This window comes from Deinococcus koreensis (assembly GCF_002901445.1).
In the GTDB taxonomy this organism is placed as follows: domain Bacteria; phylum Deinococcota; class Deinococci; order Deinococcales; family Deinococcaceae; genus Deinococcus; species Deinococcus koreensis.
Window position 1 is genome coordinate 2,974,834 of the sequence record NZ_PPPD01000001.1, and the last position, 57,671, is coordinate 3,032,504.

At 71.0% G+C, this 57,671-nt stretch carries 47 protein-coding genes and 1 other RNA gene (2 of these 48 only partly in view); 21 read left to right on the top strand and 27 right to left on the bottom strand.

Going from position 1 to position 57,671, the window contains the following annotated elements:
- Positions 1 to 140 carry the final stretch of an HD-GYP domain-containing protein gene (locus tag CVO96_RS14130; protein WP_243398370.1) on the top strand. The gene continues 1,216 nt to the left of window position 1, outside the view, so the window shows 140 of its 1,356 coding nt (coding positions 1,217–1,356); the start codon falls outside the window, past its left edge; its stop codon occupies positions 138 to 140.
- Positions 141 to 180: 40 nt separating this feature from the next.
- On the opposite strand, the gene CVO96_RS14135 is transcribed toward CVO96_RS14130, so the two are convergent.
- From CVO96_RS14135 to CVO96_RS14155, 5 genes are all read right to left on the bottom strand, one after another.
- On the bottom strand, positions 181 to 1,134 hold the full coding sequence (locus CVO96_RS14135; RefSeq protein WP_103312782.1) for a carbohydrate kinase family protein: 954 nt from the start codon (positions 1,132 to 1,134) through the stop codon (positions 181 to 183).
- Positions 1,135 to 1,804: 670 nt separating this feature from the next.
- Positions 1,805 to 2,707: a DNA polymerase III subunit delta gene (gene holA, locus CVO96_RS14140; RefSeq protein ID WP_103312783.1), complete on the bottom strand. Its 903-nt coding sequence runs from the start codon at positions 2,705 to 2,707 to the stop codon at positions 1,805 to 1,807.
- Complete coding sequence (locus CVO96_RS14145; RefSeq protein WP_243398371.1) at positions 2,698 to 3,525, bottom strand: serine/threonine-protein kinase; 828 nt, start codon at positions 3,523 to 3,525, stop codon at positions 2,698 to 2,700. The genes holA and CVO96_RS14145 overlap by 10 nt, the downstream gene beginning before the upstream one ends.
- Before the next feature lie 188 nt (positions 3,526 to 3,713).
- Complete coding sequence (locus CVO96_RS14150; RefSeq protein ID WP_165795306.1) at positions 3,714 to 4,247, bottom strand: hypothetical protein; 534 nt, start codon at positions 4,245 to 4,247, stop codon at positions 3,714 to 3,716.
- 218 nt (positions 4,248 to 4,465) lie between these two features.
- Complete coding sequence (locus tag CVO96_RS14155) at positions 4,466 to 6,325, bottom strand: hypothetical protein (RefSeq protein ID WP_207795317.1); 1,860 nt, start codon at positions 6,323 to 6,325, stop codon at positions 4,466 to 4,468.
- Positions 6,326 to 6,796: 471 nt separating this feature from the next.
- On the opposite strand from CVO96_RS14155, the gene CVO96_RS14160 reads away from it, so the two are divergent.
- The 3 genes from CVO96_RS14160 to ftsY all read left to right on the top strand — a co-directional run bounded on the left by CVO96_RS14160 (position 6,797) and on the right by ftsY (position 10,238).
- Positions 6,797 to 8,896, top strand: a complete 2,100-nt coding sequence (locus CVO96_RS14160; protein ID WP_103312784.1) for a protein kinase domain-containing protein — start codon at positions 6,797 to 6,799, stop codon at positions 8,894 to 8,896.
- 6 nt (positions 8,897 to 8,902) lie between these two features.
- On the top strand, positions 8,903 to 9,157 hold the full coding sequence (locus CVO96_RS14165) for a glutaredoxin family protein (protein WP_103312785.1): 255 nt from the start codon (positions 8,903 to 8,905) through the stop codon (positions 9,155 to 9,157).
- A 124-nt stretch (positions 9,158 to 9,281) separates the two neighbouring features.
- The gene (gene ftsY / locus CVO96_RS14170; protein WP_103312786.1) at positions 9,282 to 10,238 is read left to right on the top strand and encodes a signal recognition particle-docking protein FtsY; all 957 of its coding nucleotides are present in this window, start codon (positions 9,282 to 9,284) and stop codon (positions 10,236 to 10,238) included.
- 62 nt (positions 10,239 to 10,300) lie between these two features.
- On the opposite strand, the gene bshC is transcribed toward ftsY, so the two are convergent.
- Together bshC and CVO96_RS14180 are read right to left on the bottom strand one after the other, a co-directional pair.
- Positions 10,301 to 11,860, bottom strand: coding sequence for a bacillithiol biosynthesis cysteine-adding enzyme BshC (gene bshC / locus CVO96_RS14175; protein WP_103312787.1), 1,560 nt, complete (start codon positions 11,858 to 11,860; stop codon positions 10,301 to 10,303).
- A 111-nt stretch (positions 11,861 to 11,971) separates the two neighbouring features.
- Entirely contained in the window at positions 11,972 to 12,646 is a 675-nt protein-coding gene (locus CVO96_RS14180; protein ID WP_103312788.1) for a Crp/Fnr family transcriptional regulator, read from the bottom strand.
- Positions 12,647 to 12,773: 127 nt separating this feature from the next.
- On the opposite strand from CVO96_RS14180, the gene CVO96_RS14185 reads away from it, so the two are divergent.
- Positions 12,774 to 13,547, top strand: coding sequence for a WecB/TagA/CpsF family glycosyltransferase (locus tag CVO96_RS14185; RefSeq protein WP_103312789.1), 774 nt, complete (start codon positions 12,774 to 12,776; stop codon positions 13,545 to 13,547).
- On the opposite strand, the gene CVO96_RS14190 is transcribed toward CVO96_RS14185, so the two are convergent.
- The 3 genes from CVO96_RS14190 to CVO96_RS14200 are packed head-to-tail and all read right to left on the bottom strand — an operon-like array spanning position 13,539 to position 15,866.
- Entirely contained in the window at positions 13,539 to 14,843 is a 1,305-nt protein-coding gene (locus tag CVO96_RS14190) for an aminotransferase family protein (protein ID WP_103312790.1), read from the bottom strand. The two genes, CVO96_RS14185 and CVO96_RS14190, sit on opposite strands and share 9 nt — an antisense overlap.
- A gap of 43 nt (positions 14,844 to 14,886) precedes the next feature.
- Entirely contained in the window at positions 14,887 to 15,357 is a 471-nt protein-coding gene (locus CVO96_RS14195) for a DinB family protein (protein WP_103312791.1), read from the bottom strand.
- On the bottom strand, positions 15,351 to 15,866 hold the full coding sequence (locus CVO96_RS14200; RefSeq protein ID WP_103312792.1) for a DinB family protein: 516 nt from the start codon (positions 15,864 to 15,866) through the stop codon (positions 15,351 to 15,353). Before CVO96_RS14200 ends, CVO96_RS14195 begins: the two co-directional genes overlap by 7 nt.
- Positions 15,867 to 15,908: 42 nt before the next feature.
- On the opposite strand from CVO96_RS14200, the gene CVO96_RS14205 reads away from it, so the two are divergent.
- A complete protein-coding gene (locus CVO96_RS14205; protein WP_103312793.1) occupies positions 15,909 to 16,259 on the top strand; it encodes a DUF4180 domain-containing protein in 351 nt (116 codons plus the stop codon).
- Between the two features lie 13 nt (positions 16,260 to 16,272).
- On the opposite strand, the gene CVO96_RS14210 is transcribed toward CVO96_RS14205, so the two are convergent.
- The 9 genes from CVO96_RS14210 to truB form a co-directional block, all read right to left on the bottom strand.
- Positions 16,273 to 17,850, bottom strand: a complete 1,578-nt coding sequence (locus CVO96_RS14210; protein WP_103312794.1) for an L-glutamate gamma-semialdehyde dehydrogenase — start codon at positions 17,848 to 17,850, stop codon at positions 16,273 to 16,275.
- A gap of 262 nt (positions 17,851 to 18,112) precedes the next feature.
- Positions 18,113 to 18,835 carry an alpha/beta fold hydrolase gene (locus tag CVO96_RS14215; protein ID WP_103312795.1) on the bottom strand — a complete coding sequence of 241 codons (723 nt, stop codon included), beginning with the start codon at positions 18,833 to 18,835 and terminating at the stop codon, positions 18,113 to 18,115.
- A gap of 75 nt (positions 18,836 to 18,910) precedes the next feature.
- Complete coding sequence (locus tag CVO96_RS14220) at positions 18,911 to 19,813, bottom strand: ROK family protein (RefSeq protein WP_279327011.1); 903 nt, start codon at positions 19,811 to 19,813, stop codon at positions 18,911 to 18,913.
- 31 nt (positions 19,814 to 19,844) lie between these two features.
- Complete coding sequence (locus CVO96_RS14225; RefSeq protein WP_243398372.1) at positions 19,845 to 21,356, bottom strand: DUF4127 family protein; 1,512 nt, start codon at positions 21,354 to 21,356, stop codon at positions 19,845 to 19,847.
- Positions 21,357 to 21,606: 250 nt separating this feature from the next.
- The gene (locus CVO96_RS14230) at positions 21,607 to 22,953 is read right to left on the bottom strand and encodes a S8 family serine peptidase (protein ID WP_103312796.1); all 1,347 of its coding nucleotides are present in this window, start codon (positions 22,951 to 22,953) and stop codon (positions 21,607 to 21,609) included.
- 478 nt (positions 22,954 to 23,431) lie between these two features.
- Positions 23,432 to 24,796, bottom strand: coding sequence for an NAD(P)(+) transhydrogenase (Re/Si-specific) subunit beta (locus CVO96_RS14235; RefSeq protein ID WP_103312797.1), 1,365 nt, complete (start codon positions 24,794 to 24,796; stop codon positions 23,432 to 23,434).
- Between the two features lie 2 nt (positions 24,797 to 24,798).
- Positions 24,799 to 25,122: an NAD(P) transhydrogenase subunit alpha part 2 gene (locus CVO96_RS14240; RefSeq protein ID WP_103312798.1), complete on the bottom strand. Its 324-nt coding sequence runs from the start codon at positions 25,120 to 25,122 to the stop codon at positions 24,799 to 24,801.
- A gap of 1 nt (position 25,123) precedes the next feature.
- Entirely contained in the window at positions 25,124 to 26,272 is a 1,149-nt protein-coding gene (locus tag CVO96_RS14245; RefSeq protein WP_103312799.1) for an NAD(P) transhydrogenase subunit alpha, read from the bottom strand.
- A 125-nt stretch (positions 26,273 to 26,397) separates the two neighbouring features.
- A complete protein-coding gene (truB, locus tag CVO96_RS14250) occupies positions 26,398 to 27,333 on the bottom strand; it encodes a tRNA pseudouridine(55) synthase TruB (protein WP_103312800.1) in 936 nt (311 codons plus the stop codon).
- 100 nt (positions 27,334 to 27,433) lie between these two features.
- On the opposite strand from truB, the gene CVO96_RS14255 reads away from it, so the two are divergent.
- From CVO96_RS14255 to rnpB, 3 genes are all read left to right on the top strand, one after another.
- Complete coding sequence (locus CVO96_RS14255; protein ID WP_103312801.1) at positions 27,434 to 27,805, top strand: hypothetical protein; 372 nt, start codon at positions 27,434 to 27,436, stop codon at positions 27,803 to 27,805.
- Positions 27,802 to 28,575: a pseudouridine synthase gene (locus CVO96_RS14260; protein WP_243398373.1), complete on the top strand. Its 774-nt coding sequence runs from the start codon at positions 27,802 to 27,804 to the stop codon at positions 28,573 to 28,575. The genes CVO96_RS14255 and CVO96_RS14260 overlap by 4 nt, the downstream gene beginning before the upstream one ends.
- Positions 28,576 to 28,618: 43 nt before the next feature.
- Positions 28,619 to 29,041: RNase P RNA component class A (gene rnpB, locus CVO96_RS14265), an RNA gene on the top strand.
- 45 nt (positions 29,042 to 29,086) lie between these two features.
- Here rnpB and CVO96_RS14270 read toward each other — a convergent pair.
- On the bottom strand, positions 29,087 to 29,455 hold the full coding sequence (locus CVO96_RS14270; RefSeq protein ID WP_103312802.1) for a DUF423 domain-containing protein: 369 nt from the start codon (positions 29,453 to 29,455) through the stop codon (positions 29,087 to 29,089).
- Positions 29,456 to 29,834: 379 nt separating this feature from the next.
- On the opposite strand from CVO96_RS14270, the gene mraZ reads away from it, so the two are divergent.
- From mraZ to CVO96_RS14305, 7 genes are all read left to right on the top strand, one after another.
- Positions 29,835 to 30,263, top strand: coding sequence for a division/cell wall cluster transcriptional repressor MraZ (gene mraZ, locus CVO96_RS14275; protein ID WP_103312803.1), 429 nt, complete (start codon positions 29,835 to 29,837; stop codon positions 30,261 to 30,263).
- Positions 30,264 to 30,265: 2 nt separating this feature from the next.
- Positions 30,266 to 31,240 carry a 16S rRNA (cytosine(1402)-N(4))-methyltransferase RsmH gene (gene rsmH, locus CVO96_RS14280; RefSeq protein ID WP_423739364.1) on the top strand — a complete coding sequence of 325 codons (975 nt, stop codon included), beginning with the start codon at positions 30,266 to 30,268 and terminating at the stop codon, positions 31,238 to 31,240.
- Positions 31,237 to 31,638 (top strand): hypothetical protein, encoded by a 402-nt coding sequence (locus CVO96_RS14285; protein ID WP_243398375.1) that lies wholly within the window; start codon positions 31,237 to 31,239, stop codon positions 31,636 to 31,638. The genes rsmH and CVO96_RS14285 overlap by 4 nt, the downstream gene beginning before the upstream one ends.
- Positions 31,629 to 32,987: a peptidoglycan D,D-transpeptidase FtsI family protein gene (locus tag CVO96_RS14290; protein WP_103312805.1), complete on the top strand. Its 1,359-nt coding sequence runs from the start codon at positions 31,629 to 31,631 to the stop codon at positions 32,985 to 32,987. The genes CVO96_RS14285 and CVO96_RS14290 overlap by 10 nt, the downstream gene beginning before the upstream one ends.
- Before the next feature lie 436 nt (positions 32,988 to 33,423).
- A complete protein-coding gene (locus CVO96_RS21140; RefSeq protein WP_165795307.1) occupies positions 33,424 to 34,056 on the top strand; it encodes a 3D domain-containing protein in 633 nt (210 codons plus the stop codon).
- Between the two features lie 182 nt (positions 34,057 to 34,238).
- On the top strand, positions 34,239 to 35,426 hold the full coding sequence (locus tag CVO96_RS14300) for an ABC transporter permease (RefSeq protein WP_103312806.1): 1,188 nt from the start codon (positions 34,239 to 34,241) through the stop codon (positions 35,424 to 35,426).
- A 147-nt stretch (positions 35,427 to 35,573) separates the two neighbouring features.
- Complete coding sequence (locus CVO96_RS14305) at positions 35,574 to 36,599, top strand: DUF4384 domain-containing protein (RefSeq protein WP_103312807.1); 1,026 nt, start codon at positions 35,574 to 35,576, stop codon at positions 36,597 to 36,599.
- Positions 36,600 to 36,755: 156 nt separating this feature from the next.
- On the opposite strand, the gene CVO96_RS14310 is transcribed toward CVO96_RS14305, so the two are convergent.
- Together CVO96_RS14310 and CVO96_RS14315 are read right to left on the bottom strand one after the other, a co-directional pair.
- Positions 36,756 to 37,364, bottom strand: coding sequence for an NUDIX hydrolase (locus tag CVO96_RS14310; protein WP_423739365.1), 609 nt, complete (start codon positions 37,362 to 37,364; stop codon positions 36,756 to 36,758).
- Positions 37,365 to 37,383: 19 nt separating this feature from the next.
- The gene (locus tag CVO96_RS14315; protein WP_103312808.1) at positions 37,384 to 38,013 is read right to left on the bottom strand and encodes a MazG family protein; all 630 of its coding nucleotides are present in this window, start codon (positions 38,011 to 38,013) and stop codon (positions 37,384 to 37,386) included.
- A gap of 194 nt (positions 38,014 to 38,207) precedes the next feature.
- On the opposite strand from CVO96_RS14315, the gene CVO96_RS14320 reads away from it, so the two are divergent.
- The 3 genes from CVO96_RS14320 to CVO96_RS14330 all read left to right on the top strand — a co-directional run bounded on the left by CVO96_RS14320 (position 38,208) and on the right by CVO96_RS14330 (position 40,762).
- A complete protein-coding gene (locus tag CVO96_RS14320) occupies positions 38,208 to 38,678 on the top strand; it encodes a hypothetical protein (RefSeq protein WP_243398376.1) in 471 nt (156 codons plus the stop codon).
- 156 nt (positions 38,679 to 38,834) lie between these two features.
- Positions 38,835 to 39,233 (top strand): S1 RNA-binding domain-containing protein, encoded by a 399-nt coding sequence (locus CVO96_RS14325; RefSeq protein ID WP_103312809.1) that lies wholly within the window; start codon positions 38,835 to 38,837, stop codon positions 39,231 to 39,233.
- 191 nt (positions 39,234 to 39,424) lie between these two features.
- Positions 39,425 to 40,762 (top strand): S1C family serine protease, encoded by a 1,338-nt coding sequence (locus CVO96_RS14330; RefSeq protein ID WP_103312810.1) that lies wholly within the window; start codon positions 39,425 to 39,427, stop codon positions 40,760 to 40,762.
- A gap of 23 nt (positions 40,763 to 40,785) precedes the next feature.
- On the opposite strand, the gene CVO96_RS14335 is transcribed toward CVO96_RS14330, so the two are convergent.
- The 5 genes from CVO96_RS14335 to CVO96_RS14355 form a co-directional block, all read right to left on the bottom strand.
- On the bottom strand, positions 40,786 to 41,121 hold the full coding sequence (locus CVO96_RS14335) for a hypothetical protein (protein WP_103312811.1): 336 nt from the start codon (positions 41,119 to 41,121) through the stop codon (positions 40,786 to 40,788).
- Positions 41,122 to 41,131: 10 nt separating this feature from the next.
- The gene (locus tag CVO96_RS14340; RefSeq protein ID WP_103313516.1) at positions 41,132 to 41,935 is read right to left on the bottom strand and encodes a [LysW]-aminoadipate kinase; all 804 of its coding nucleotides are present in this window, start codon (positions 41,933 to 41,935) and stop codon (positions 41,132 to 41,134) included.
- Positions 41,936 to 42,473: 538 nt separating this feature from the next.
- On the bottom strand, positions 42,474 to 43,484 hold the full coding sequence (gene ispH, locus CVO96_RS14345; RefSeq protein WP_103312812.1) for a 4-hydroxy-3-methylbut-2-enyl diphosphate reductase: 1,011 nt from the start codon (positions 43,482 to 43,484) through the stop codon (positions 42,474 to 42,476).
- 111 nt (positions 43,485 to 43,595) lie between these two features.
- The gene (locus CVO96_RS14350) at positions 43,596 to 45,074 is read right to left on the bottom strand and encodes a phospholipase D-like domain-containing protein (RefSeq protein WP_243398377.1); all 1,479 of its coding nucleotides are present in this window, start codon (positions 45,072 to 45,074) and stop codon (positions 43,596 to 43,598) included.
- Between the two features lie 255 nt (positions 45,075 to 45,329).
- On the bottom strand, positions 45,330 to 47,003 hold the full coding sequence (locus CVO96_RS14355) for a glycerol-3-phosphate acyltransferase (RefSeq protein ID WP_103313518.1): 1,674 nt from the start codon (positions 47,001 to 47,003) through the stop codon (positions 45,330 to 45,332).
- Between the two features lie 430 nt (positions 47,004 to 47,433).
- Between CVO96_RS14355 and CVO96_RS14360 the strand changes: the two genes are divergently transcribed.
- Together CVO96_RS14360 and CVO96_RS14365 are read left to right on the top strand one after the other, a co-directional pair.
- Positions 47,434 to 54,222 carry an Ig-like domain-containing protein gene (locus tag CVO96_RS14360; protein WP_103312813.1) on the top strand — a complete coding sequence of 2,263 codons (6,789 nt, stop codon included), beginning with the start codon at positions 47,434 to 47,436 and terminating at the stop codon, positions 54,220 to 54,222.
- On the top strand, positions 54,219 to 57,671 hold the 5' portion of the coding sequence (locus CVO96_RS14365) for a hypothetical protein (RefSeq protein ID WP_103312814.1). 852 nt of this gene lie beyond the right edge of the window; only the first 3,453 of its 4,305 coding nucleotides appear in the window; it begins with the start codon at positions 54,219 to 54,221; its stop codon lies off the right edge, out of view. Before CVO96_RS14360 ends, CVO96_RS14365 begins: the two co-directional genes overlap by 4 nt.

The following is a 57,671-nucleotide window of genomic DNA, read 5'->3' on the forward strand; positions in this document are numbered from 1 at the left end:
GACCCTACAAGCCGGCCTGGACGCGTGAACGCGCCCTCAACGAGATCCGGATGCAGGCCGGTCGGCAGTTCGATCCCCAGTATGTCGAGGCCTTTCTCCGCATGATGGCCGAGCAGGACGACGCCCACCTGGTGCTCTGATGGAGCGCTCGTCCCGGCGTTCATGGCGGAGCAGCCGGCCTTAAAGCAGGCTGGACGCTCCCAGGTCGCTGCGGGTCGGCGCGTAGGCGCCCGCGTGCGCGCAGGCCGCCGCCGCCGCCTGGAGGCCCACCTGCAGGTGTTCCTTCCAGAGGGCGCCGGGCCGCTCGGTGGCGCTGACCAGCAGGCCCGCACACAGGGCGTCGCCGGCCCCCACGGTGTCCACGACCTGGACGGGCGCCGCGGGCAGGGTGACCTGACCGGCCGCGTGGTACAGGGTCGCGCCCTGGGCACCCCGGGTCAGCACGATGGGCACCTGGGAATTCATGCCGCGCAGCCGGCGCAGCACGTCGTCCTCGGACACGCCGGGGAAAAAGAACTCCAGATCCTCGTCGCTGAATTTCAGCAGGTCGGCCTGCCGCACGACCCGCTCGAACACCGCCGGGTAGTCCGGATGCCGGTGCGTGATGCGGGCGTTGGGATCGAAGCTGATCTTCACGCCCGCCGTACGCGCCGCCGCGATCACCCCCAGCAGCGTGTCGGCCAGCGGCCAGCGGCTCAGGCTGATGCCGCCCACGTGCAGCCAGCGCGCGGCGCCGAGCCAGCCCGCAGGCAGCCGGGAAGGGTCGAACTGCAGGTCCGCGCTGTTCTCGCCCAGGAAGCGGTAGGCCGGGGGCTGGGCCGAGTACACCACCGCCACCAGGGTGGGCTGGGGAACGCGCTGGAGGAAGCGGCTGTCCAGTCCGGCGCGCGCACTCTCCCGGGCCAGGTCGTCACCGAAATTGTCCTCACCGATGGCCCCGGCGAAGGCGCTGGGCACCCCCAGGCTGGCGCAGGCCCGCGCGACGTTCCAGGCCGCGCCGCCCGGATGCGCGTGCCAGGTGTTTCCCCCGGCGGTCACGAGGTCCGTCAGGGCCTCACCGGCACTCACGATCAGGGGCAGGTCGACCGGTGAAGGGGGCGGGGACGATGATCCGGGCTGGGACGGCAGTGACATAACTGGCCTGATCCTACTCTGCGCCTGCCGGAGAACCGATCATGGCCTGATCATGGCTGCTGCCCCAGGATGTGCACAGGCGTGCATCCGGCCACACTTCCGGGGGGGAGAAACCGGCCGGGTCACGCCCACCAGGCCAGAGTGGCGGCTCAGGGGAAGATCCCGAACCTGGGCCGCCTCATCGCACCGGGGTGCGGTGTCGAGGAGGCGGGATGCAGGCTGTTGCGCTGCCGCCGCTGCCGGCTCCGCATCTGGCGCGCTGATTCCAGGGCGCCCAGAAATCAGACCTGCAACTGGTACAGGGTCACGGCGAAGTCCAGCATCTCGCGCGATCCCACCGCCTCAAACCCCAGGCGTTCGTACAGGGCGCGCAGTTTGGGGCGATCCGTCGCAGTGTCCAGCCCCAGCGTGGGCCGGCCACGCCGCGCCGCTTCTCCGGCGGCCCAGTCCAGCGGCGCCGCGGCCAGCCCACGTCATCGTCGGGCCAGATGCGAGGATCACGGTCGAGCAGGCAGCAGCAGGCCGCGGCCCGGTCGACCTGTCAGGCCACCACCCAGCTGTGGGATGGCCCCCCTGCAGGCGGCGGCCTCCGGATCGTCGACCGTCACGCGGAGATCAATCGTCATCTCGGCGCGCTCGCCCCGGCGCAAGAGACTCCATCCCCGTGGCGTTACAGGCTGAGCTGCACGATCAGCCGTTCCAGGGTCACGGAGGGGTCGAGGCCGCGCTTCATGGCCAGATCGGCGTCCAGAATGCGCCCCAGGTGAGCGCGGATCTTGCCCTCGTTCAGGCGGCGGGCCACCTCCAGCGCCTTCTTGGCCGGGAACGGTTTGACGCCCAGCCGCTGCGCCGCCGCCGTCTCGGTCACGCGGCCCTCCTCCTGCAGCAGGGCCACGCACCGCGCCACCAGGCTGTACTGCCAGACCACCGCGCCCAGGAGCCGGAAGGGGTCTTCGCCCGAGAGCATCAGCCGGCGCAGCTGCGTCACGGCCTCGCCCGGCCGCCCGGCGGTGGCGGCGCCCAGCATGGCGAAGCTGTCGCCCGGCGGCTCGCGGCCCACCACCCGGCTCACCTGCTCGCGGGTGTGCGGGCCGTACAGCAGTTCCAGCTTGGTCAGCTCACTGGCGATGCCCGCGAGATCCAGGCCGAACACCTCGGCCAGGTAGCCCGCCGCGTCCTTGTCGAGCGGCAGGCGCATGGCCCTGGCCCGCGCGATCACCCAGCCGATCACGTCGCCGGGCCGCGCGGGGCTGGCCGTGGGAATCACCTCGCCCCGCGCCTCGTAGAGCTTCAGGCGGGTCGCGTTCGGGGCCTCGTCCAGTACGGCCACGGTCACCGGCGCGCCGGCCAGCAGATCGAGCAGCGCCTTGTCGGCCTTGGCGCCGGCCAGATCCACGATCACCCCGCCGTCGCCGAAGAGGCCCGGCGAGAGGTGGGGCCGCAGCCCCTCCGCGCTCACCTCCTCGGCGGCCAGCCGGGGCAGCTCGGGGGCCGACAGCCCGCGCTGGCTCAGGGTGCGCCGCAGAGTCTCCTCGGCCAGGAAGGGATGGCCCGTGAAGGCGATCAGGGGCATGGGGAGACGTCTGGAAAGCGGTCGGCCACCCGCCCCAGGCCCAGCTGCTGGCGGGCCTGACAGAGCTGGAAGCGCAGCTCGTTGGCGCTCGCCGGGCGCAGCGCCGGATCTCGGGCCAGGGTGCTGGTCAGGATCGCGTGGAGGGCGACGGGGCCGGGCAGGGGGGCCAGGGTCTGGTTCAGCCCGGCCAGCCAGCCCAGGGCGTCTTCAAAGGGGGGATGGCCGGCCAGACAGTCGAACAGCAGCACCCCCACCGAATACAGGTCGCTGCGGGCGTCGCCGCGCACGCCCCGGAACTGCTCGGGGGCCATGAAATGCGGGGTGCCCATGCGGGTGCCGCTGTGGATGTCGAGCGGCAGCTGGCGCGAATGGCTCATGCCGAAGTCCACCACCCGCACGTTCCAGAAACCCGGCTCTCCATCGGCCAGCAGCACGTTCTCGGGCTTCAGGTCGTGGTGGGTGACTCCCTGGGCGTGCAGGTAGCTCACGGCGTTCAGCACCCCCAGCGCGACCTCGGTGGCCTGAGCGGGGCTCAGGGCGCCCGTCATCAGGCACTCGCGCAGGGTGCCGCCCTCGACGAAGGGAAAGATCAGCTGGGTCTCCGACGCAGCGATGGGGGAGACGATCTGCGGATGGGACAGCGAGGCGGCGACCCGGCCCTCGTGCTGAAAGCGTGCCAGGGCGTCCGGGTCGTCGATGCCCAGCGTTTTGACGAAGACCGGGCGCCCCTGCCAGAGCGCGGCCTCGCAGCGCACCCCGGACTGCTCGCTGATGGCCTGCCGGGCTGCCAGAGTCGGGTTGTCTTTTAATTCCTGCACGGTTTCACTGCGGCGATTCTTTCATGAATATTCACGCCCGTTCGTGAGCGGAGGGCGACCATTCGTTGTGATGGCAGGGGGATCCAGCTCGAAGCGGTCAGCCGGGGCGCGGGTCTGCTGGACACCATGACAGGGCAGTGGGCCGGGCGAGCGAAGCAGCTCAGCCAGCCCCACGATCCCTCCCCGTCTCAGTTCAGGCGGACACTGTTCGTCAGGGTACGCACCACGGCCTCGTTGCGCGAATAGTCCTTCATGTTGCCGGCGATGGTGAGCACCAGCATCCGGCCCCCCAGGCTGGTCACGAGCAGTTCGCGGCGCAGGTCGTCGCCCTGGCTCTGGCTGGGGGGAGTGGTGAACACGAACTGGGCCCAGGGGGCGCCGCCCAGCTGCAGCAGGCTGGCCTTCAACGTCTTGACGTTGGGCACCTGGGAGCGGATCACCGCCGGGAACTGCGCCACCAGCTTCTCGATCTCGTTCACGGCCAGTTTGCTGCCGCGCCACTCGAAGGCCACGCTGACCTTGCGGTCTTCGGTCATGAACACCGCGTCGGGCCGGCCTGCCGCAGAGGGGAAGGCGGTACGGATACCGGCCGAGCTGAGCGTCAGCAATTTAGCGTTGGGCTCCACAGAAAGGGGAAGAGCCCCCAGCTTCACGGGCGCACCGAGGGCCGTGCCCAGGAGGGCAGTGGCCAGCAGCGTCGGGATCAGGGGGGTACGGATCATGTCGCTGTCAACCCTAACGGCCTATTCCTACCTGCTCATGAGTCAGGCATGAGGATCGTGCGCCCGGCGTCACCTGGGGGTCAGTCGGCGGGAAGATGGGGCGGAGGTGAACACACGTCTGGCGGAATGCTGGACGAGGGTTCCGGTCGCCCCTGCCTGTGCACCGCGCCACGTGGTGTCCCGTGCCTCGTGCCCTGTGCCCGTCTGTCCCGGTCTGTTCAGGGGCCGTCCAGGTCGCTGCGGCTCAGGTCGTGGCCGCCGGGCGCGGAGTCGGTCAGGGGGCCGACGAAGAGGGTGGGATGTCTGGAGCTGGCGTCGGGTTCGGGATCGTCGAAACTGGCGGCCGCCGCCAGCCAGCGGCCGTGGCGGGCCAGCACGATGCACAGGTCGGGCAGACGCAGCACCAGCAGATCCTGGAGGTACTGCGCGGCGTGACCGGGAATGACGGCCGCCAGCCGGCCCTGGAAGTCGTGGCGCAGGGTCACCGCGCGGGCCCCCACCAGCAGCGTCAGGGGTTCGTCCGGCACGAGCAGGCTCACGAACACGCCGTTCATGGGCAGCTCGACGTGGGTGGCCGAGACCGGGCTGGGCAGGGTCTCCGGCTGGAACTGCGCGCGGTGCAGCGCCCCGCTCAGGCGCGTGGCCCGCTCGTCGTCGACCGCGATGGCCCGGCCCGCCTCCAGCACCTTCAGGGCCGTGGCGTCGGGGGAAAGCGCCGCCAGACGCGAGAGCAGCGCGCCCACCCCCTTGCGCGCGAAATTCAGCAGGGCGTCTTGCGAGGCCACCTTGTAGCGGTCGGCGCTGCGGGCGCCGAGGGTGCGGGCCTCGACCCGGCCGTCTCGCAGGAGCTGGGCGGTCGCACGGGCCAGCCGCAGGTAGGCGTAGTCCCCGGAGGGATCGAGCAGCACCGAGACGGCCCGGCCCAGGGCGGCGCGGCGGCCCAGCTCCTCCTGCGGGGAAATCTCCGCGCGCAGCAGCAGGTACGCGCCGCTGAGGAAGGCCTTGAACTTGCCGTGCGGGCCGTCGATCAGCACGTGGCGGGCCGCCGCGGCGTCTTTCGGGCGCAGCAGAAGCACCTGTGAGCCCGCCTGCAGCTGCCAGTTGGGCGAGATGTACTGCCAGCGCCAGTCCAGCCCCCGCCACTGCACGGCCTGTCCGCCTTGCAGGAACAGCATCAGCTCATCGGCCGAGTCGTCCGGGGCGGCCTGGGCCAGGTCGGGCTGCGCGGCGTACAGGATGCTGTGGGCCGGCACGGTGCCCTGGCTGGGGCGCGGGGCGCTGCTCAGCAGGGGCTCCAGCTTCTGTGCCAGGGCCTTCACCGCTTCGCGGATGGCGGGCCGGTCGCGCGGGTCACGGGGCAGCGGGTACTGCTCCTGCAGGGCGCGGATCAGCGACTCCCGCTCCTCGGCCGTGCGGCGTTCGCGCTCCACGGCGGCGATGCGGGAGGCCAGCACGTCCTCGTCGGCGTGGCGGGGAAAGGGCGTCTCGTGCAGTTCCGAGAGGGCTGCCCGCAGGCGCCCCTCGCCGCCCTGGGCCAGCAGCAGGTTGGCCAGGGTCTGGGTCAGCTCCTGCACCACCGAGCGGTCGAGCAGGTTGACCAGCGGGTCGCTGGCGGCCGGCACGGTCAGCCGCTCCTGGCTGGGGTGCAGCAGGCGTTCGGCGTTCTCGACGGCGGTGTACAGCACCCGCATGGTCAGCAGGTTCAGTTCCTGCGTCCACTGCGAGGTCAGCGCCTGCACGCCCTCGAGCACCCGGTCGTGCCACGACAGCCGCTGGAGTTCGTCCCAGGCCAGCGCCTCCTCGGGATTGACCGTGATGGGCGCCTGCCAGCTCGCGGGCGCCGGAAAGCTGGGGGCCGGCGGCCGGGCCGGGTGGGGCGCCTGACCGGTCTTCGTGAAGGCCCGGAACAGCCGGTCGGCCACCGCCAGGCGGCGTTGCAGCGGCGGCTCCAGCGGCGCGGCCAGCAGCTCGCTGCGGAGGTCGGCGAGCGACCGCTTGCCCCCACGGGGCTGGCGGCCCTCCAGCACGTCGGCGACCTTGTATTCGAACAGTTCCACCAGTTCCGTCCAGGGCATCATGGTCTGAGTCCGCCGGTAGACGGGCACAGCCTGGGCAGCTGTGCCGGGGCGGAGAGGGCAACGCGGCGCATTGCCGCCCAGTATGCGCCAGGGTCTCGCACAGAATCCTCTCTGAAGGTGGGGGGCCAGATCGGAACAGCGCCGGCTCGGGCGCAGGGGCCACGAACCTACCGGGGCGCCGTTCGCATCGCATCTGGCACGTCGTCCCGGCCCTCGCCCGGCCCTCTTGCGAGTGGTTCCTGGCTGGCCCGGGGCGCGGAGACTGCCCTGCCGGACGACTGGAGGGCGCCTCGCAGGCCGGGTCGGGAGGAGCAGCGGCAGGGGGCGGCGGCGCGGAACCAGGGGCCCGCTGCCCCGCCGGATCGCCCGCGGCGCGCCCCCACTGTAAGTTTGCCGCAAGGGCACTCAGGTATAACTGGGGACAATGAGTTCGCCTCCCCGCACCCCTCACCGCCCGGCGGGAGGTCGAGAATGACCCCGCTCCTGCTGACGGCCCTGTTCGTGGTGGGCCTGCTGATCTCGGTGCGGGCGCCGGAGCGGGTGCTGAGCATCGTCGCGGCGGTGGCCACGCTGATCCTGGTGCTGACGCTGTGCGCGCTGGCGCTGGGGGTGCCCCACCAGGGAGGCCCGGATCACGTCACGCTGGCCGGGCTGACCCGGGTGCAGGGCCTGCTGGCGGTCGGGGCGGTGATCCTGGCTACGGCGCCCTTCGCGCTGGGCCGCGCCACGCAGGGCGCCGTGAAGCGCCGGGGCCGCGCGCGGCCCGCACCCAGGCCCGTGCGGATGCAGCGCACGGCCACCCCGGTGCCGCCGACCCGCCGTTCCACGATTTCTCAGACGGCGACCGAACTGCGCTTTCAGGATTACGAGGTGCTCGACCGGATCGGGGTCGGCGGCATGGGCTCGGTGTTCCGCGCCCGCCGGCGCCAGGACGGCCGGATCGTGGCCCTCAAGGTGCCGCAGGAGAAGTACCTGGCCGACGCCAAGTTCGTCAAGCGCTTCTACCGCGAGGCCGAGGTGCTCAAGCGCTTCAACCACGCCAACATCGTGCGGGTCTACGACTACCGGATGCAGACCCCCGAGCACTACATCGCCATGGAATTCCTCGACGGCGACTCGCTGGAGGGCCTGCTGGAGAGCCGTGCCATGACCTTCAGCGAGAGCGTGCAGGTGATCCGCGCGCTGGCCGACGCCCTGCGGCACATCCACATGCAGAACGTGGTTCACCGCGACATCAAGCCCGCCAACGTGATGGTGCTGAAAAACGCCTTCGTGGACGGGCAGCTGCGCGAGGGCGGCGTGAAGCTGATGGACTTCGGCATCGCCGTGGGCAAAGTGCTGACCCGCCTGACCATGACCGGCGCGCGGGTCGGCACGCCCATCTACATGGCCCCCGAGCAGGCCAAGGGCAACCGCGTGGACGCCCGCAGCGACATGTACTCGCTGGGATTGCTGGCCTACGAGATGGTCACCGGCCAGACCGCCTTCCGCGGCTCCTACGAGGCCGTGGTACACCAGCAGGTCTTCGAATCGCCCAAGCCCCCCAAGCAGGTCAAGCTGGAGGTGCCGGGCAAGCTCAACGACCTGATCCTGCACATGATCGAGAAAGACCCCGCCCAGCGCCCCACCCTGGACGACGTGATCGCCCGCATCGACGCCGGCGTGATGAGCGACGAGGTGTTCAACGATCCGGTCGCCCTGGCCCTGAGCGTGGGCGAGAAGCGCGGCACCCTGCGCCTGCTCGACCTGCGCGGCAAGCTGCGGATCAGCCTGCGCGACCAGGGCGGCGCGACCTCGGGACTGCCCAGCGCCCCCAACGCCGTGGCCGGCGACCAGGACGGAAACCTGTACATCACCATGCAGGAGTACCGCCAGGGCAAGGCCGGTGCGCTGGTGCGCAAGCTCAATCCGGACGGCCGTGAGCTGCTCAGCTTCGGGGCCTACGGACTCTCGGAAGGCGAGCTGCTGCAGCCGGTCGATATCGCGGTCGCGCAGGGCCACGTCTACGTGCTGGACGCCGAGGCCCACCACGTCGTGGTGTACGACATGCAGGGCCGCTTCGTGCGGAAGTTCGGCGGGCAGGGACAGGGCCTGGGCCGCTTCGAGAAACCGCGCTCCATCGTGGCCTCGCCCGACGGGCATATCTATGTGCTCGACACCGGCAACAACGAGGTGCAGCGCTTTACCACGCAGGGCGAGTATGTCAGCCGCTACGCCTTCCGGCTCGACCGCACCTCCGAGAACCTGCGCCAGCTCGACGGCCTGGGCGTGGACAGCTTCGGCGCGGTGTACATCGTGGACGGCGTGGCCCGCAAGCTCCGCAAGATCGAGGCCGACGGCACCCCCGGCGTGACCTTCGCGCTGGAGACCCTGGTGGGCGAACCCACCGACGCGCCCTGGCTGATCGAGGTCGGCCCCGAGGGCCAGATCTTCGCCGTGCGCCAGGGCGGCCAGGTGCTGCGAACCTTCAGCAACGTGGGCGACCTGATCACCCAGACCGACATGTACGCCCCGGTGCTGGCCATGTCGATCCTGCAGCGCTCGCAGATCGCCCACAGCGCCCTCGCCTGAGCCGCCATGCCGCTGCCCGAGCTGACCCTCTACACCCGCCCCGGCTGCCACCTGTGCGTTCAGGCCGAGGAGCACCTGCGGGGACTGGAGTTCCGCTACCGGGCGGTGAACGTGGACGGCGACCCGGCGCTGCGCGAGCGCTTCGGGGACGACGTGCCGGTACTGGCCCACGGCGAGCGGGTGCTGGCCAAAGGCGTGCTGGGCCGGGGGCGCCTGAGCGGGCTGAAGCTGCTGCTGCTGCGCGAGCAGCCGGCGTCCTGACGACCTGCGCCCAGCCGCCCATCAGATACGTCCTGGCCGGGATTCGGGCTGGGCGCTATGGTGAGGCCATGACGATCCACCCCAGCCCCCACTTCCGGCAGGCCCAGTTCTGGCAGGCCCAGCCGTGAGCTGGCTCGAACGCCTGCGCGACGGCCTGAGCAAGACCCGCAAGCAGATCAACGACACCGCCGGCTTCCTCGGCAGCGACGTGCGCGATGTCCTGACCAACCGCCTGGACACCATCGAGGATCTGGAATACGCCCTGATCGCCGCCGACGTGGGCAGGGCCGCCACCGAGGAGATCCTGGCCGACGTGCGCCGCGCCGAGGGTAAGAACCTTCAGGACGCGCTGATGGACGCCCTGACCCTGCAGCTGGAGCCCGACGCGAGGCGCGCCGAATTCCGCAAGCTGGGCTTCGCCCCGGACGCCCGCCGCAAGACGGTCGATCCGCAGGGCCACGTCGTCATGGTGATCGGCGTGAACGGGGTGGGGAAGACCACGACCATCGCCAAGCTGGGCCAGTACTACATGACGCGCGGCAAGAGCGTGATGTTCGCGGCCGGCGACACCTTCCGTGCGGCGGCCGGGGCGCAGCTGGGCGAGTGGGGCGAGCGACTGGGCGTGCCGGTGATCCAGGGCCTGGAGGGAGGCGACCCCGCCGCCGTGGCCTTCGACGCCGCCAGCGCCCGCACCTCGCGCGGGACGGATCTGCTGTTCGTGGACACCGCCGGGAGGCTGCACACCAAGCACAACCTGATGGAAGAGCTGAAAAAGGTGCGCCGCGTGATCGAGAAGGCCGATCCGGGCGAGCCCGCCGAGGTCTGGCTGGTGCTGGACGCCGTGACCGGCCAGAACGGACTTCAGCAGGCCAAGAAGTTCCACGAGTCCACCCCGCTGACCGGCGTGGTCGTCACCAAGCTGGACGGCACCTCCAAGGGCGGCATCCTGGTGCCGATCGTGCGCGAGCTGGGAGTGCCCATCAAGTTCATCGGTGTGGGCGAGCAGCCCGGCGACCTGCAGCCCTTCGACAGTCAGGAGTTCGTGCGGGCGCTGTTCGATGTGAATATTCCGAAGAGCTGAAGGGGAGGGGCTATGAGCTCTGAGCTATGGGCTTTGAACCTTCAGAGCTCATAGCTCACAGCCTACGGAATCACCAGCTCGCCGCGCCAGCCGGGCTCCAGCCCCAGCAGCAGCTCCAGCGGCGTGTCGCCGTGCTTGAGCAGGAAGGTCAGGAAGTTCATCTCGCGCTCCTGGGGCACGCCGCCCGGGAGCAGGTGGGCCCTGAGGCGGCCCAGCTGTCCGCTGCGGTCGTCCTCCTGGCGGGCCAGGGCGCGGGTCGCCAGGGTCTGCAGGTGGCTCAGGCGGGCGAGGCTGCGCGTGCGGGTGCGCTCGGCCGCGCCGACCAGCGTGGGATCGAGGGCCGCCAGCTCGCTGCTCAGGGTCTCGAACTGTCTGCTCAGGCTGTCCAGCACGCCGTCGGCCAGCGCTCCGGCCTGCCGCTCGCGGGCCAGGGCGCGGCCCAGCACGCCCTCCGGGTCGGCCTGCAGCTGCGCCGCGCTGGCGCCCAGGCGGCGAAGGAGCCGCGCCACGTTGGGCTCCAGCCAGGTCACGCTTAGGCGGGGCCACAGCAGCGGCTGTTCCAGGCCATGCAGCGGATAGACCTCGCGCAGCTGCGCGCCGTAGGCGATCTCGCCGGGCCCCACCACGAAGGCCAGCGTGGGCAGCAGCGTGTCCTGGATGATCGGCCTCAGTCCGGCCGCCGGCGTGATCCGGCTGGGGTCGCCCTCCAGCACGCTCCGGAGGTCGGCCGCGCTGTAGATCCTTGTCTCGGTCTGGAAGCGGCCCCCCTCCACCCTGAGCAGGCGCCGTCCCCCATCGTCTTCCTCGAGAAAGAGGTTGGTCGCGCCGGCCGGGCGGCGCAGCTGGGGCGTGAAGCCGGCCCCCTCCAGCCGCCGCGCCGCGTCCTCGATGCGTGCCGAGGAGGCCAGCGGGTCATCCAGTTCCCGCGCCAGGGCGGGCGCCATCAGGCGCGCCAGGGCGGGGTGCAGGGGGTCGAGCACGAGCAGCCCGGCGGGCGAGAGCAGGCTGTGGATCAGGCGGGCGAACACGTCGGCGTAGCTGCCGCCGGCCCGCACCGCCTGCTCGATCCGGGCCCGGACTCTCTGGACGTGCTCTGGGGGGGCCTCGAACCTGTCGAGCAGCGCCATCGCCTGCGCCGTCCACTCGCCCTGCCACGAGACGCGCCCGATGGGCCGGCCCTGGGGCAGGTCGAAGCTCAGGTGGTGCAGGGTCTCGGCATGGTCGAGCAGGGTGGTCGAGGCGACCTCGGCGGCGTCGTGATCCTGGCTGGCGACCCAGTAGACCGCCACCACCGGGGCGTCTTCCGTGTCCAGCCGGCGGGCCAGCAGGGCGGCGTCGGCACCCTTGTGGACGGAATAGGCCGGGCCACTCAGGGCGCCCGCCTGTTGCCCGGTCACAACCACGCGCGAGGCGGGATGCGCCAGACGGGTCAGGAGGAACTCCACGGAGGCGTCCAGCGTGCCCAGATCCGCGTGGTAGGCCCGCAGGGCCTCGGCCAGCGCTGTGTGGTCCAGCTCCGGTCGGGGAGAGCGCGTCCGGGCCCCGTCCAGTTCCCCATGCGGCAGGCGGAAGAATTCGCCGAGCCCCCCTGCCTGAAATTCCGCTGCCACACTCCGCGCCATGTCGTTCCCTTCCCTTCCCGCTTCCGGGCAGAGCGCCCGGACGATCGTCCCAAACTATTCAAACCGGCCGGTCAAGACTGCATTCCCGGCGCTGTTTCAGGCCGCCCCTCTCTACCTCAGCGGCTCCTGGGTGGCGCGCAGCAGGCCGTCGCGGTCCGTGAGCACGATGCGGCGGTAGCCGATGTCCAGCAGGCCGCGCGTGCGGAAGTCGCCCAGCAGCTTGGTGATGGTCTCGCGGGTGCTGCCGACCACGTGGGCGAGGTCCTGGTGCGACACCCGGTCCTTGAGCGCCAGCGCGCCGCCCGGCGGCCACTCGCCCTCGCGCTCGGCGAGGCTGAGCAGGGCCAGGGCCAGGCGCTGCGAGACCTCCAGGAAGACCAGCCCCGAGAGCCGTTCCTGCACGCCGCGCGTCTGCCGCGTCAGCTGCTCGCCGAGCGCGACCGCGACGGGGGGTTGCGAGCGCCGCAGCCGCCCCAGCACGTCCTGACCGAGCTGCAGGGCCTCGGCGTCGTCCATGGCCTCGGCGTACATGCCGTAGGTCTCGCCGGGCGTGAGGCTGGACACGCCCAGCAGCGCCCCCGGCCCATGCACGTCCAGCGTGACCTCGCGGGCGCCGCTGCCGAGCCGGTAGAGGCGAACCGACCCGCGCATCAGCACGAACAGCGTCTCGGCCGCGTCCGCCGGATGGAACAGCAGCCCCCCCCGACTCCAGCGGCCTACCCTGCCAGCGGCGAGAAGTTGCGCCTGCGCGTCTGCAGGCAATGCACCAAACGCTCCGGGCAACATGCGTAGCAGTATGCCGCACCTGTGGCCTGCGGGCGGTGGCTCTGTCCGTCCACCCCGCTGCCCGCCGGACATCAGGACTGCCGACCCCGGGCACGCCCCCTGCGCCGCGCATTACAATCCGTGCAGCATGAGCGCCCCGCCTGACTCCCCGCGCCTGTCGCTCTTCGACCTGCCGCTCGACGTGATTTCCCTGCCCCAGACCCTCGACCGACTGAGTGGCTGGATGTTCGGCGGCCCGCGCGCCGCCCACACCGTGGTCACGCTGAACCCGGAATTCATCGTGCAGTGCCAGACCCAGCCCGATTTCGTGCGGGCCATCCAGTCCGCCGATCTGGTCACCGCCGATGGCGTGGGTATCGTCTGGGCGGCCCGGCAGCTCCATCAGACCGAGGTGCCCCGTGCGCCCGGCTTCGACATCGTGAAGGGACTCATGGAGCGGCACGGGGCCGAGCTGCGGGTGTTCTTCCTGGGCTCCAAACCCGGCGTGGCCGAACTCGCCGCGCAGAACGCGGCGCGCGACCACGGCATCCAGGTGGCGGGCACCCACCACGGCTATTTCGATCTGGACGAAGATCAGCGCGTGGCCGAACTCGTCGCCGCCAGCGGGGCCCACCTGCTGCTCACTGCCATGGGCGCGCGGCGCCAGGAGACCTTCAACCAGTACTGGCGGCAGGTCATCGGCGTGCCCGTGATGATCGGCTGCGGCGGCGTGCTGGACGTACTGGCCGGCTCGGCGCAGCTGGCCCCCGACTGGACACGCCGGGCCGGGGTCGAGTGGATCTGGCGCGTAGTGGGCGACCGCAAGCGCTGGGGCCGCGCCCCCCGGCTGCTGCAGTTCGTCCAGATGGTGCAGGCCGAGAAGCGCCGCCCCAGAGCGAGGGACGGGTCAGGCTCAGCCTGAGGCGGTCAGCGCGGCGTCCAGCATGTCCAGCATCTCGGCCACCTCGGCCTCGCTGATGCTCAGCGGCGGCCCCAGCAGCAGGTGATCGCCGCGCCGCCCGTCGTGCGCGCCGGAGCCGGGGTAGGTGATCAGGCCGCATTCACGCGCCGCCGCCGCCACCCGCTCGGCCACCCCGGGGGTGGGGTCGGCCTCCCCGGTGGCCGGGTCGCCCAGCACCACGCCCAGCAGGAGCCCGTGCCCGCGCACCTCCAGCACCCTGGGATGACGGGCTTTCAGCGCCTGGAGCCCGGTCAGCAGCTGAGCCCCCCGCGTCCGGGCGGCCTCGCCCAGCCCCTCGCCCTCCACGATGTCCAGCACGCTCAGGCCCGCCGCCACGCTGACCGGATGCCCGGCGTAGGTGAAGCCGTGCTTGAAGGCGCCGCTGCCCTGCATGACCGTGTCGTAGACCTCTCCACCCGCCATCAGGCCCGCCAGGGGCGCGTAGCCGGCCGCAAGCCCCTTGCCCAGCACCACGATGTCCGGAGTCACGTCTCCCTGCGGATGAGGGCCGCCCAGCCGCACGGCCAGCGGCGCGCCGCAGCGGCCCATGCCGCTCATGACCTCGTCGGCGATGAACAGCACGCCGTACTCCCGGCAGATGGCGGCGACCCTAGCGTGATACCCGTCGGCCGGCGCCAGCCCGGCGTCCGAGGCCCCGACCACCGGCTCGCACATGAAGGCGGCGACCGTCTCCGGCCCGGCAGCCTCGATCACCGCCCGCAGCCGCTCGGCGTCCTCTGCTCCCGCAAGAGCGGGGTCAGGCCGGGGCATCTTAGGCCAGGCGTCCGGATTCATCAGCGGCGTGTACAGCTCGCGCCGCGCGCCCATGCCCGACGCCGCCAGCGCCCCCAGCGAGGCCCCGTGGTAGCTGGGCAGGCGCGTGATCACCTTGAAGCGGCCCGTCTCGCCCCGCTCGACGTGGTACTGCCGCGCCAGCTTGATCGCGCTCTCGTTCGCCTCCGAGCCGCCGGAGACCGCCCAGAAGCGGAAGTCCGGCAGGCCCAGGAAGTGGGCGAGGCGCGTGGCATACGTCTCCAGCACCTCGCTGGTGAACTGCGAGCCGTGCACGAAGGCCAGCCCCCGGGCCTGCGCCGCCATCGCCTCGGCCACCGCTGCCCGGCCGTGCCCGACATTGGCGACCAGCGCGCCGGAGGAGCCGTCCAGCAGCCGGTGGCCCTGGTCGTCGTAGAGGTACACGCCCTCGCCACGCACGGCGGTGGGGTAGGGCTTGCTGGAGCGGTAGAACACGTTCGACATGGGAGTCCTTGAAGTGGGTGGGAGTGGAGTCAGTGGGAGAGGGCTACCACGTGTCGCCGCCGCCCGGCGGGGGCCAGAGCCCCAGCGCCCGGCGCACCGACACGACCTGCCCCAGGTGATAGATGCTGTGGCCGGCGAAGTTGCTGAGCGTCACGCCATGGGGGCGGCCCTGGCGGTCGAGCGTCTGGACGAAGCCTTCATCCCTGGCGCGCTCCCGCAGTGCGGCCGAGTCCCGCAGGAAGGTGGCCCTGAGTGCCTCCCACTCCCCTGGTTCCGGCCAGCCGCCACTGGCGTGCTCGGGGGGGGCCGGATCGTTCCCGGCGATCACGCCCAGCAGCCAGGCCTGCCAGAACTGCACGTGCGCCACGATCTGCGCCGCCGAGTGGGGAAGGGCGGCAGGCACCCGCATGGCGTCCTCGGCGCCCAGGCCCTCCAGCGCCCGCTCCCAGGAGACATTGGCCGGCCCCCCCAGAAACAGGTTGCCCACGGCCCTGCCGATGACCTCGCCTACCACGTGTCGCCGCCCCCCGGAGGCGGCCAGGCCCCCAGCGCCTGCCTGACCGTCACGATCTGCCCAAAGTGGTGGGCGGTGTGCAGCGCGAAGTCGGCCAGCAGCTCGCCGATCGTCTCCTCGTGGTTGACCGGGTTGGCCAGATCCGGCCGGGCGGCGTGCGTGTCCACGCGCGAGAGCAGCTCGTAGAACTCGTTGCGGACGCGCCCCCAGTCGCCGGCCTGCACGGGCGGCCAGGTGTCGGCGGCGCGTTTCGGGTAGGGCTGGGCCTCGCCCATCTCGATGATGTCCAGCATCCAGCGGTTCCACCAGTTCACGTGGGCGGTGAGTTCCGCCACCGAGTGCGGCAGCCCCGCCGGGCGGGTCACGGCCTGCTCGCCGTCCAGGCCGCTCAGGCTGGCCTCCACCCCTACGAAGGCCTGCCCGCCCCGGAACAGCTTGGGCAGCAGGCGGGCCAGGGCCAGCTGGGCACGCTGGGCGCGGTCTGGATCGTTCATGGCGGCGTCAGTCATGGGAGGTAGTGTTACAGAAGTCGGAACCAGGGGGTGGGTGCGTTGACGGATCATCAACCTGACATCTACAGCGCGGCCCACCATGGGCTTCGCGTCGACAGCGTCACGGACGTTCCGGAGCTGCTGGGCGCCGCGTACGGCTCGGACGGGCTGCTGCTGCTGGAGACCGACCTCGGCCCGGCGTTCTTCCGGCTGGGCAGCGGCGTGGCGGGCGAACTGTTCCAGAAGCTGGTGAACCACCGCGTTCCGACGGCGCTGGTGGTCGAGGACTTCTCGGCTTACGGCGAGCGCTTCTCCGAACTGGCCTCCGAACACACCCGGCATGGGCAGGTGCGCTTCGTTCACACTGAGGCGGAGGCCCGCGCCTGGCTGGAGACCGTGGCGGGCCGCTGATCCCTAGTACTCCCTAATACTTCTGCGCCACCGTCTTCGTCTGCAGGAACCAGAACAGGTAGTCCGGGCCGCCCACCTTGGCGTTGGTGCCGCTCATGCCGTAGCCGCCGAAGGCGTGCGTGCCGCTCAGGGCGCCCGTGCACTTGCGGTTCAGGTACAGGTTGCCCACGTGGATGCGCTTCCTGGCCTCGGCCAGCTTGTGCGGGTCGCGGCTGTAGAAGGCGGCGGTCAGGCCATACTGGGAGTCGTTGGCGAGGTCGATGGCGTGCTCCCAGCTCTGCGCCCGGCTGAACGCCAGCACCGGCCCGAAGATCTCCTCCTGAAACAGCGGGTCGCCCGGCTCGACATCGGCGAAGATGGTGGGGTTGAGGAAGCCGCCGGTGCGCCCCCCGGTGTCCGGGCGGTCGCCGCCCAGCACCAGCCGCGCCGTGCCCCGGCCCCGCTCCACGTACTCCATGATCCGCTCGGCGCTGCGCTCGTGGATGACCGGCCCCAGCGCGGCGTTCTCCTCGGGCAATCCCCCTTTCAGCTCGCGGGTCAGGGCCACGACCTTGTTCAGCACCGCGTCGTACACGGCGTCCTCGACGATCACGCGGGAGCAGGCCGAGCACTTCTGGCCGCTGTACCCGAAGGCCGACTGCACGATGCCGTGCGCGGCGGCGTCCAGATCGGCGTCGGCACACACCACCGTGGGATCCTTGCCGCCCATCTCGGCCACGACGCGCTTGAGCCAGCGCTGGCCCGGCTGCACCCTCGCCGCGCGCTCGTAGATGCGGCAGCCGACCGCGCGGCTGCCCGTGAAGGCGACCATCCGCACGTCCCTGTGGTCGACCAGCGGATCGCCCAGCACGTCGTTCGTGCCGGTGATGAACTGGATCACGTTTCTGGGCAGCCCGGCCTCGAACAGCAGCTCGACCAGCAGGAAGCTCGACAGCGGCGTCTCGGGAGCGGGCTTCCAGACCACGGTGTTGCCGGCCGCGATGGCCCCCAGCGCCATGCCCAGCGGGATCGCGCTGGGAAAATTCCAGGGGCTGATGCAGACCACCACGCCCAGCGGCTCGTACACGGTCGTGACGTGCTCGTCCGGCATGGGATACACGGCCTTGCCCTGAGACCAGCGCAGCGTCTCGCGGGCGAAAACCTCGAAGTGATCGACGCTCTCGGCCACCTCGCCGTCGGCCTCGGCCCAGTTCTTGCCGTTCTCCAGGGTCATCACGGCGTTGAATTCCAGGCGGCGCGCCCGCAGCAGCTCGGCCGCCCGCTTGAAGATGCTCACCCGCTGCAGGGGATCGCTGTCCTTCCAGTCCTCGAACGCCGCCTTCGCCCCCTGGATGGCGGTCTCCAGATGCTCGGGCGTGGCCTTCGGGAAGCGCCACACGACCTCGCGGGTATCGGCGGGGTTGCGGACGTCGGTGGTCTCGGCCGTCTCGACCCGCTCGCCGTTCAGGATCATCGGGAAGGTGCGGCCCAGGTACTGTTCGCGCACCATCCGGAACGCGGCGCGCTGCCGCCCCTCCACCGCGGGGTCGGAAAAGGCGTGGTACGGCTCGTGTTCAAAGGGCAACAGCCCCGCCATCAGGGTGTCCGTCATGGGTCTCTCCTTGTCTCTCGCGCGAGCCTAACATGCCCGGCGGGACGCAGAAAGAGGCGCTGTCAGACGGCAAATCCCCGATCCCCTCTGCGGTGTTTGGATCGTCCGGCGAAGCCCGTGACCTTACAAATGCCAGGCGAACCCGGGACGACCACGGTGGCTCGCGCCTCACCCCCTCTGAAGGACGCTGGCCCCCACACCCGGCAGCCATGTCCCCACCACCCGGCACTCACCCCCCGTCAGGCAGGGGCGCGTGCAGGTTTCAGGACTGTGCTCCGGCTGCCAGCGCTTGGAAGAGCTGGCTCAGGTGCTGAGGCGCCGTCCACATGGGCACATGGCCTGAAGGGAACTCCAGTACATTCCAGCCGTCCGCCCTGGCCCGCTGCGCCGACGCCAGGATCGCGGTGTCTACCGGCGAGTCTTCCCGATCCGTGCATAGTATGTAGGTTCGGGCGACTGTGGGCGAGGAGAGGCCCCCCAGTTTCACCGGCTCCAGATAGGGCCGCCAGGGAAAGGCGGTATGACGGCCCCGCGCCTCCCGCGCATCGACGCTGTCCTCTGCGGGCTCCAGGCGCGGGACGAACCAGCCTTCACCGGCGGCGTCCACCCACTGCTGAATTCCAGCCGTGTAAGCGGAATCAAAGGTGTCGGCGGTGCTCTCTCCGTCACGCACCAGAAACGCGTCGAGCAGGACGAGGTGCGAGAGGCGCTGGGGAACCCGGGCGGCGACCGCCTGGGCCACGGCGCCGTTCAGGCTATGGGCGATCAGCGCCACGCCCTCCAATTCCTCCCAGGCCAGGACGTTGATGACATCGTCTACCAGAGTGGTCAGGGTGATGGAGGGCGAGAGCAGGTGCGAGCGCTCGCCATAGCCGCTCAGGGTGGGGGTGAACACCCGGTGCCCGTGGGCCCGCAGATCGTCGGCCACCTGCTGCCAGACCCAGCCGCCAGACCAGCCACCATGCAGCAGCACATACGTCGACATGACCGTCCTCCTGTTGCGGAACGTGTTGACCCGATGGTAACCGGTGGGCCTCGGGCTGGCACGAAGACCATCTCCTCAAACGTCCGCCAGGGCCCACAGCGCCGCGCCGATCAGGCCCGCGTCGGCGCCCAGCTCGGCGTGCACCACATCGGGGCGGTAACGCGCCGGGAAGCAGCCCAGGCTCTCCCGCACCCGCGCGAGGTAGCCGTCCCGCAGGCCCACCGAGCCGCCCAGCGCGACCCGCGTCACGCCCAGCAGCGCCGCGACGTCCGCCACCTTCCAGGCGATCAGGGCGGCCGAGCGCGCATACGCGGCGTCGGCCTGCCGGTCTCCGGCCTCGGCGGCGTCACACAGGGCGCGGGCGCCGGGGAAGCCCAGGGCCTGCGCCCGCGCGTTCAGGGCGGTGCCGCTGGTCTCGAACTCCAGCGGGCCCAGGGCACCCAGCGGGGGCACGGCCCCTCCCGCTCCCCACGCCGACGGCACCGAGACGAAGCCCAGCTCGGCGTCCAGCCCGTTGCCCGCCAGGTGCAGCCTTCCCCCCAGCACCAGCCCCGCCCCCACCCCGGTGCTGACCGTGATGAACATGAACTCGGACGAACCCCGCCCGGCTCCGGCGGCATATTCGCCCCAGGCCGCCGCCCGCGCGTCGTTCAGGGCGCGGCAGGGCAGTCCCAGGCCCGTTTCCAGCGCCTGTGCCAGCCCGATGTTCACCCAGCCCGGAAAGGTGTGCGTGGCGGTGGCGGTGACCCGGCCCCCCGCCACCGCGCCCGCGCAGGCGACCCCCAGCGCCGAGGCCAGGGGCGCCAGCGGGGCGGCCAGCTCGACCAGCGCGGGCAGCACGGCGTCCGGGGTCGAGGGTTTGGGCGTCGGGGCCTCCAGACGGCGCAGGATCTGCCCGCCGCGAACCAGGGCGGCGCGCATGGAGGTGCCCCCCAGATCCAGGGCCAGCAGGGCGGGGGAAGTGTCGTCCGGGGTCACGGACGCATTGTGGCTCAGCCGGCGCCCCCGGTCACCCTCGATCCGCAGTCACGGTGAGCGGAAAGACGCCGGTGAACAGCCGGGGCCAGGCCAGATGGGGCGGGCCCAGTTCCAGCCCCAGGCCCTGGCCCGCGAAGTGCCGCTCCCACAGCGCCTGGATCCGCGGCGTGATCAGCTCCCGCAGCAGCGTCTCGGCGGCCTCCCGCTGCGGCCCCAGGTCGAAGGGGCTGGGATCGCTCAGACGGTCTCGCACCGCGTACCGGGCCCAGGACTGGTACAGCACGTCGTCGACCATGCGGGCGAACAGCGCCCCGGCGTGGGCGGCCCGGTCGGTCACCAGCGGCGCCAGGACGCCGAAGGCGACCGCCGTGCCCAGCGTGTTGCCCGCCGTGTTCCAGGCGCTGAACCCGGCCAGCCGGGCCAGTGGCAGCCCCTGGAGCATCGTCCAGAGCCGGCTCTCGGCGCCGTTCGGGTAGGCGATATCGGCCAGACTGACCCTTCGGTGGGCCTCCAGTTCGGCCCGGAGCGCGTCCACGAAGGCGGGCAGGTGGCGGTGGGGCGTGTCCACCGTGGCGAAGTCCGGTTGCCGGTGGGCCTGCCTCAGTCCCGGCGTGTTCACCGCCAGCACGAAGTCCGCCCCGTCCGGCGTCTCGGCCGGCACGCAGCCGGCGGCCCGCAGGTGGGCGCGCACGAGTTCCCCGGCGGGCCGATCCTCGTACAGCATCTCGGTCTCCGCTCCACCCAGGCCGCTGTAGCGCACCCAGACCCGGTGCGGGCCGGGGCGCAGGGCGCGGGCGATCAGCGCGCAGGGCACCTCGTCGGCCCCCGGATAGATGTCCAGCCGCTCCCAGACCCCCAGCTCGTCGGCGCGGGCCTCCAGCAGCCGGCGGTCGTAGGCGGCCAGCCCGTAGGGGGTGGTGTCGTCCAGCGTCAGGCACAGGTGGCCGAGCACGCCCTCGGCGAGCAGGTTCAGGGCTTCCAGATGCAGGGCCCGGTTGCGTTCGCGGGTGCCCAGCCAGTCGGCCAGAATGTCTGCCGGCAGGGCGGCGCGGGCGGCGTCCAGGGCGCCCCGCTCGCTCTCTCCGTGCCGGGCGAGGCGGTCGAAGGCCGCGCTGTAGGCACGCAGCTCCCGGCCCCACTGGCCGTAGTAGGGTTTCTCCTCGTGTGGATCGTTGTCGTGCGCCACCCGCACGATCACCCCGAAGGCGGAGATCTGCAGCCCGGGACGCCGCTCCTTGACCTCACGCAGCACCTTCAGCCTCTCCAGGGCGACCTCCAGCGAATCCGAGACCCGGCGGGCCGGGATCATGCCCCCCAGGCACAGCGTCTCCAGGCACACGACCAGCGCGTCGGCGCCGGCCACCATCTTCAGCAGCCAGGCCCTGAGCGCGTCGGTGTCGCCGGGGGTGAAGAACGCCGGCAGGGCGCGGGCGGGCGGCACCCCCACCTCCACGCCGGTCATGCGGGCCAGCGACGCGGGCAGTTCCAGGGTCGGGGGGCGGGTATCCGGGGGAATCAGCAGCAGACGGCGGATGGGCGGCACCCCCTCAGCCTACGGCACGGGCTTTCCGGTCTCCCCCCGGGCACGAAAAACCCCACCCGGTGAGGGGTGGGGCCGGTGCAAAGGGGTGGGTGTTCAGGCGGCGAGGGGCTTACTGCGGGTGTCTTTCCAGATCCCGCGGCTGCCAGCCTGGAGGGTTTCGGAGAGGGGAGCGCCGGGGCGGGGCATCTGAATCGGGAGATGCGTCGCTGGGCGGACAGACTGGGAAATCGTCACATTCTGCATAGAGGCCTCAGCGGTACAGATCAGCGAAGGAGCCGACGTTCAGCGTGCCGGTGCCCAGCTTGGAGTTGAAGGTGACGTCCTGGTTCGGAGTTACGGACGTGCGCAGGCCGGTGCTCAGCGTGCTCACGTTCGTCACGCCGGCGGACATCGCCAGGGCGACCGCGCCCGTCACGGCGGGGGCCGCGAAGGAGGTGCCGGTGGCGCGCATCAGCTTGCTGCCGGGGTAGGTGGTCAGCACCTGTTCGCCGGGGGCGGTCAGGCTCATGTTCAGGGCGTACTGGCTGAAGCTGGAGCGCTTCAGATCCTTGGTCACACTGCCCACACCGATCAGGCCGCTGGTGGCCGCGAAGGAGGCCGAGTCCAGCTTGCGGCTGGGGTACAGCAGGCCCTCGGTGCCGGCGTTGCCGACCGAGTTCACCACGACGATCCCCTTGGCCAGTGCCGCGGCGATCGCGGTGTTCAGGGCCGACGAGTCGGAGGTGGTGCCCAGCGACATGTTGATCACGCGGGCGCCGTTGGCGACGGCCTTGTTCACGGCGGCGACGACCTTGTCCATGCTTCCGGAGCCGTCGGGCTTCAGGGCGCGGTACATCTGGATCTTGGTGTTCGGCGCCATCTGCAGGATGATCCCGACCGTGGCCGTGCCGTGGCCGTATTTGCCGGAGTCCAGGGCGGTCTCTTCTGCCGGGGAATCATCGTTGCCCACGAAGTCCCAGTCGAGGGTGGTGTCCAGGCTGTTCTGGAGCAGCGGGTGGGCCAGGTCTACGCCGGTGTCGATCACGGCCACCTTGATCCCGGTGCCTTTCTCCGGCATCAGGGTGTGGGCCCTGGACAGCTCCAGGCGGTTCCAGTAGGCCTGTACGTCGGCCATGGTGCTGGCGTCGAGGAACGAAGCGCCGCCGGCCCAGGTCAGGGCGCCGCCGGCCCAGGTGGTCATGCCGCCGGCCCAGGTGGTCGCGCCGCCGGCCCAGGTGGTCATGCCCATGGCCTGCACGTCGTCAGGGGCGCTGACGACCACGTTGGGCTCGACCGCCAGCACGCCGGCATCGAGCGCGCCGAGGCTGAGGCTGTTCAGGCTGGCGGCCTGCAGGGTGCCGCGGGTTTCCGGCACGGACAGCACCGCGCGGCTGGTGGCGTGGTCGAAGACCAGCACTTCCGAGCCGGGCACGCTGGCCTTCAAGGCGCCCTCGGTGACTCCGGCGCCGATCCGCACGGTGACCAGCTTGAGCGTCTGGGTGGTGGGCTGGCTCGCCTCAGGGCTGGGGGTGACGGCCGGGGTGCCGCCACAGGCCGTCATGGCCATGGCCAGAACGGCCAGCGCCATGTACGAGATTGGATGAGAAGCTTTTTTCATCTACGTTGCCTCCGGGGAAGAATCAGGATTCGTATCAGGGCACGAACCAGCCGCTTCGACCCCCTGAGTGTGAGCGGCGTGTGTGACTCTCAGGTGACCGCCAGCGCACTCCACAGACGCCCCCATCGGGGGGCAGGATGGGGGAGAACCTCACGAATCCGGGGACAAACGTCCGCCCGTTCACATTCGAGTCACATAGCGCGTTCTCCGTGACTTCGCAGGCGTCGGCCCATCCAGATCCCGGAGACTAGGAAGGGCCGACAACGTCGGCTGGGCCGCGTTCCAACCACACCGTTCTGCAGCTGACAGCGGGCGCCGGAGGGTCATGGGCGCGGACGACCGGCCCGGCCTGTGACGCGACAACAGGGTGCCTGAAAAGCCCTCGACGCGTTCACCGGGGCCCGGTGATCGTGCGTTCTTCCCCGTGAATTTCTACCCCCCGACCGATCCATCCCGGGCAGGGCGAGCCGGAAGGGGGCTACTCCATCGTCTTGAGCTGGGTCACCACGTCCGCGATGGCCTGCTGGGCGCTGCCGTAGAGCATGGACGTATTCTCCTGAAAGAACAGCTCGTTCTCGATACCGCTGTAGCCCGCGCCCTTGCCGCGCTTGATCACGATCACGCTGGCGGCCCGGTCGGCGTCGAGGATGGGCATGCCATAGATGGGACTGCCCTTGTCGTGGCGGGCCACCGGGTTCACCACGTCGTTCGCGCCGATCACCAGGGCCACGTCGGTCAGGGGGAAGTCGGCGTTGATCTCCTCCAGGTCGAAGATCTGGTCGTAGGGCACGCCGGCCTCGGCCAGCAGCACGTTCATGTGGCCGGGCATGCGTCCGGCGACCGGGTGGATGGCGTACCTGACCTCCACGCCGGCTTCCTCCAGCAGCTTGCCCATCTCGCGCACCTTGTGCTGGGCGCCGGCCACCGCCATGCCGTAACCCGGCACCACGACCACCTTGCGGGCGTAGCGCATCATCGCGGCCGCGTCCAGCGCGCTGACCTCACGCATGGTGCCCTGCGCGCCGCCGCCCGCCACCGCTTCCCCGGTCATCGGCGTGAAGATGATGTTGCGGATAGGGCGGTTCATGGCCCGCGCCATCAGCTGCGTGAGCAGCGTGCCCGAGGCCCCCACCACGATCCCCGCGATGATCAGCGCCGGATTGCCCAGCACGTAGCCCTCGAAGCCCACCGCCAGCCCGGTCAGGGCGTTGAGCAGCGAGATCACCACCGGCATGTCGGCCCCGCCGATGGGCACCGTGAGCACCACGCCCAGCGTCAGCGCCAGCACGAAGAACACTCCCAGCAGCAGCGGCGTGGAACCGTTCGCCACGATGAGGGCGCCCAGGATCAGCGCGGCCAGCGCCAGCGCGGCGTTCGCAAGGTTCTGAGAAGGGAGCTTCCAGGTGCGTTTCATCAGCCCCTGGAGCTTCAGGAAGGCCACGATCGAGCCGCTGAAGGCCACCGAGCCGATCAGCGAGCCCAGCACCGCCAGCACCGCGACCGTCACGCCGCTGACTCCACCGCGCACGAACTCCAGCGCGGCGATGGCGGCGGCGGCCCCGCCCCCCATGCCGTTGTAGACCGCGACCATCTGCGGCATGTCGGTCATCTTCACGGCCCGGCCCAGGTACCAGGCGACTCCCCCGCCCAGCACGATGGCCAGCCCCATCAGGCCGATGTTCCGCAGCCCCGGGGTCAGGAAGGTCACCCCGGTGGCGATGACCATGCCGACCCCCGCCCAGACGATGCCGCGCCGCGCCGTGGCGGGCGAGGCCATGGCTTTCAGACCCAGGATGAACAGCACGGCCACCACGAAATACGCCAGATCGATGACGACCTGCATGTCTATTTCACGGCCTCGCGGCTGGACTCACGGCTGGGCGCGGCCACGGGCTTGTCGCGCCGGAACATCGCCAGCATGCGCTCGGTGACCACGTAGCCCCCGGCGGCGTTGGCGGCCCCCAGGAACACCGCGAAGAAGCCGATGGCCTGCTCGCCCGGCGTCCGCGCGTGGCCCAGCACGACCATCGCGCCCACCAGTACCACCCCGTGCACGAAATTCGAGCCGGACATCAGCGGCGTGTGCAGGATCACCGGCACCCGCGCGATGACCTCGTAGCCGGTGAAGGCGGCCAGCATGAAGATGTACAGGTAGAACAGTTCCGGCATGTCAGCGCTCCTGAAGGGTCGGGGAGGGGAGGTTCAGGGCGCGGCCCACCTGGGCATGGCGAACCTCGCCCGCGTGGGTCATGACCGTGCCGGCCAGCACCTCGTCGGCCCAGTCGATCTGCACGGTTCCTTCCCGCAGCATCGGCGCGGTGAAATTCAGCAGGTTGCGCGCGACCATCTCGGAGGTGTGCACCGGCATCCGGCTGGGCAGGTGCGTCGGCCCCAGCAGGCGCACCCCGCCGGCCTGCACCTCCTGCCCGGCGACCGTGCCCTCCACGTTGCCCCCGCTCTCGGCGGCCAGATCCACCACGACCGACCCGGCAGTCATCCCGGCGACCATCGCGGCCGTGACGATCACGGGGGCGCGGCGCCCCGGAATGGCGGCGGTCGTGATCAGGACGTCGCTGCCTGCCACCGCCCGCGCCAGCTTCGCGGCCTGCTGGATCAGCTCCTCGGGGGTCAGTTCGCGGGCATAGCCGCCGGCGCCCACCGCACTCACGCCGGTGTCCACGAACCTGGCGCCCAGCGACTCCACCTGCTCGCGGGTCTCGGGCCGCACGTCGTAGGCTTCCACCACGGCGCCCAGACGCCGGGCCGTGGCGATCGCCTGCAGGCCCGCCACCCCGGCCCCGATCACCAGCACCCGGGCGGGCCGGATGGTGCCCGCCGCGTAGGTCAGCATGGGAAAGAACTTGGAGCAGTGGGCGGCGGCGATCACCGCGCACTGGTAGCCGGCCGCCGCCCCCTGCGAGGAGAGGATGTCCATGCTCTGGGCACGCGAGATGCGCGGCAGGAGTTCCAGGGCGAACGAGGTGACCTGCCGCTCCTGCAGCTGCTGGACGCGCGCTGCACTGGCGTAGGGCTGAAGCAGGCCGATCAGCACGGTGCCGGGCCGGAGCCCCGCCAGCAGGTCGTCCGGCGGGGGATCGACCACCCAGAGCACGTCGGCGCGGGCCAGCACCTCGGCAGCGCTGTCCACCCAGGTCACCTCGGGATAGTCGGCCTCGCCCAGACAGGCGCCCCGGGCGGCGCCGCGCTGCATCACGATCCCGGCCCCCAGGGCGCTGAGCTTGCGGGCCACGTCCGGCACGAGCGGCACCCGGCGTTCGGCCGGATCTGCGCTGCTGACCACTCCGATCACTGCTGCCATGCATCTCCTTGGGGTCATGCTGCGCCCCGGATGAGCTTCACCGCTGCCGAGCTGCTGTGTGTTGTGGCCCTACCCTACAGGCTTCTGGCGGGAGCGTCCATTGTCCCGCGCCCCGTGACCCGGTCTCAGCCCGCCCACGCCCGCACGACCTTGAGCCGCTCGCCGTCGCCGTCCACCACGGCCACCAGCGCGCCGTCCAGCGTCACGACCTGCCGGCCCAGCGCGGGGTGGGCGGGCCGTTTGCCCTGCCGAAGCTCCAGCGCCAGCCCGGGCGTGGCCTCCAGGCGCGGAAATTCCAGCGCCTCCAGGTCGCCCAGGCCGGGGGCGCCGGGCAGGTCGTCCAGCGCCACGGCCCCCTCTAGCCCGTGCCGCCCCACCCGCGTCCTGACCAACCCGGCCAGGTGGGCGGGTACGCCCAGGGCGGCGCCCACGTCGCGCGCCAGCGAGCGCAGGTAGGTGCCGCTGCCCACCCGGGCCCGCACGAGCAGGGTGGGAAACTCGCCCAGCGGCTCCGGCAGCGTGAAGGTCACGCCCGTCTGGGCGGGTGTCCAGCCCTGGGCAGTGGGGGCGAAGGTGCGCGGCGCGTCCTGCATGCGGGCGGACTGACCCAGCAGTGTCAGGTCGTGGATCACCACGCTGCGGGCGGGCAGGTCGATCACGCCGCCTGCCCTCGCCACGGCGTACGCCCGCACGCCGCCGACCTGAATGGCGCTGTACTGCGGCGGCACCTGCTGCTGCGGGCCGGTGAAGGTGTCCAGCACGCTGCTGATCCGCTCGGCGTCCAGCTCCGGCACGTCGGCGGTCTCGTCCACCGGCCCCTCGGCGTCCAGGGTCGGGGTGCCCGCGCCCAGGCTGATCCAGGCCAGGTAGTCCTTCGTGTCGGCCTCCATGAACTGCACGAGCTTGGTGCTCTCGTCCACGCACAGCACCAGCACCCCGGTCGCCAGCGGGTCGAGGGTGCCGGTGTGGCCCACCCGCTTCGTGCCCCGCAGCCGCCGCGCCCGGTTGACGACGTCGTGCGAGGTGAGGTGCAGGGGCTTGTCCACGGCGATCACGGGCATGAGCGGAGGCTAGCAGAGAGGCCCGCCCCGCTCGGCCAGCCTCCCCACGTCTGCACGCCATCTCGCTGTGCCGACTGCGCGGGTCACTACACTGTGCCGTGTGCTGCGCGTTGCCTTCATTCTCACGGCCCTGATCTTCATTCCCACCGGGCTGTACCTGTATTTCCTGCCTCCCACGGTGGCGGCCCTGGCGGGCGTGGCCCCCCTGTGGCTGGCGCGCGTGGCGGGGGGCGTGCTGCTCGCCTGGGGGGTGGCCACGCTGCTCGGCAGTGCCCGCCCGGACGGCCTGCGAACCGGGGCGCTGGTGGGCGGCAACCTGCTCACCGTCGCGGCCCTGCTGCCCGCCGTGGTCGCCGGGGGGGCCAGTCTGGCGCCGGGCCTGCGTACGGCCCTGACCGTCCTGATCCTCCTGCTGGGCGCCCTGGCCCTGACGGCGATCCTGGCCTACCCCAGCCGCCGGAGCCGCCTGTGAACCCCGCAGGGGGGGCCGAGCGGCTCCACAAGCGCCTCGCCCGCGCCGGGGTCGCCTCGCGCCGCGCCGCCGAGGAGATGATCAGGGCGGGCCGCGTGTCCGTGAACGGGACGGTCGCCACCCTGGGCCAGACCGTGACCGACGCCGACGACATCCGCGTGGACGGCCAGCTGATCGAGACCGAGGCGGTGCGGGCCGTGACCTACGCGCTCTACAAGCCGCGCGGCTACGTGACCACGGCCAGCGACGAGTATGGCCGGAAGAACGTGCTGGACGCCATGCCAGTCATCCCCGGCCTGCACCCGGTGGGCCGCCTCGACCGCGATTCCGAAGGGCTGCTGCTCCTCACCACCGACGGGCAGCTCACCCAGACCCTGACCCACCCGAGCTTCGGCCACGAGAAGGCCTACCGTGCTTGGACGGACGGCGAGGCCACGCCCACCCCGGAGGAACTGCGGGCGCTGACCCGCGGTGTCGAGCTGGAGGACGGGCTGGCGCAGGCCGTCAGCGCCTCTGTGGCTACAGGTGGCGCCTTCATCGTGCTGGGCGAGGGCCGCAAGCGCCAGGTGCGGCGGATGCTCGACGCCATCGGCCATCCTGTCGTGCGGCTGATGCGCTACCGGGTGGGCGGCCTGTGGCTGGGCGATCTGGACGTGGGCGAATACCGCGAGCTGAGGGAAGGCGACCTGCGCGAACTCCTGACCCCCTCGGGCCCCGGCGCGCCCGCCTGGGATCGCCAGTGGGAACTCATGCAGCGCCGCTGGGGCTGAGGCCGGGACTGCCCCTGCGCCCGCTTCCTGCTATCTTTCCCACGCGGGGGAATGCACGGTCGCGCCTGGGCGTGAGTTCAGGTGAGGAAAGTCCGGGCACCGCAGGGCAGGATGCCAGCTAACGGCTGGTCGGCGAGTCGAGCGTCCGCGTGAGCGCCATCACGCGCGGGAAGCGGCGAAGCCGAAGGACAGTGCCACAGAAACCAGACCGCCAGTGCCACCCAGTCCGGGCGCGGACGGCACTGGTCAGGGTGAAACGGTGCGGTAAGAGCGCACCAGGCCGCGTGGAGACACGGGGCGTCTGGTAAACCCCATCCGGTGCAAGACCCGACAGTGCGCGAGGGCGGCCCGCCCGTTGACCGCCAGGATGGTCGCATGAGGCGCCCTGGCAACAGGCGTCCCAGAGAGATGACCGCGCAGCCACGCAAGTGGTGGACAGAACCCGGCTTACAGTTCCCCCGCACCATCCCCACGCCCCTCCCACCGGAGCCGGGCGTGGCTCTTTATGGCGTTATGAAGACGAGGGGGCGGCCGCGCGGGCATCCAGCGCCGCGAGCACGAAGCCCCCGATCATCAGCGCGCCGCCGATGGGGGTGACCGCGCCCAGCCACGTCCTGCCGGTCAGGGCGAGGATCAGCAGCGAGCCGCAGAAGATCAGGGCGCCTGTCAGCAGGCACAGCGGGCCGCGCGCCCGGCTGACCTGCGAACCCAGCGCGATCAGGGCCAGGGCGGCGTACATCAGGTAGCGGGCGCCGGTCTCGAAGTTGGCGAGCATGTCGGGGGAGAGCCGGGCCCGGAGCGCGTGGGCCCCGAAGGCCCCCAGGGCGACGGCCAGCGCGGCCAGAAGGGCTCCAGCCTGCAGGGTGGGAAAAGGACGCATGGGTTCAGGGTAGTGGGGGGAGATGGGTGGGAAAGTCCCACGGGTGGTTCCCTGGGGTGGGAACCGGGGGCACGCCTGACAGGTCTGTTCCCGTCCCCCTCCAGGGATGGTACGGTGGCGTCGGAGACGGCGTTTCCAGGCTGTCCTCACCACACCAGTCGTCACCCTGTCCGACCTGCCCCGGGAGACCCCAGTGGGAAAAGTGGACGGATCGGGGGGGAGAATGGGGGAGATGGTGGGAAAGAGTGGTAATTCGTGGTGAGGCTTGTTACACTCCCTGCACCAGCCTGAAACGGTTCCTCATGCGCCTTTTCGGCTGAATCGCTGCCAGCACGCCGCCCAGCCCAGGGTGGGACGGCGTGGGAACGAAGGAGTGAGGTTGCCGTTCGGAGAGTACCCGTACACCATCGACGACAAGGGACGTGTGGTCATGCCACCGCCGTTCCGCGAATTCGTGGAAGACGGGATGATCCTCACGCGCGGCATGGAAGGCTGCCTGTACGTGTTTCCGCTCGCCAGCTGGCGCCGGGTGGAAGAGCAGCTCGAGGGCCTGCCGCTGACCGACGCCGAGTCGCGCTCCTTCGTGCGCTTCTTCTATTCCGGGGCGAACAAGGCCCGCCTGGACAACCAGAGCCGGGTCTCCATCCCGCAGACCCTGCGCTCGTTCGCCGCGCTGGACGGCGACGTGATCGTGGCGGGCGCGCCGGGCCGGCTGGAACTCTGGAGCCCGCCGCGCTGGGAAGCCGCCATCAGCGCCGTGCAGGACAACCCGCCCAAACCCGACCTCCTCGTGAACTTCGTGGCCTGATGATGACCGATCCCACTTCCCCCACCCCCCTGATCCACACGCCTGTGCTCGCCCAGGAGGTGCTGGACGCCCTGCAACCGGCCCCCGGCAAGGTCTTCGTGGACGGCACGCTGGGCGGCGCCGGGCACACCCGCCTGCTGCTGGGGGCCGGCGCCGCCGTGTACGGCATCGACCAGGATCCCTTCGCCCTGAACCGCGCCCGCGAGGTGGGGCTAGGCGGCCTGACCGTGCTGGAGGGCAACTACCGCGACATGCCTGCCCTGCTGGCCGCAGCCGGGGTGAGTGCGGTGGACGGCGTGCTGCTGGACATCGGGGTCAGCTCCTTCCAGCTCGACGACACCCAGCGGGGCTTTTCCTACCACACCGAGGCGCCGCTGGACATGCGGATGAGCCAGGCGGGCGAGAGTGCGGCCGACGTGGTGAACGGGTACCCGGAGGAGGAGATCGCGGCGATCATCTACGAGTACGGCGAAGACCGGCTCTCGCGCCGGATCGCGCGGGCCATCGTGTACGCCCGCGAGAGATCTCCCATCGAGACCACCGTGCAGCTCGCCGACATCATCAAGCGCGCGTATCCGGGCTTCAGCAAGGGCATCCATCCGGCCCGGCGCTCCTTCCAGGCCCTGCGGATCCACGTCAACGACGAGCTGGGCGCCCTGCGCGACGGCCTGAGCGGCGCCGTGGAGCTGCTCAGGCCGGGCGGCCGGCTCGCGGTCATCTCCTTCCACTCGCTCGAAGACCGCATCGTGAAGCGCTTCGTGCAGGGCCACCCGGCGCTGCGCCCGCTGACCAAACGCCCGGTGATCGCCGGCGAGGCCGAGCAGGAGACCAACCCCCGCGCCCGCAGCGCCAAACTGCGCGCCGCCGAGAAGCTGGAGGTGGGCACGTCAGCCCGTTCCAGCGACGGAGAGGACACCGCTCTGGACGGCCCCCCGCCCAGGGGCTCCCGGAGCCAGGGGACGGAGGAGAGCGCGTGACCCACTTCAGACCCCCGTTCACTCTGGACACGCTGAGCACGCTGGATACCAGCGTCTCGACCTGGCGAGGCCGGGCCGTGCGCTATCTGCTGATCTATCTGGCGCTGCTCGTCACGCTGGTGAGCGTGCGCGCCCTGACGTACGACGTGCGCAAGAACCTGCGCGACGCCCAGTTCCGCGAGGGCCAGCTCATCTCGCAGCGCGACAGCCTCTCGCTGGACGTGCAGTCCCTGGAGAGCCTGCAGCGCGTCCGCAACTGGGCCTTCGCCAACGGGATGCGCCGCTTCGCCGAGGCCACCAAGGTCACCCAGGACATCGCGCCCCCCCGGCCCCCGGCCGCGTCCATGCTCCCCCCGACATCGCCCCGTACCGTGGAGGTCAAGATCCAGTGGAAGTAAAGATACGCAACCGTTCCCGCCTGATGCAGCTGCTGGCCCTGGTCATGTTCCTGACCCTGGTCTGGGCCTACGCGCAGCTGGAATGGGGGATGCCGCAGGGGGTCAAGCGCAGTGTGGTGCAGGCCCGGGGCACCATCCTCAGCTCGGACGGCAAGGTGCTCGCCCGCAGCGTGAACGGCAAACGGATCTATCCACAGGGCAAGCTGGCGGGTCAGGTCGTGGGCATGATGGGCGAGACCGAGGGGCTGGAGGGCCTGGAATTCGCCTATAACCGCTCGCTGGAAACCGGCCAGAACCTGACCCTGACCATCGACACCGGGGTTCAGGCTGCGGCCGAGGCTGCCCTGGCCCGCGCGGTGCCGGCGCATCAGGCCGAGTACGGCTCGGTGGTCGTGCTGGAGACGCGCACGGGCCGGGTGCTGGCGGCCGCGAGCTACCCACCCTTCGATCCGAACAACTGGCGCACCTTCGACCAGGGCGACCGCCGCAACCGGCCGTTCCTGGACGTCTTCGAACCCGGCTCGACCATCAAGGGTCTGGTGGTCGCCGCCGCACTGAACGAGGGCCTGACCACGCCCACCACCCAGTACGACACCCCGATGCGCCGTTATATCGGCGGGCGCTGGGGCAGCACCATCAACGACGCCGTGGATCACCCCCCTACCCTGAACACCCAGGGCGTGCTGCGCTACAGCAGCAACGTGGGTATGAGCCACGTGGTCGAGCGCTTCTCCAACGAGAAGCTGCGGAGCTACCTCACGCAGTACGGCTTCGGCACCTACGTGGACATGCCGGTCGTGTCCACCGCCAAGGGGAAGCTGCAACCCCTGAGAAAATGGGACGATCTGGTACGCACCACCAACGCGTTCGGGCAGGGCATGAGTTCCACGGTGCTGCAACTGGCGTCGGGCTACAACGTGCTCGCCAACGACGGCCTGTACCTCTCGCCCCGGCTGGTGGAGGGCAGCGGGGGCACCGACCGTCACGCCGTTCTGCGCCCGGAGGTGGCGCGCACGACCCGCACCATGCTCCAGGCCGTCATCGAAGAGGGCATTCCCGGAAAAGCCGGCATCAAGGGCTACGAACTTGCCGGCAAGACGGGCACGGCCCAGGTGGTCATCGACCGGAAGTACTCCTCGACCATCTACGACAGCGTCTTCGCCGGCTTCTTCCCGGCCGATGCCCCCAGGGTGACGGTGGCTGTGATGGTACATGGCGCGAAATTCGAGCACCACGGCTCACAGCTGGCCGCCCCGATCTTCCGGGATATCGCCGCCCAGGTCTTGTCGAGCTGGGGCGCGGTTCCCACCCAGGCGACTGCCGCCCAGCCGGCCTCCGACAGGCCATGAGTAAAAAGTGAGAGTCCGCTCCTCTGGTGTCCAAATCTAAAGGTGTGACAGGTTGCAATGTATGCCGATGCCGGGGCTCAATTGAGTCCTGGCTTTCTTTTGGTGGCCCTGCCGCCTCTATTGGCAGACAAAGACCTGACACTGGCTCCGTCCGGCATCAACCATAGATGAGAACTCAAATGAGTAGATGAGAATCCTGCTCATCCATTTTATGCCCTGTATATCGCAGTATTACCCGATTTATATTTCGTTTATGTCGTTACTCGGTCACTCGGATGAGTCTATATCTGAACATCACACACAAAGTTGCCATTATCGGCCCGTAGCCTCATCCATGAAGCAGAGGGGGCAGGCGTGACCTGTGGCCCGAACTCTTCGTGAGAGTCTCACGAGCGCCCCGGCGTTCGCCGCAATGGCTACATTCCAAGGAGATCCAATGGCTCACGCCTCTCTACGCTGGGTGCTGTGCATCCTGCTCAGTGTCTCTGCTGCCGCTCAGGCCAGTGACTTCGCTCCACCCGCTCTTCCCGAAAGCGCCGTCGCCACCGACGCCGTGCGCGAGGCCCTGGCCCCCGTCGTCCGTGCGGCGCCCCCGGCTCCGGCTCAGCCCACCCCGGCGGCCCAGATCCGTTCGGCGGCCGTGGCGCGGGCCGAGACTGGCCCCGCTGCGACTACTCCGGCCAGGGCGGCCCCCGCGTCCGCCCGCCCTGCCTCGGAAGTCGTGGCCGTCTCGCCGATCCGTGGCAGAACCGCGATCGCGCGCGCCACGGCGTACAACAGCCTGCCCAACCAGACCGACTCCACTCCGTTCATCACGGCGACCGGAACTCGTACCCGGCCCGGCGTCGTGGCCCTCAGCCGCGATCTGCTCCGGACGTTCCCCTACGGCAGCAAGATCATGATCGAGGATCTGAGCGGCCGCTACAACTCCGCCCTGCGGGGCCGGGTCTTCATCGTGGAAGACACCATGGCCGCCCGCAAGACCGGCAGCCTCGACATCTGGATGTCGTCGCGCAGCGAGGCCATGCGCTTCGGTGCCCGCCAGATCCGCATCACCGCTGTCCGGTAAACCTGCTACCAGCAGTGCCTGACGGGCCTTTCTTCGGAGAGGCCCGCCGTCGTGTATGGGCCCACGCGCCGAGGCCTCAGCTCCGAGGAGCCGCTCCGGTCGCGACCCTGCTCCCACCCGGCACAGGCCAGGACTGACCGTGATCCGGCCCGTTTCGGGGGGTCTGCTATCCTCCGCTTCGCATGGCCCCGCCCCCCCGATCCGAATCGCAGACCGCCCTGGCGTGGTCGCTGGCGCGTGCCCACCTGCAGCGGCGCCGCACGCAGAACGTCCTGACCATCCTGGGCATCGCGGTGGGGGTCATGGCCCTGATCGCAGCCCTGAGTCTGACCAACGGCTTCACGCGCGCCCTGATCGACGCCACCCTGCGCGCCAGCCCGCACCTGAGTCTGAACGGCTTCACGCCGGGCGGGCGCGATCAGGAGCTGGAGCGGGCCATCCGGGCCGAGCCGGGGGTGCAGGCCTTCATGCCCTTCCTGGCCGACAAGGGGCTGCTGACCCGCCCGGCCACCGAGGGCCGCCGCGCCGGGGTGGACTTCGTGACCCTGTTCGGAGTGACGCCGGACGCCGCCCGCGTGCTGCAGCTGCCGCCGGAGGAGAGCCGCCTGCTGGCCGGGCTGAAACCGGGGGAGGTCATGCTGGGCTCGGCGCTGGCCCGCACGATCGGGGGCTTCACCGGCGATGAGCTGCGCCTGCTGAACAGCACGCAGCGCCGCACCACCCTGAAGGTGGCGGGCGTCTTCTCGACCGGCAATTACCTGATCGACTCGGCCTATGCCTTCACGACCATCCGAACCCTGCAGACCCTGCAGCAGACGACGAACATCACGGGCTACCAGCTGCGCCTCGCCGATCCGGATCAGGCGCCGCGCATCGGGGAGGCGCTGACCCGCACCCGCGCTTACAGCCCGCTGCCCTGGCAGAACATCTACGGTACGCTCCTCGACCAGCTCTCGCTGCAGAAGAAGGTCATCGGCTTCGTGGTGTTCCTGATCGTGATGGTGGCGGCCTTCGGCATCGCCAACGTGCTGACCCTGGCCGTCTTCGAGAAGACCCAGGAGATCGCCATCCTGCGCGCCATCGGGGCCACGCGCTCCCTGATCACGCGGACGTTCCTGATGGAGGGACTGGTGCTGGGGGTGGGCGGCCTGCTGGTCGGGAACCTGCTGGGGCTGGGCATCAGCGCCTATTTCACCGTGCGGCCCTTTCAGCTGCCCGGCGACCTGTACTTCGTGACCTCGCTGCCGGTCGAGGTGCGCCTGACCGACCTGCTGGGCGTGAACGCCATGGGCCTGCTCACCACCCTGCTGGCCGCCCTGATCCCCGCCCGCCGGGCCGCCGGGATCGAGCCGGCGCGGATTATCCGCTAGATCTCGCCCGTGGAGGGGCAGGCATTGGGGCTAAAACGGAGGCGGCATGCCAAGCTGACGGTGACCTGAAGCACTATTAATGCAGGAGGTGTACCGGCTCATGGCCAGTCATGTTCACCACCGTAGGCTTCTCCTCGGAGGTACCACATGAACAAGCTTCTCCTGATTCCCGCGGCCCTGCTCCTGAGCACCGCCGCGGCCGCACCGAAAATCAGCGCCCAGAGCATCATCGTCAACCCCACCCAGCCTGACCTGAGCGTCAGCGTGCGCGTGGACAAGGATTCCAGCGGCAGCCAGAACCCGGCCTACCGCATTGACGAGGGCATCACCGTCAGCACGACCGTGAACCGCGACGCCTACGTCTACCTGTTCAACGTGAACCCCGACGGCTCGGTCGACCAGATCCTGCCCAACCGCCTGAGCGAGGACAACCTCGTCAAGGCGAACACCACCAAGACCTTCCCGGCCCCCGGCGACAACTTCAAATACACCGTTGCCGGCCCGATCGGCCAGAACAAGGTGCTGGCGCTGGCCAGCCTGACCCCGCTGAACCTGAACGACATCAGCTCGTTCAAGACCGCCCAGGATCAGTTCGCCACCGTGACCGCCAAGACCCAGGCCGGTCTGGCCCAGGCCCTGAGCATCATCGTGACCCCCCTGCCCCAGAACAGCTGGGTCAGCGACACCGCCTTCTACACCGTGGCCGCCGTGAACCCCGTGGCGACCGGCAGCCTGTTCGTGGGCACCAACGTTGCCAACGCCACCGTGACCCTGAACGGCCAGCGGCTGGGCGGCGCCAACGTGACCTACAGCAACCTGCGCGCCGGCACCTACCCGATCCGCGTCCAGGCCCCCGGCTACCGTGACTTCACCACCACCGTCGCCGTGCGCGCCGGCTCGACCACCAACGTGAACGTCGAGTTCGCCCAGGTCGTCTCCCCGGCCCCCGCCCCCACCCCCGCCCAGTACACCGTGAGCATCCGCAGCGGCGTGAACGGCGCGCGCGTGTTCGTGGACGGCGTCGAAGCCGGCACCATCCGCAACGGTGGCCTGAACGTGCAGGTGGATCGTGGCAGCCACGAGATCGTGATGATCGCCGCCGGCTACCGCACCTTCATCAGCACCTACAACGTGAGCACCAACGGCCAGATCACCATCAACCCCACCCGCTGAGTCTGATCAGCGGTTCCACCCCCTGCCCCCGTGGCGGGGGGTTTTTCTATGGTCGGCCGGATCAGGGGGTCAGCCGAAGAGGCCCTCTCAGGGCCCTCCACCCGCTGCCAGACGATCAGGCGGGCCAGGGCTCAGGCTGCCCAGCAGACGGCCGGGCTAGCGGGGGCCGCTGCTGAGCAGGTCGTGGATCACCCGGGCGGTCATGCCCCAGATGTCGTGGCCCTGCCAGGGATAGCGGTAGAGCTGCACCTGCTGACCGTCCGGCAGGGTTCGCCGTTCGAGTGTGGGCACCAGCGAGCGCAGGTCGCTCAGCGGGGGCAGCAGGATCTCGGCGACCTCGCCGGACAGCTGCAGCTGCGGCTCGGCCGGCAGGCGCGCGAGCACCGGGGTGACGTGGAAGCCGATCGGTGTGAACACGTCGTCCAGTTCGCCCAGCACCCTGACCCGGGCCGGCTCCAGGCCCACCTCCTCCCAGGCCTCGCGCAGGGCCGCCTGAACAGGCGTTTCCTGCGCCTCCAGGCTGCCGCCGGGAAAGCTGATCTGGCCCTGGTGGGTGGGCAGGTCGGGCGAGCGCACGGTGAGCAGCAGCCGGGGATCGGGCTCGCGGGTCAGCCCCACCAGCACCGCCGCCCTTCGGTAGCTGGGCAGATGCAGGGTCTGGCGCTGCCTGGACACCGCCCACTGTTCCCACGGGTCGAGCAGCGCGCCGTCCAGCGGATCGGTGATGGCCGCTTCGGGGGCAGGAGGATCGCCGGGGTCGCTCACGCCGGGGCCGTCAGGGCTGTCATGACCGGGGGTCGCCGGGCAGGGCGGCCAGGGTGGCCTGCGTATGGGCGCGCAGGGTCACCTCCGGATCGACGTCCAGGCTGCGCGCCCAGGCCACCACCGCACTCAGCACCGCCGCGACGCCCGCCTCCGAGTCCGGCGCCGTGTCCAGCAGCCTTGCGAGTGCGGCCCGCTCCCCCGTCAGGCCGGCGAGCTTCTGGGTCCGGGCCTCGCGCGCCAGGGCGCCCAGCGCGGCGGGGACGCGGTCGGCGGGTCGGCGGGGCCGGTCACCCTGTTCGGCCGCCTTGATCGCCTGCCAGTTCGCCACGACCTCGGCGCTGCCCTCCACCTGCACCTCGCCGAACACGTGTGGATGGCGCCGGATCAGCTTGCTCACGATGGCCCCCTCGACGTCGGCGTAGCCGAAGGTGCCCTCCTGCTCGGCGATGACGCTGTGGAAGGCGACCTGCAGCAGCACGTCCCCGAGTTCGCCGGCCAGTTCACGGCGATCCGGGGCGCTCACCGCGTCCACCGCCTCGGCGGCTTCCTCCAGCAGGTAGGGGCGCAGCGACTCGTGCGTCTGTTCCTGATCCCAGGGGCAGCCCCCCGGCCCACGCAGGCGGCGCATGACGGAAAGAAGTTCCTGCATGAGAACCACTGTAGCGCCGCTCCAGCGCCGGCGCTGTGTGACGGGGCCAGGTGTCGCCCCTGGGTCTGAAAGCGGTCGTTCGGAACCGTGGTTCAGCCGTGGGTGCGGTGCCGCGTTCCGGAACCGCGTCCCGCATCCTGACCTCTGCCGCTATCATCGCCAGCCACTCGTCGCCGGATATGATGCGCCCCGATATGACCCTCGCTGCCCGCTCCATGATCCTCGCCGCCTTGTCGGGCACGGCCACGCTGGCTCTGGGGACGGCCCAGGTGCCCAGCGGCTGGACTCACCAGCGCCTCTCGCAGGCCACCTACCTGATCCTGCCGCCGCAGATCCAGGGCAACCAGGCGCTGATCTCGCCCGAGCAGCGCCAGGGCGTCCTGCGCGCCATGCACAAGGATTCCGGCGACGCCCTGCGGAGGCGATATCCGGAGATCACGCTCACCCAGGATCAGGCGGCCAGCGGCGCCATCCGCGTGACCCCCATCCTGACCTCGCCGGCGGCCCTGGTGCCCTGGGCCAAGCTGAACGTGAGCCTGACCTTCGACCTGCCGGGTGGGGGGCAGATGGTCATGCGCGAGACCACCTCGCTGCTGACGCTGGTTCGCCAGGGCCCCAACGCGGCCAACTACGCCTTCGACCAGATCGCCCGCCGCCTGCCCTGATCCCCGCGCCGGCGGCGGGTGGCCGGCCCGGCTCGGTGCCCCCGAAGCTGCCCTGGAGGGCACTTCTCCGCTGTGGGACGGGCCCGGCGCGGGTGTGGCTGCGCGGCGCCGGGACATGGTGTAACATGGGCCTCATGCTTTTCGAGGAGAATACCTTTGGTGCAGCTTGATTCCGGCGCGGTAGCAGAGGGCCGCGTAACGCGCGTGACTGACTTCGGCGCGTTCATTCAGTTCGAGAACGGCGAGACGGGCCTCGTGCACATCTCGCAGATCGCTCACTCGTTCGTGCGCAACATTCACGATCACGTCCGCGAGGGCGAGAACATCGAAGTGAAGGTGCTCGGCCGGGACGAACGCGGCCGGCTCGATCTGTCCATCAAGGAACTGCTCGAAGAGCCCGAGGAGATCCCCCGCCCGCGCGCCATCGGCCGCCAGAGCCCGCAGTTCGAGGCCAAGCTGCGCTCGTTCATGCGCGACGCCAAGGAACGCACCCACGGGGGCGGCGGCAGCGCGGGCAGCGCCGCCAAGAAGCCTGCGGGCAAACGCAAGAAGTAAAATCAGCACAGCACGAAGCCGCCCCGGTCGATCGATCAGGGCGGCTGCTTCGTTGAGACCGTTTCGTAGAGACACTTCTATGGGTCGGCTGACTGCCGCCGGGTGCTTCGTCCACCCCCCGTACGATTCCCTTCAGGTCGGCTGAGTGCGCTTTAACCGCCCTATAACCGCTCCGCGGCACACTGCCGGGTATGAAACGACCCCTCTCGATCCTGGCCCTGACCGGTATGCTCACGCTCGGCGCCTTTGCCGGGTACCAGGCCAATGAACGGATGTCTGCCCAGACGGCCCCGACCGCTGCTCCCGTGACCCAGGCCGCGCCCCAGGGCCAGATGCTGCCCACCCTGGCCCCTGGTACCCAGGCCGCCCCGCAGCGCACCTACGACAACGGCCGCGCCCGCACCGAGGCCGAGGCCAACACCGTACAGGTCGTCAAGGAGCGACAGGACGGCCTGGTGTACATCAGCGTGACCGAGCGCGCCGACAACAGCCCCCAGGCGCAGCTCCGGCAGCGGCTTCAGCAGCAGCTGCCCTTCGACTTCGGTCTCCCCGACACGGCGCCGGAGCAGCCCCAGACTGGCACCGGCAGCGGTTTTTTCGTGACCAGCAGCGGCGACATCGTCACCAACAACCATGTGGTGGAGGGCGCCAGCGAGATCACCATCCGCCTGCACGGCAACAAGACCGAGTACAAGGCCAGGGTCGTGGCCCGCGCCCCGGACTTCGACCTGGCCCTGATCCGCGCGGTGGACGTGCCGGCGGACGCCATCAAGCCCATTCCGCTGGGCGACAGCGATCAGCTGGACGTGGGCCTGAAGGCCATCGCCATGGGCGCGCCCTTCGGCCTGGATTTCAGCGTCTCGGAGGGCATCATCTCCTCGCTGGAGCGCACCGTGCCGGTGGGCCAGCCGACCGGGGGCCGCCAGCCGGTCTACCAGTCGGTCATCCAGACCGACGCCGCCATCAACCCCGGCAATTCCGGCGGCCCGCTGCTGAACTCGTCGGGGCAGGTCATCGGCGTGAACACCCAGATCCTCACGGGGGGCAGCGGCCAGAGCGCGGGCGTGGGCTTCGCCATCCCGGTGAACACGGTCAAGAAGCTGCTCCCGCAGCTGCAGGCGGGCAAGGGCGGCGTGATCCAGACCCCGTCGCTGGGCATCCAGTTCACCGATCTGAGCGTGCTGACCGAGGCCCAGCGCAGCAAGTACAGGCTGCCGGCCAGCGGCGCCCTGCTCCAGCGCGTCTACCCGGACAGCCCGGCCGCGGCGGCCAGCCTGAAGGCGGGCACGAACAACGCCATCGCCCCCAGTGGAGCGGCGGCCCAGGCCGGCGCCGACGCCATCTCCACCGACGGCGACATCATCACGGCCATCGACGGCCGGGCCATCACCGAGGGCGACGACCTGCGCCGCGCCGTGATCGGCAAACGGATCGGGGACTCCGTGAAGCTCACCCTCCAGCGCGGCGGCCAGACCCGCGAGGTCACGGTTCCTCTGAAGGCCTTCACCTTCCCGACCGCCCAGCAGTAAAGGGCGCTTCAGTTGAAGGGGCTTCAGCCCGGGGTGGAGGTCGTGCGGATCTCCGCCCCGTCGGCTGCGGCCTGTTCCGAACCGGCGAACAGCGGCCCCAGGTCGGTCATCAGGCCCGTGGCGAGCGGCGGCGCGAAGCGGTAGCTCCCGAACACGCTCAGGAACTCCCCCCGGCTCAGCTGCCGGGTCTGACCGCTGGGGCCGCAGGCCTGGACGGCCTCGCCCCGCGTGGTCAGGCGGTACTCGCCCAGTTCGCGCACGGTGGCCTTGCGCCCCTTTCCGGCGTGCAGCAGCGCCGTGACCCGGTACTCCTGCCCACCCCGGGCGGCCAGAAAATCGAGCAGTTCGGTCGGGGTCATGGGGAACAGGTCACGAGACGACCGTGCCCGCTCCGCCCAGCGCGGCGCTGACCGGCTGCCCGGCGCGGGCGTCCCCGAAGATCACGCGCCCCACGCCGCCCTTCACGGCCTCGGCGGCGCCCAGCACCTTCTTCTTCATGCGATCCTGCGCGAATTCCAGGTAAGATTCCACCTCGGCGGCCGGGATCTCGCGGATCAGGCTGGCCTCGTCGGGAAAGTGTCGCAGCAGGCCGGGCACGTTGGAGAGCAGCAGCAGGGCCTCGGCCTTCAGGGCCACCGCCAGGGCGGCGGCGGCGCGGTCGCCGTCCACATTGATCGCCACGCCCTCGTAGGAGCTGGCCGGAGGGGTCAGCACCGGCAGGTAGCCGGCCGAGAGCAGCAGCTCCAGCAGCCCGGTGTTGACCTTTTCCACGGTGCCGGTGTGATCGCCGCGCAGGATCTTGGTCTTGCCGTCCTCGACCACGCGCACGGAGTCCTTGTGGCGGCCCTCGAAGATGCGGCCGTCCAGACCGGACAGGCCCACGGCATTCACCCCCAGGCGCTGCAGCCGCTCCACGATGCCCTTGTTCATCTTGCCGCAGTACACCATCTCGAAGATCTCCAGCGTCTGGCGGTCGGTGAAGCGCGAGGTGTAGCCGCTGGGGCTGGTCACGAAGCGGGGCGGGTGGCCCAGCGCCTCGGCCAGGCGGTTGGTCTCGCCGCTGCCGCCGTGCACCAGGATGAGTCGCTCGCCGGCCTTCCAGCGTCCGGCGATGTCGGCACACACCGCGTCGTAATCGATTCCGGCGCTGCCGCCGACCTTCACCACAATCATGGGGGGCATGGTAGCGCAGGGGGCGCGGGGTTCAGGCCCTCAGGACTGGACTGCGGGGCTGATCGGGCAGGGCCACCACGAAATCACCCGAGTTGAGCGTGCTGTGGAAGCTCCCCTGTCGGTTCGCGTTTTGTTTCAGGCGTGTGTCTTCGAGGAGGGCGTGCCAAAGGTGGGCGCTTGCAGCGGGCCACCCACCCCCCAGCCCCCTACCCAGACTCGCGGAGCTGCGAAGCAGAGGGCAGGGGGAGCTAAGCGCTGCGCTCGGCATGTGGTCGCCACGGTGTTCTCACTGGCCCCGAAGGGCCGTCTCGTTGACGGGGGCTACGTATCAGCCCATTGCGAGATCGCGTCGTTGCCCGCGCGCTTCGCGCACGATGGCTTTTGGTAGGGGGCTGGGGGGGTGCTTCGGCTTTTCGTCTGCTCTCTGTTGAAGGGCTGGTCGGGAACTTGAAAGGCAGCAGCGAGGTGGAGGGGTCGTCAAACTTTCAACCACATCGCTACACAGTCTGGGCAGAGCCGACGCCTCCTCCTCAACCCATCACTGCATGGTGCGTGGGAGGGCCTGATCCGGCAGGATCTTCTTCGGCTCGCGGAATTCGATGTTTTCCCACTCGCCCTCCTCGATGACCTGCAGCGCCGGGTTCAGCCCCTGCAGGTGGGCCACGACGGCTTGCACCAGATCGTCCGGGGTGCTGGCCGCGCTGGTGATGCCCACCGACCTCACGCCGCCCAGGTCGATGTGGGCGAGGTCGGCCACCGTTTCCAGGCGCTCGGCGCGGCCACAGGTCTCGGCGGCCAGCTCCAGCAGCCGCATCCCGTTGCTGGAGTGCGTGCTGGTCAGCACCAGGAAGGCGTCCACGTTGGGCGAGATGGCCTTCACAGCGTCCTGGCGGTTTTTGGTGGCGTAGCAGAGGTCTTCGCTGGGGGGCACGACCAGGGCGGGAAAACGGGCTTTCAGGATGTCCACCGTGCGGCGGGTGTCGTCCACGCTCAGGGTGGTCTGGGTCAGCACGACCAGCTTCGATTCGTCGGGCACCTGCACGGTGTGGGGGTCGTGCAGCCCTTCGCCGGCCCCATTCTGACGATGCTGCCCCAGCACGCCGACCAGGATGGTACTCTCTGGCGCCTCGCCGCGCGTGCCGATGACCTCCTGGTGCCGGGCGGAGTCGCCGATCAGCAGGATGGTGTAGCCCTCGCGGGCGTACTTCTTGGCCTCGGTGTGCACCTTGGTGACCAGCGGGCAGGTCGCGTCGATGGTCGCCAGACCCAGCTCGCGGGCCCGTTCGCGCACGCGCGGGCTGATGCCGTGGGCACTGAACACCACCGTCTCGCCCCCCTGCGGCAGCGCCCCCACCCCGTCCAGATCCTCCACGAAATGCACGCCGTAGCCCTGCTGCAGCCGCTCGACCACCGTGTGGTTATGCACGATGGAGTGGTAGACCGTGACTGGCCGCTCTTCCGTCTGGGCCGCCTTCTCCACCGCCTGGATGGCCATGACGACGCCCGCGCAGAAGCCGCGCGGCTTGGCGAGATACACCCGCTCGATCATCGGAGACCCCGGCCAGAGGGGAGGTCGGCGGGCACACGGACAGGGGGGCGCGTCATGGCTGACAGTCTAGAGAACCGGCCCGGACGTGACCGTGTGCCAGGGCAGCGAGGCTCAGAACGCCAGATCGCGGGGCACGTTCCTGAGCCAGCGTTCCTCGGGCACCGGCCGGCTGGCGCGCTGCCAGGCGTCCTCGAAGCTGGCCTCCTGCTGGGCTATGGCCTGCGGGTCGCTGGTCGCCAGCGCGGCCTCGGCCAGCCCCAGGGAGCCCCAGGACGCGAAGTGGAAGTTCATGGAGCCGGTCACGACCATCTCGTGATCGATGCTCAATGCCTTGGTGTGCATGTTGAAGGTGGTGTAGCGCGCCTCGAAGCGGTCTTCGATCCCGCGGCGCCAGAGTTCCCGGCGCAGCAGCGCCACCCCGGAGCGGTTGGGCGCGGCCCCCACCCCGTAGTCCACCAGCAGCAGCCGCACCTTCACGCCCCGGCGCAGGGCGGAGAGCACCCCGGTCAGGTAGGTCGTCCACTCGCCCGTGCCGCAGGTGCTGGGGTTCAGGTAGGCGTACCAGCAGGCCAGCGGCGGGCCGAAATCGGTCTGCATCAGGTCGACCCCGGTGCGGGCGGCGTCCAGCAGGGCCAGGTGGGCCACATCGGCCAGCTCGACCCCGGTGCGGCGGTAGAGCATGAAGGCGCGCGCCGTGCCGGTGGTCTGGGCGACCTGGGCGGTGGCCGGGTGGGTGGGCGGCCCGGCCTCCTCCAGCCGGCACCCTGCCTCCACGTCCTCAGGCCCGATCCCCGGCGGGCAGCGCAGCTCGCGGCTGTGGCGCCACAGGTCGTCGAACACCGCCACGCCGCTCTGGGCCACCGGGCCGCTCAGGCGCAGGCCCAGGTCGTGCAGGCCGCGCCCGCCGGCCTCCTGTGCGGGCAGATGCCAGTCCGTGAAGTTGTAGCCCGACACCGTCAGGTCGCGGCCGTCGATGACGTGCAGTTTCACGTGGGAATGCGGGAAGAAGCGGTAGTTGAGGATGCTCAGCGTCCAGCCCACGCGCTCGTCGGCGAGCGGCACCCCCAGGCGGCGCAGGTCGCGGGCCAGCGCGAGCGGCTGGGACGCGCCGTCGGGCCGGACGAAGTCGGGGAAGCCGCCCAGCACCACGCGCAGGGTCATGCCCTGCGGGTAGGCGGCGGGGTCGGCGGCCACGCGGGCGTAGAGGTCGCGCACGGCCTGGGCGAAGGTCGAACCGGGTTTGCCGGGCCCTGTCATCCACTCCATGCTCGCCAGCAGGACTTCCGAGCGGGCGCCCCGCACCTCGTCGCCCAGCACCTCGAAGGCGTCCTGCGGGGTCTGCTCGCTGCGCGGCGTGCGGACGAAGCCCAGGAAGCGGTTGCCGCAGGTCAGATCCGCCCCGCCCGTCTGCCGGGTCAGCTCCCAGAGGCGCTGTTCCAGTCGCCCCGTGGGCACGCCACAGGTGCCGGGCGCCCAGTTGGGAGGAGACGGCTGGCGCAGGGGGCCGGGCCACAACGGCAGGTCGGCCGCCCCGGCCCAGGAGCCCGCCAGCGCCGCCAGCACCATCAGCCACCGCAGGAGGAGCCGCACAGGGGCAGGATAGGGGGGGCAGATGAAGCGCGCGCCCATCAAACGCTGAGCTTCGGGGCGGGTCTGGTGGGCGGCCTCGGTGCCGTATTGACTCCGACAGGCAGCCGTCTGATTTTCAACAGATGGGAACAGCTCTAAAAAGCCATATCGCGCCCCTCAGTCGGTTCCTTTCCATGACCCGCTTGTTCCGCTGCCCAGGAGTGGATCCCAGAATGACCGGAAAGGAGTGGAGCCCTCCTCAGTCCACGACCTCCCTCAGTCCACGACCTCGAAGCCCAGCTTCTGGGCCTCCTCGACGAAGAAGTTGACGTTCTCGGTCAGCGTCTGGGCGCCCAGGCTCTTGCGCCCGTGCTCGCCGGTCGCGGCGATGATCAGGGTCTCGGCGAGGCACGCGGGCACGGCTCCGGCGCCGAACTGCAGGTCGATGTTGGTGGTCATGCCGCCGGGCGGGCGCACCACCCCGCCGGGAATCACGCGCACGTCGGGGCGGGCCAGCACGCTGGCGTCCACGTCGGCGGGGCGGCCCTCGTCGAAGATCCAGGCGCCGGTCTTCACGTGGTGCGGGAAGATCACGGGGTTGGGGTCGCTGGTGGCGGTGAAGATCAGATCCGCCTCCTGCAGCGTGTCGTAGGCGGTGGTCGTGATGATCTCGGTGTCCTTCGCGGCGCGGCGCAGGGTGGCCGCCGAACGCTCCAGGCGCTCCATGTCGCGGCCGATCATGATCAGCGTTTTGACCTGCGGCGCGATGGTGCGCGCGATGCCGAAGGCCACCACGCCGTTGGCGCCCACCACGGCGGCGGTGGCGTCCTTCAGGTCGCGCCCGGTTGCCGCGAAGTGCGCCAGAATGCCCGGAATGGCGGCCTTGATGGTGCCCGAGGTGTAGGCGCCCCCGTTGGTGACCGTGATCTGCGGAACGGCGGCCTGCACGTCCTGCCCCTTGTTGCCGACCACGGACCAGAAGGCGCCCAGCCCCACCACCTCGGCCCCCAATTCGTGGGCCAGCCGGGCGCCCTCGATGGCGCGGCGCGTCGCCAGTTCGGGCTGGTCGCGGAAGACGTCGGGCAGCAGCGGGCTGGACAGCAGGTAGCAGCGGATGGACTTGCCGTCCACGGTGCGGATGCCGCGCAGCTCGCCCACCTTCATGGGCCGGATGCTCTCGGCCATCTGGCGCACGCTGGCCTCGCTGATGAGGCCGCGCGCCACCAGCGGCCGCAGCCACGCGAAGCGCTGGGTGACCCAGAAGTCCTCCAGGGTCATGGGATGGATCATGAAGGCCGAGACCACCTCGTCGGAGCGCTTGCCGGCCAGCGGCACCTGATCGCCCAGCCGGGGCTCGGTGCCGTCCAGAATGCGCCCGAGGTTCTCCTTGAAGCGCCAGGTGGCGGCGACCAGCAGGCCCAGGGCGGCCAGCCGTGAGGGCACCCCGGCCGGCAGCAGGGCCATCGCCAGCGTGAAGGCCGCCAGCCCCGCCAGCGTGCCCAGGCTGACGAATCCCCAGTAGCCGCTGACCCCGGCGTACACGACGACCGGCAGCGCGGCGGCCCACAGCGGCGCGGCGCCCGTGACCGCCAGGCCCGCCAGCACGCCCAGCAGCACCAGATTGCCGCGTCCACGGGGGGGCGTCTCGCCGTACAGGCGGCGGGGCGGGTTGAGATGGCCCAGGTAGGCCGCGAGCGCCGAGAGCACGGTGACGTCCGGCACATGCAGGCTGGAGGCCATCAGCACGGCCAGGAATCCCTTGGCGGCGTCGAGCGCGGCCGTGGCGAAGGCCAGCCCCGGCCCGACCCGCCGCAGCACGTTCTCCACGCCCAGGTTGTGGGCATTGGTGGCCCGCACGTTCACGCCCGCGCGGGTGAGCAGGGCATGACCCACCGGCAGGCTCCCGACCAGGAAGGCGACCAGCAGGAGCAGCGCCGAAAGAAACAACATGAGCGGCATTCTAGAGCCCCGGCCGGGATCGCAGCCGGAGGGCGACCTCACACGTCTCTCCCAGAGAGCAGCCCTGCTGGAGCCGCCAGCCTCATCGCGCCCTGTCACGAACCGCCTGGACGTGAGGGCGCCCGGCGCTGCCCTCGGGGGCCAGACCCCCGGCCAGTCGGCCTCAGTGGCCTGCCCACTTCCAGGCACAGTTCCTCAGCTGCGTCCCCGAAATAAAACCTTTCTCACCATCTGGTGGCTCAATCTTCCCTTAAGGCTGCAATCAGGTTGGCATCAGCTTGTGGGCGCGGTCGCCCACGACACGCCAGACCCCTCTGTGCGCCCTGTGTGGCTGTCCCCGTCATCCCGGAGGTCGAGCGTGTCCCACCCATGTTTCCTACGTCTGGCCCGTCTGTCACGCCGCGTCTGGAGTCGGGCCGCTGTGGGGCGGATCGCCGCGGGCCGGATCGCGGTGGGCCTGGGGGTGGCCGCCCTGGCGCTGGGCACCCCGGCCGCCGCGCAGGCGGGCAACGCCTGCACCCTCAAGGGCGGCACCCTGACCACCAACCTGTTCCAGAACGGCGGCACCTTCGGCACGATCCAGGGGGGCGTGCTGGCCACGCCGACCCGCTCGCCGCTCAGCGGGAACCGCACGGGCTACACCTTCAATACCCGGCCCGCCACCGCCAGCGGCAACTACAGCCCCGAGGACGGCGAATACGAGATCGCCAACTCGACCTTCAACCGCCGCGACGGCGCCTGGCACAAGCTCTCGGATCACACCGGCTCGGCGGGCGCGGCGTCGTCGGGCAACGTGAACGGGCAGATGATGGTGGTGAACGCCTCCTTCTCGCCCGGCGTGTTCTACCAGGAGACCCTGAACGTCGTGCGGAACACGAACTACAACTTCGGGCTGTGGATCGTCAACCTGATCGCCCAGAGCGCGGGCGCCATCCGGCCCGACGTGTCGCTGGAAGTCGACCGGATCGGGGTGGACGACGACAACAACCCGGCCACGGCCGACGGCGCGGAGGGCCAGACCATCGCCACCACCGGGCCGATCTCGTACAGCGCCGCCGTGAACTGGTTCGAGAAGAGCGGGCTGCTCAACTCGGGCGACGCCACCCGGATCACCGTGCGCTTTCGCAACAGCGCGCCGGGGGGCGGCGGCAACGACCTCGCCATCGACGACCTGAGCTTCACGACCTGCACCTTCCCGGTTCAGGAGGTCGGAGGGGTGTCGGGCACGCTGTTCGTGGACACCAACGCCAACAACACGCTGGAGAGCGCCGACACGCGCCTGGGGGCCAATGTGGCGGTCGAGCTGCGCGACGCCGGCGGCGTGATCGTGGCCACCGCCCAGACCGACGCGAACGGCGAGTACCGCTTTTCCACCATCCCGGTGGGCGCCTACACCGTCCGGGCCGTGCTGCCCGATCCGAACATCCCGCCGGGCAGCGTGCTGCGCGGGGGCAACGACCGACCCGTCACGGTCACGGGCGGCGGCAGCGCGACCCTCAACTTCCCCTTCGGGCAGCCGCTGAGCTGCGGGGCCATCTACGTGACCACCGGGCCGCAGCTCGGCCTGTTCAATCCGGCGACCGGGGCGGTGACCTCGCTGGGCGTGACCCTGCCGGGCCAGAGCTTCGCCGCCGCCATCGACCCCATCAGCAAGCGCTTCTATTCCATCGGCACCCAGGTGCCGGGCGGCAGGCTGGCCGTCTACGACGCCGCGAGCGGCCAGAACGCCCTGACCGGGGTGAGTTTCCCCAACACCAGCCAGATCCGCCGCGCCGCCTTCGACCGCGCCGGCCTGGGCTACGCGCTGGCCGACGACGGTACCCTGTACACCTTCACCACCGCCACCCCGCCGGTGGTCAGCTCGCGGGGCGTGGTGAGCGGGCTGGGCGGCTATAACGGCGGTGACATCGCCATCGACACGCAGGGCGCGATCTGGGTGGTCACGGCGCGCAATTCCAACAACCAGCAGGCGCTGGTGCGGATCGTGGGCACGGCGGCCAGCGAGATCGGCACGATCACCGAGGGCGGCGCGCCCCTCTCGGCCAGCCCGACCAACATCGGCTCGGCGGCCTTCGGCGCGGACGGCGCGCTGTACATCGCCCGTGGGGGCGGCGGCCTGGCCTACACGCTCGATCTGGCGACCGCCGCCGCCACGCCGCTGGGGGGCACCGGCACCGGCAGCTCCGACTTCGCCTCCTGCGCCCTGCCCAGCTTCGCCCCGGCCCTGAAGGCGACCAAGTCGGTGAGTCCGGCGGGCGCGGTGGCGGCGGGCGGCACGCTGACCTACACGGTCGAGATCGAGAACAGCGGCACTGGCCCGGCCAGCGGCGTGACCTTCGCCGACCCCCTGCCGGCCGGCACGAGCTACGTCCCCAATTCGGCGACCCTCAACGGCACGAACCTGAACGCCGCCGCCTACCCTTACCCCAGCGCCGTGCCCGTGAACGGTCGGGGCGGCGCCCCGGGCGTGGTGCTGGTGGGCAACGCGGCCCGCGCCACCCTCACCTATGCGGTGCTCGTCAGCGCCTCCAGCCCGCCGGCCTCGGTCAGCAACCAGGGCCGCGTGACCTTCGACGGCGGCCCGGCCGGCGGCGTGCCCACCGACGACCCGGCCCAGCCCGGGGGCAGCGACCCCACCGTGACCCCGGTGACCCCCAACCAGCCGCCCACCGCGCAGGACGTGACCAACGTGCCCCTGCCGTCCAGCGCCGGCCCCACCACCCTCTCGGGCGGCCTGCAGGCGAGCGACCCCGACGGCAGCGTGGTCAGCTTTGCGGTCGTGACCCTGCCCGCCGCCGCCCAGGGCGTGCTGTCGCTGGCCGACGGCACGCCGGTCACGGCCGGGCAGGTGCTGACCCCCGAGCAGGCGGCCGGGCTGCGCTTCGACCCCGCCCCCGGCTCCGGCGGCACCGCCACCTTCACCTACACGGCGACCGACAACCGGGGCGCGCTGGACGGCACGCCCGCGACCTACACCATTCCGCTGCAGGCGGTGCCGGTCGCCAATCCCGACAGCGTCACGACGCCTTTCGGCCAGCCGGTCACCCTGAACCCGGCCGTGAACGACACGGCCACCGGGGCGCCGCTCGATCCCAGAACCATCGACCTCGACCCCGCCACGCCCGGCCAGCAGACGAGCGTCACCGTGCCCGGCCAGGGCACCTTCCAACTCCAGCCGGACGGCACGGTGACATTCACGCCGGCTCCCGGCTTCACCGGCACGGCCACGGTGCCGTACACCATCGGGGACTCCAGCGGCCTGACCAGCACGCCGTCCACCATCTCGGTCACGGTGGGCACCCCGCCGCCGCCCGTGGCGAAGGACGATTCGGCGATCACCCCGGCGAATACGCCCGTGACCCTGACCCCGCCCGCCAACGACACGGCCAGCCCCGGCACCAGCCTGGTGCCCGGCAGCATCGACCTCGATCCGGCCACGCCCGGTCAGCAGACCGCCGTGACCGTGCCGGGCAAGGGCACCTTCGAGGCGCAGCCGAACGGCTCCGTGACGTTCACGCCGGCCCCTGGCTTCAGCGGCACCGTCAGCGTGCCGTACACCCTGCAGGATTCGCTGGGCCAGACCAGCAACCCGGCGAACCTCACCGTGACCGTGCCCGCGCCGCCCGTGGCGAGGGACGACGCCGCCACCGCGCCCTACGGCCAGGGGGCGACCCTCACCCCGCCCGCCAACGACTCCGCCAGCCCGGGAACCGCCCTGGTGCCCGGCAGTGTCGACCTCGACCCAGGCACGCCCGGTCAGCAGACGAGCATCACGATTCCGGGCAAGGGCACGTTTGAACTCCAGCCGGACGGCACCGTGGCGTTCACCCCAGCACCTGGATTCACGGGCAGCGTGAGCACGCCCTACAGTGTTCAGGACACGCTGGGGCAGACCAGCCCCCCCGCCACCCTGACGGTCACGACCGAGCCGCCGGCCCCGCCCGTGGCCACGGCGGACTCGGCCCAGACGCCGCTGAACACTCCGGTCACGCTGACGCCCGCCGACAACGACACCACCGCGCCGGGCACGACCCTCGACCCCAGGAGCATTGACCTCGATCCCGCCACGCCGGGCCAGCAGACGAGCGTCACCGTCCCCGGCCAGGGGACCTTCGAGCTGCAGCCCGACGGCACCGTGAAGTTCACGCCGGCTCCCGGCTTCACCGGCACGGCGACCACCCCGTATACCATCCAGAACTCGCTGGGCCAGCCCTCGAATCCGGCGATCCTCACCGTGACCGTGCTGCCGCTGCCCTCGGCGCTGGACGACTCGGCCACCACGCCGCAGAACACCCCGGTCACGCTGCCCGCGACCGGCAACGACGCTCCGAATTCAGGCGCGACCATCGTGCCGGGCTCCATCGACCTCGATCCGGCCACGCCGGGGCAGCAGACCGCCGTGACCGTGCCGGGCCAGGGGACGTTCGAGGCGCAGCCGGACGGCTCCGTGAAGTTCACGCCGGAGCCCGGCTTCACCGGCGTGGCCGAGGTGCCCTACACCGTGAGGGACACCACCGGCGGCACGACCAACCCCGCCAGGATCAGCGTGACCGTGGTCGGCCCACCCGTGGCGAAGGACGACTCGGCCTCCACGCCGCTGAACACGCCGGTCACCCTGAACCCGCCCGCCAACGACACCGGCACGGATCTCGACCCCAAGACCATCGACCTCGATCCGGGCACGCCGGGGCAGCAGACCAGCGTGACCATCCCCGGCAAAGGCACCTTCGAACTGCAGCCCGACGGCACCGTGAAGTTCACGCCTGTCGGCGGCTTCGCCGGCACCGTCACCGCGCCCTACACCATCTCGGACGCCCTCGGGCAGACCTCGAACCCGGCCACCCTCAGCGTGACGATCATCGCGCCGCCGGTGGCGAAGGACGACGCGGCCAGCGGCGTGTTCGACCAGCCCGTGAAGCTCACCCCGCCGGCCAACGACACGGCCAGTCCCGGCGCGACCCTGCTGCCGGGCTCCATCGACCTCGACCCGGCCACGCCCGGTCAGCAGACCGCCGTGACCGTGCCGGGCAAGGGTACCTTCCGCCTCGACCCGGCCACCGGAGACGTGACCTTCACGCCGCTGCCCGGTTTCAGCGGCCCGGTCAGCGTGCCGTATACCATCGGGGACAGCCTGGGACAGACCAGCAACCCCGCCACGCTCACCGTGACTACCCTGCCGCCGCCCGCCCCCGTGGCGTCGCCCGACTCGGCGAGCACGCCCATCGACACGCCGGTCTCGCTGACCCCGGCCCTGAACGACTCCGGCACGGGGCTCGATCCCAGGACCATCGACCTCGACCCCGGCACGCCCGGCCAGCAGACCAGCGTCACCGTGCCCGGCCAGGGCACCTTCGAACTGCAGCCGGACGGCACGGTGAAATTCACGCCGGCTCCCGGCTTCACCGGCACTTCCACGGTGCCGTACACCATCGAGGACGCCCTCGGGCAGACCAGTAACCCGGCCACCCTGCAGGTCACGGTCTCCCCGCTGCCCTTCGCCGCGAACGACTCGGCCCAGACGCCGCTGAATACCCCGGTCACGGTCAGTCCGCTGGCCAACGATCTCGGCCGCCCCGGCGTGCCCCTCGATCCGAAGACCATCGACCTCGACCCCAGTACGCCCGGGCAGCAGACCTCCGTGACCGTGCCCGGCAAGGGCACCTTCGAGCTGCAACCGGGCGGCACGGTGAGATTCACGCCGGAGCCCGACTTCACCGGCACGGTCACGCTGCCCTACACCGTGAAGGACGCGGAAGGGAAGGCCACCAACGTGGCCCTGATCCAGATCACGGTGAACCCGCCCGCCGCGCCCGTGGCGAAGGACGACTCGGCGACCACCCCGGCCGGCACCCCGGTCACGCTGAACCCCCCGGCGAACGACGTGCCGGCGGGCGGCGCAGCCCTCGATCCCAAGACCATCGACCTCGATCCGGCCACGCCCGGCCAGCAGACCTCCGTGACCGTGCCCGGCGAGGGCACCTGGACGCTCAATCCGGATGGCACCGTGACCTTCGCGCCGCTGCCGGGCTTCAGCGGCACCGCCACGCTGCCCTATACCATCCGCGACACCTTCGGGCAGGTGTCCAACACGGCGATCCTCTCGGTCACGGTGGGCGCGCCGGCGCCGGGCACCGGGCTGGAGCTGGACAAACGCGTCCTGACCCCCACGGTGACGCCGGGCGGCACCCTGAGCTACGAGCTGACCGTGCGCAACACCGGCACCGACCCCCTGAACGCCGTGACCCTCACCGATCCGCTGCCGCTGGGGCTGCGCTACGTGCCGGGCAGCAGCCTGCTCGGCGGCGCCGCGTTCGCCGACCCGCAGCTGAGCACGGGCGACGGGGGCCGGCAGGTGCTCGTCTGGGTGCTGCCCGGTACCCTGGCCCCCGGCGCCAGCGCCAGCGTGCGCTTCAGCACCCGGCTGACGGCCACGGTCAGTGGGGACAGCCTGGAAAACAGCGCCACGGCCGCCGCCAACGGCAGGGCCAGCAAGGTGCTCGCCTCGCGGGTGGCGCGGGCCCGCGTGCAGGTCGTGCCCGGCGTGCTGAGCGAGGCCCCGGTGCTGATCGGCCGCGTGTACCTCGACGTGAACGCCGACCGCACCTTCCAGCGCGCCACCGACGTGCCCGTGCGCGGCGCGCGGGTGTACCTCTCCAACGGGAGATACGCCGTGACCGATAAGGACGGCCGCTACAGCTTCACGGATCTGCCCCCCGGCCTCTACGCCCTGCGCCTCGACCCACTGACCGCCCCGTACACCCCGCTGCCGGTGCCCGACGACCAGGGCCGCCCCGGCACGCGCTATGGCCGCACTCCGGCGGGCGGCGGGCTGGTGAACGAGGACTTCCCGCTGGTGGCCCCGCGGGGCGACGTGAACAAGGCGCGCTCCACCACGGTCACGCGCGGGCCGGTGAAACTCAGCAAGACCATCACCCCGGTCGCGGGCGGCTACCGCGTCACCCTGACCCTGCAGACCACGCAGGCCGTGACGAACCTGCGGATCACCGATCCGGTGCCGGCCGGGGCCACCCGCGGCGAGGTAAGTGCGCCGGCCACCGCCTCCGGCGCCGTGCTGTCAGGCAACGTGCTGACCCTGCCCGGCTCCACGCCGCCCGGCACCCGCACCCTGAGCTACACCCTGACCACCACCCTTCCCGCCGCCTCGGTCGTCACGGACCCCGATCTCACCTGGGACGAGGTGCAGCCATGAATGCCCGACGTTTCACCTCCTCTTTCATCGCGCTGGGTCTGTCTCTGGCGCTGGGCCGCGCCCTGGCCCAGCCGCCGGTGATCGTGGTGTCCTCGCCCGGCGCCGATCTGGCCCTGCCGCTCTCCAGCGTGGGCAGCCAGCTCGCCTGGGCGCCTGGCCCCGACGACTACCGTCTGGTGGTCGGCAGTAACGCTCCCGTGCGGCTGGAGGTCTACAGCCCCGACATCAACCGCGCCGACTACGCTGCCCGCCGCACCCCCGAGACCTACTACGGAGACGAACTCTACGGGAGCCAGGTGTATGGGGGCAAGCGCCTGGGCACCGCCTTCGTGCTGCGCGACGAGGCCGGGGGAGAGGTGGCCCGCCGGGCCTTCGGGGCGGGCACGGCGCACCGCACGGTCGCGCTCTTCGAGGGGCCGCTGCGGCCGGGCCGCTACGCGCTGGGCGTGACCTCGGTCGGCGACGGCAAGAACGCCTTCGCGCTGCGGGTCTCCGGCGGGGCGCGGGTGGAGGCCAGCCAGTTCACGGTCAGCACCCGCAATAAGTTCGGCCAGGATCAGCTGGTGGCCTTCTTCGACCTGACCCAGACCCAGGTCGGCGGCACCCTGAAACTGTTGAACTACGACGCCGACGGCCCGCGCGAGCTGGAACTCTACGCCGTCTCGCCGCAGGGGGAACGCCGCGCACTGAAGGTCTCCGGTTCCAACGCCTGGGCCGAAGACCGCATCGAGGTCACGCCGCAGTTGCTGGGCCGCTGGAAGATCGTGGCGCGGGTGCTGAAGACCACCGGCCAGTTCTCGAACGCCTTCACCTTCCGCCTGCGGCTCGACGAGGCGCCGGTGCAGGCCGTGATCCCTACCCCCGCGCCGGCCACCCCCCCGGCCGCCGAACCCCCACCGGCCGCGCCTCCAGCGCAACCCGCGGCCCCGGAACCCACACCCCCCGAACCTGCACCTCCAGAAGCCGCTCCCGAACCCCCGCCCGCCGAGGCTGCGCCGGAGCCCGTCCCCGCCCCGGAACCGGCTCCGCCTCCGGCCCCCGCTCCAGCGGCCCCACCCGCCGCCGAGACCCCTGCCCCCGCCCCGCCCGCCGCCCCAGTGCCCGCCCCGGCCACCGTGCGCGAGTCGGAGGTCACCGTGTACGGCCGTCTGGAGGCCATTCCGGGCACCACCCTGGCCGTGATCGTGGACGGGCTCCCGGAGGGCGCGGCGCTGGTGCCCGGCTCCAGCCGCCTGATCCGCGACCCCGAGCTGGACGCCCAGACCCGCCCGACGCGCGCCTGGGTGCCGGACGGCACGGAAGAGGCCCTGCCTGATCCGGTGGAACAGGGCGGCCGCCTCTTCTGGGTGATCCGGGCCGGGCAGAGCCGCACCTTCGGCGTGGCCTACACGCTGGCCCACACGGGCGCGATTGCCCTCCCGGCGCGGCCCGGCCTGGTGCTGGGTCTGCCGTCCGCCCGGCCGGTGGGGGCGGCCCGCGTGCCCGGCCTGCCCGAGACCCCGCCCCTCGACCCCGCCAGCGAACTGGAGGCGGCCCTGGGGGTGGGCGATCTGCGCCAGCTGGCCGGCGAGGGCGACCTCGTGGCGGCCCTGATCGCGGCCCAGCCGCTCTCGCCCAATGTGCCCAGTCCGGACACGGCCGTGACCTACGGCCCCGCCACCACCCTGCGCCTCACTCCGCTGCGGATCACCAGTGACCCGGCCGACGCGCCCACGCTGCTGGTCGAGGCCCTGGACGCGGGCGGCCAGCCCGCCAACGACCCCTACGTGACCCTGAGCGTGGTGCCCGAGCCGGTCACGCCCGACGCCGCGCCGCTGGAGAGCGGGTATCAGGTTCGCATGGTCGGCGGCCAGGGCCGCGTGCGCCTGAGCACCCCCGGCCCCGACCCGCGCCGCGCCGCGACCCTGGACGTCGTGCGGGCCGAGGCCAGGGTGACCAACGAGACAGGCACCGTGACCTCCAGCACCCGTTTCAAGCTCTCCGAGGTTTGGGTGCGAAACCCCGCGCCGCAGGAGACGGCGGTGGAGGGGAGCCCACGCCCGGCCTTCGGGGTGGGCGCGGTGGGCCTGGAACTCGGGTACGCGCCGTCGTCCAGCCCGGCCTTCAGCGTGTCGGGCAGCGCGCAGGGCTACTTCCGCCTGCCGGTGTTCGGAGACGCGCAGCTCACGGTGGCGGCCAACCAGCAGGCGACCTATTCGGGCGGCGTGCTCACGGCCTCGGGCGACCTTCTGCCCCCCGCCCGGCCCTTCGAGCGCTTCCCGCTGACCGGCGACGCCAGCGTTCCCGGCAGCGACGCGTCCAGCGCCGACGGCTTCTACGCCCGCCTGGAGCGCGGCCCGAACTCGCTGACCTACGGGCGCGTCAATCCCGGCTTCCGGGGCCTGCTGAGCCGCTACGATCCGCCCACCCAGGGCCTGCAGGCACGCGGCGCGGCCGGCGGGGCCTCCGGTACGGCCTTCGCCGCGCTGGTGCCGGTGGCTGACCAGACCTACCGCGTGCAGGGCGACGGCACGGCGCTGTACCTGCTGCCGAACGCTCCGGTCGCCGGGGGCAGCGAGCAGCTGCGCGTGCTGGTCTTCGACCGCGACGCTCCCAGCCTGAAACTCTCCGAACGCGTGCTGGAGCGCGGCAGGGACTACACCCTTGATCTGCAGAGCGGCGCCGTGCTGCTCAGCCGGCCCCTGCTGGCCCGCGACGCGGGCGGCCACCCGCAGTTCCTGGCCGCCGCCTACGCCTCCGAGTCCGCCAGCGTGGCGCGCGAGCTGCGCGGGGGCGCCCAGGTCAGCTACGAGTCCGGCGGGTTCAAGGTCACGGGCACGGCGCTGCGGTTCTCGGCGGCGGCCTCACCCCTGTTCGGAGTGGCGGCCGAGTACGTCCGGGGCGGGCTGGGCCAGAGCCTGAACCTGGGCATCGAGGGCGCCTACAGCGGCGGATTCGGCGTGGCGGCCCAGGCCCGCTACGCCTCGGGCCGCACCCAGATTCAGGCCAGCGTGCAGCAGCGCGGCGTGGGCTTCACCGACCCCGACGCCGTGGCCCCGGCCCAGCCCGGCCGCTCGGCCCGCCTCGACGCCCGCGTGGGTCTCACGGACACCCTGAGCCTGCAGGGGAACGCGACCCTGGAGCAGAATCTGGCGGCGGGCAGCGGGACGGCCAGCGCCGGCGCGGAACTCCGGAACGACTTCTCCGCCTTCAGTGCCGGGCTGGGCCTCGCCGGGCGCTGGGCCTGGGGCGCGGTGAACGCGGCCGACCTGTACGCCACCGCCAGCGTGGACGTGCCCCTGAGGCCCTTCGGCGTCAGCGCCCGGCAGCGGGTGGGCCTCACGGCCGGCACGGCCTCGGACACGCTGCTGCAGGCCAGCTACGCCCTGACGCCCAGCCTCTCCCTGACCGCCTCGGAGCTGCTGAGCTACGGCGGCGCGCTCACGCAGCTGCGCTCACAGGCCTTCTTC

Coding starts and splice junctions, on each gene's coding strand:
- CVO96_RS14185 (WP_103312789.1), top strand. CDS start 12,774: ATGAGCGCCCCGCCTGACTCCCCGCGCCTGTCGCTCTTCGACCTGCCG.
- truB (WP_103312800.1), bottom strand. CDS start 27,333: ATGCCCGTGATCGCCGTGGACAAGCCCCTGCACCTCACCTCGCACGAC.
- CVO96_RS14355 (WP_103313518.1), bottom strand. CDS start 47,003: ATGTTGTTTCTTTCGGCGCTGCTCCTGCTGGTCGCCTTCCTGGTCGGG.
- holA (WP_103312783.1), bottom strand. CDS start 2,707: ATGCCCCTGATCGCCTTCACGGGCCATCCCTTCCTGGCCGAGGAGACT.
- CVO96_RS14320 (WP_243398376.1), top strand. CDS start 38,208: ATGACCCTCGCTGCCCGCTCCATGATCCTCGCCGCCTTGTCGGGCACG.
- CVO96_RS14230 (WP_103312796.1), bottom strand. CDS start 22,953: ATGAAAAAAGCTTCTCATCCAATCTCGTACATGGCGCTGGCCGTTCTG.
- CVO96_RS14150 (WP_165795306.1), bottom strand. CDS start 4,247: ATGATCCGTACCCCCCTGATCCCGACGCTGCTGGCCACTGCCCTCCTG.
- CVO96_RS14200 (WP_103312792.1), bottom strand. CDS start 15,866: ATGACTGACGCCGCCATGAACGATCCAGACCGCGCCCAGCGTGCCCAG.
- CVO96_RS14215 (WP_103312795.1), bottom strand. CDS start 18,835: ATGTCGACGTATGTGCTGCTGCATGGTGGCTGGTCTGGCGGCTGGGTC.
- CVO96_RS14315 (WP_103312808.1), bottom strand. CDS start 38,013: ATGCAGGAACTTCTTTCCGTCATGCGCCGCCTGCGTGGGCCGGGGGGC.
- CVO96_RS14245 (WP_103312799.1), bottom strand. CDS start 26,272: ATGGCAGCAGTGATCGGAGTGGTCAGCAGCGCAGATCCGGCCGAACGC.
- CVO96_RS14180 (WP_103312788.1), bottom strand. CDS start 12,646: ATGTTGCCCGGAGCGTTTGGTGCATTGCCTGCAGACGCGCAGGCGCAA.
- ispH (WP_103312812.1), bottom strand. CDS start 43,484: ATGATCGAGCGGGTGTATCTCGCCAAGCCGCGCGGCTTCTGCGCGGGC.
- CVO96_RS14165 (WP_103312785.1), top strand. CDS start 8,903: ATGCCGCTGCCCGAGCTGACCCTCTACACCCGCCCCGGCTGCCACCTG.
- bshC (WP_103312787.1), bottom strand. CDS start 11,860: ATGGCGCGGAGTGTGGCAGCGGAATTTCAGGCAGGGGGGCTCGGCGAA.
- CVO96_RS14335 (WP_103312811.1), bottom strand. CDS start 41,121: ATGACCCCGACCGAACTGCTCGATTTTCTGGCCGCCCGGGGTGGGCAG.
- CVO96_RS14330 (WP_103312810.1), top strand. CDS start 39,425: ATGAAACGACCCCTCTCGATCCTGGCCCTGACCGGTATGCTCACGCTC.
- CVO96_RS21140 (WP_165795307.1), top strand. CDS start 33,424: ATGGCTCACGCCTCTCTACGCTGGGTGCTGTGCATCCTGCTCAGTGTC.
- CVO96_RS14155 (WP_207795317.1), bottom strand. CDS start 6,325: ATGATGCCCTGGACGGAACTGGTGGAACTGTTCGAATACAAGGTCGCC.
- CVO96_RS14305 (WP_103312807.1), top strand. CDS start 35,574: ATGAACAAGCTTCTCCTGATTCCCGCGGCCCTGCTCCTGAGCACCGCC.
- CVO96_RS14270 (WP_103312802.1), bottom strand. CDS start 29,455: ATGCGTCCTTTTCCCACCCTGCAGGCTGGAGCCCTTCTGGCCGCGCTG.
- rsmH (WP_423739364.1), top strand. CDS start 30,266: ATGACCGATCCCACTTCCCCCACCCCCCTGATCCACACGCCTGTGCTC.
- CVO96_RS14300 (WP_103312806.1), top strand. CDS start 34,239: ATGGCCCCGCCCCCCCGATCCGAATCGCAGACCGCCCTGGCGTGGTCG.
- CVO96_RS14210 (WP_103312794.1), bottom strand. CDS start 17,850: ATGACGGACACCCTGATGGCGGGGCTGTTGCCCTTTGAACACGAGCCG.
- CVO96_RS14135 (WP_103312782.1), bottom strand. CDS start 1,134: ATGTCACTGCCGTCCCAGCCCGGATCATCGTCCCCGCCCCCTTCACCG.
- CVO96_RS14235 (WP_103312797.1), bottom strand. CDS start 24,796: ATGCAGGTCGTCATCGATCTGGCGTATTTCGTGGTGGCCGTGCTGTTC.
- CVO96_RS14160 (WP_103312784.1), top strand. CDS start 6,797: ATGACCCCGCTCCTGCTGACGGCCCTGTTCGTGGTGGGCCTGCTGATC.
- CVO96_RS14240 (WP_103312798.1), bottom strand. CDS start 25,122: ATGCCGGAACTGTTCTACCTGTACATCTTCATGCTGGCCGCCTTCACC.
- CVO96_RS14340 (WP_103313516.1), bottom strand. CDS start 41,935: ATGATTGTGGTGAAGGTCGGCGGCAGCGCCGGAATCGATTACGACGCG.
- CVO96_RS14190 (WP_103312790.1), bottom strand. CDS start 14,843: ATGTCGAACGTGTTCTACCGCTCCAGCAAGCCCTACCCCACCGCCGTG.